General features: G+C 74.9%; 59 protein-coding genes (1 of these 59 only partly in view). 43 read left to right on the top strand and 16 right to left on the bottom strand.

What is annotated here, in order from left to right:
• Nucleotides 1-132: integrase core domain-containing protein (locus ACI79S_RS13580; protein WP_456593968.1), on the top strand; the 132-nt coding region annotated here is incomplete at its 5' end.
• Between the two features lie 60 nt (nt 133-192).
• On the opposite strand, the gene ACI79S_RS13575 is transcribed toward ACI79S_RS13580, so the two are convergent.
• From ACI79S_RS13575 to moeA, 3 genes are all read right to left on the bottom strand, one after another.
• Nucleotides 193-690 carry a MogA/MoaB family molybdenum cofactor biosynthesis protein gene (locus tag ACI79S_RS13575; RefSeq protein ID WP_456593966.1) on the bottom strand — a complete coding sequence of 166 codons (498 nt, stop codon included), beginning with the start codon at nt 688-690 and terminating at the stop codon, nt 193-195.
• Nucleotides 687-1,160, bottom strand: a complete 474-nt coding sequence (gene moaC, locus ACI79S_RS13570) for a cyclic pyranopterin monophosphate synthase MoaC (protein ID WP_456590430.1) — start codon at nt 1,158-1,160, stop codon at nt 687-689. Before moaC ends, ACI79S_RS13575 begins: the two co-directional genes overlap by 4 nt.
• 64 nt (nt 1,161-1,224) lie before the next feature.
• The gene (gene moeA, locus ACI79S_RS13565; RefSeq protein WP_456593965.1) at nt 1,225-2,436 is read right to left on the bottom strand and encodes a molybdopterin molybdotransferase MoeA; all 1,212 of its coding nucleotides are present in this window, start codon (nt 2,434-2,436) and stop codon (nt 1,225-1,227) included.
• A gap of 50 nt (nt 2,437-2,486) precedes the next feature.
• Between moeA and ACI79S_RS13560 the strand changes: the two genes are divergently transcribed.
• The 16 genes from ACI79S_RS13560 to tsaD all read left to right on the top strand — a co-directional run bounded on the left by ACI79S_RS13560 (nt 2,487) and on the right by tsaD (nt 16,494).
• The gene (locus tag ACI79S_RS13560; protein WP_456593964.1) at nt 2,487-3,497 is read left to right on the top strand and encodes a PfkB family carbohydrate kinase; all 1,011 of its coding nucleotides are present in this window, start codon (nt 2,487-2,489) and stop codon (nt 3,495-3,497) included.
• Nucleotides 3,490-3,975 carry a beta-class carbonic anhydrase gene (locus tag ACI79S_RS13555; protein ID WP_456593963.1) on the top strand — a complete coding sequence of 162 codons (486 nt, stop codon included), beginning with the start codon at nt 3,490-3,492 and terminating at the stop codon, nt 3,973-3,975. Before ACI79S_RS13560 ends, ACI79S_RS13555 begins: the two co-directional genes overlap by 8 nt.
• A gap of 131 nt (nt 3,976-4,106) precedes the next feature.
• Entirely contained in the window at nt 4,107-4,550 is a 444-nt protein-coding gene (gene rplM / locus ACI79S_RS13550) for a 50S ribosomal protein L13 (protein WP_456590426.1), read from the top strand.
• On the top strand, nt 4,547-4,966 hold the full coding sequence (gene rpsI, locus ACI79S_RS13545) for a 30S ribosomal protein S9 (protein ID WP_166531810.1): 420 nt from the start codon (nt 4,547-4,549) through the stop codon (nt 4,964-4,966). Before rplM ends, rpsI begins: the two co-directional genes overlap by 4 nt.
• 20 nt (nt 4,967-4,986) lie before the next feature.
• Nucleotides 4,987-6,333 (top strand): phosphoglucosamine mutase, encoded by a 1,347-nt coding sequence (glmM, locus tag ACI79S_RS13540; RefSeq protein WP_456593962.1) that lies wholly within the window; start codon nt 4,987-4,989, stop codon nt 6,331-6,333.
• 83 nt (nt 6,334-6,416) lie between these two features.
• Complete coding sequence (gene glmS / locus ACI79S_RS13535) at nt 6,417-8,294, top strand: glutamine--fructose-6-phosphate transaminase (isomerizing) (protein ID WP_456593961.1); 1,878 nt, start codon at nt 6,417-6,419, stop codon at nt 8,292-8,294.
• Nucleotides 8,295-8,440: 146 nt separating this feature from the next.
• Nucleotides 8,441-8,827, top strand: a complete 387-nt coding sequence (locus tag ACI79S_RS13530) for a holo-ACP synthase (RefSeq protein WP_456593960.1) — start codon at nt 8,441-8,443, stop codon at nt 8,825-8,827.
• Nucleotides 8,824-10,290, top strand: coding sequence for an NAD(P)H-hydrate dehydratase (locus tag ACI79S_RS13525; RefSeq protein WP_456593959.1), 1,467 nt, complete (start codon nt 8,824-8,826; stop codon nt 10,288-10,290). Before ACI79S_RS13530 ends, ACI79S_RS13525 begins: the two co-directional genes overlap by 4 nt.
• The gene (alr, locus tag ACI79S_RS13520) at nt 10,287-11,423 is read left to right on the top strand and encodes an alanine racemase (protein WP_456593958.1); all 1,137 of its coding nucleotides are present in this window, start codon (nt 10,287-10,289) and stop codon (nt 11,421-11,423) included. The genes ACI79S_RS13525 and alr overlap by 4 nt, the downstream gene beginning before the upstream one ends.
• A complete protein-coding gene (locus ACI79S_RS13515) occupies nt 11,423-12,616 on the top strand; it encodes an alpha/beta fold hydrolase (protein WP_456593957.1) in 1,194 nt (397 codons plus the stop codon). The genes alr and ACI79S_RS13515 overlap by 1 nt, the downstream gene beginning before the upstream one ends.
• Nucleotides 12,617-12,660: 44 nt before the next feature.
• Nucleotides 12,661-13,299 carry a uracil-DNA glycosylase gene (locus ACI79S_RS13510; protein ID WP_456593956.1) on the top strand — a complete coding sequence of 213 codons (639 nt, stop codon included), beginning with the start codon at nt 12,661-12,663 and terminating at the stop codon, nt 13,297-13,299.
• A complete protein-coding gene (gene tsaE, locus ACI79S_RS13505; protein WP_456593955.1) occupies nt 13,296-13,748 on the top strand; it encodes a tRNA (adenosine(37)-N6)-threonylcarbamoyltransferase complex ATPase subunit type 1 TsaE in 453 nt (150 codons plus the stop codon). The genes ACI79S_RS13510 and tsaE overlap by 4 nt, the downstream gene beginning before the upstream one ends.
• Before the next feature lie 17 nt (nt 13,749-13,765).
• Nucleotides 13,766-14,290: a GNAT family N-acetyltransferase gene (locus tag ACI79S_RS13500; RefSeq protein ID WP_456593954.1), complete on the top strand. Its 525-nt coding sequence runs from the start codon at nt 13,766-13,768 to the stop codon at nt 14,288-14,290.
• A gap of 6 nt (nt 14,291-14,296) precedes the next feature.
• Nucleotides 14,297-14,935, top strand: a complete 639-nt coding sequence (gene tsaB, locus ACI79S_RS13495) for a tRNA (adenosine(37)-N6)-threonylcarbamoyltransferase complex dimerization subunit type 1 TsaB (RefSeq protein WP_456593953.1) — start codon at nt 14,297-14,299, stop codon at nt 14,933-14,935.
• Nucleotides 14,932-15,387 (top strand): ribosomal protein S18-alanine N-acetyltransferase, encoded by a 456-nt coding sequence (rimI, locus tag ACI79S_RS13490; protein WP_456593952.1) that lies wholly within the window; start codon nt 14,932-14,934, stop codon nt 15,385-15,387. Before tsaB ends, rimI begins: the two co-directional genes overlap by 4 nt.
• A 69-nt stretch (nt 15,388-15,456) precedes the next feature.
• Nucleotides 15,457-16,494, top strand: a complete 1,038-nt coding sequence (tsaD, locus tag ACI79S_RS13485; protein ID WP_456593951.1) for a tRNA (adenosine(37)-N6)-threonylcarbamoyltransferase complex transferase subunit TsaD — start codon at nt 15,457-15,459, stop codon at nt 16,492-16,494.
• Here the strand turns inward: tsaD and ACI79S_RS13480 are convergent.
• The gene (locus ACI79S_RS13480; RefSeq protein ID WP_456593950.1) at nt 16,484-17,719 is read right to left on the bottom strand and encodes a class I SAM-dependent methyltransferase; all 1,236 of its coding nucleotides are present in this window, start codon (nt 17,717-17,719) and stop codon (nt 16,484-16,486) included. The two genes, tsaD and ACI79S_RS13480, sit on opposite strands and share 11 nt — an antisense overlap.
• Before the next feature lie 196 nt (nt 17,720-17,915).
• Between ACI79S_RS13480 and groES the strand changes: the two genes are divergently transcribed.
• Nucleotides 17,916-18,224: a co-chaperone GroES gene (groES, locus tag ACI79S_RS13475; protein ID WP_014377938.1), complete on the top strand. Its 309-nt coding sequence runs from the start codon at nt 17,916-17,918 to the stop codon at nt 18,222-18,224.
• 112 nt (nt 18,225-18,336) lie between these two features.
• Nucleotides 18,337-19,980: a chaperonin GroEL gene (gene groL, locus ACI79S_RS13470; protein ID WP_456593949.1), complete on the top strand. Its 1,644-nt coding sequence runs from the start codon at nt 18,337-18,339 to the stop codon at nt 19,978-19,980.
• Nucleotides 19,981-20,149: 169 nt separating this feature from the next.
• Here groL and ACI79S_RS13465 read toward each other — a convergent pair whose 3' ends face one another.
• Complete coding sequence (locus tag ACI79S_RS13465; RefSeq protein WP_456593948.1) at nt 20,150-20,449, bottom strand: WhiB family transcriptional regulator; 300 nt, start codon at nt 20,447-20,449, stop codon at nt 20,150-20,152.
• A 361-nt stretch (nt 20,450-20,810) separates the two neighbouring features.
• On the opposite strand from ACI79S_RS13465, the gene ACI79S_RS13460 reads away from it, so the two are divergent.
• Complete coding sequence (locus ACI79S_RS13460) at nt 20,811-21,521, top strand: response regulator transcription factor (protein ID WP_456593947.1); 711 nt, start codon at nt 20,811-20,813, stop codon at nt 21,519-21,521.
• A 251-nt stretch (nt 21,522-21,772) separates the two neighbouring features.
• On the opposite strand, the gene ACI79S_RS13455 is transcribed toward ACI79S_RS13460, so the two are convergent.
• Nucleotides 21,773-22,171 (bottom strand): DUF5319 family protein, encoded by a 399-nt coding sequence (locus tag ACI79S_RS13455; RefSeq protein ID WP_456593946.1) that lies wholly within the window; start codon nt 22,169-22,171, stop codon nt 21,773-21,775.
• A gap of 136 nt (nt 22,172-22,307) precedes the next feature.
• Here ACI79S_RS13455 and guaB point away from each other — a divergent pair, with 136 nt between their 5' ends.
• From guaB to guaA, 3 genes are read left to right on the top strand one after another with little or no spacing between them, the layout of a single operon-like run.
• The gene (gene guaB / locus ACI79S_RS13450) at nt 22,308-23,822 is read left to right on the top strand and encodes an IMP dehydrogenase (protein ID WP_456593945.1); all 1,515 of its coding nucleotides are present in this window, start codon (nt 22,308-22,310) and stop codon (nt 23,820-23,822) included.
• Nucleotides 23,823-23,824: 2 nt separating this feature from the next.
• The gene (locus tag ACI79S_RS13445) at nt 23,825-24,961 is read left to right on the top strand and encodes a GuaB3 family IMP dehydrogenase-related protein (RefSeq protein ID WP_456593944.1); all 1,137 of its coding nucleotides are present in this window, start codon (nt 23,825-23,827) and stop codon (nt 24,959-24,961) included.
• The gene (gene guaA / locus ACI79S_RS13440) at nt 24,961-26,523 is read left to right on the top strand and encodes a glutamine-hydrolyzing GMP synthase (RefSeq protein WP_456593943.1); all 1,563 of its coding nucleotides are present in this window, start codon (nt 24,961-24,963) and stop codon (nt 26,521-26,523) included. Before ACI79S_RS13445 ends, guaA begins: the two co-directional genes overlap by 1 nt.
• Nucleotides 26,524-26,663: 140 nt before the next feature.
• Here guaA and ACI79S_RS13435 read toward each other — a convergent pair whose 3' ends face one another.
• Nucleotides 26,664-27,362, bottom strand: a complete 699-nt coding sequence (locus tag ACI79S_RS13435; protein ID WP_456593942.1) for a helix-turn-helix transcriptional regulator — start codon at nt 27,360-27,362, stop codon at nt 26,664-26,666.
• Nucleotides 27,363-27,424: 62 nt separating this feature from the next.
• Between ACI79S_RS13435 and ACI79S_RS13430 the strand changes: the two genes are divergently transcribed.
• Both ACI79S_RS13430 and ACI79S_RS13425 read left to right on the top strand, forming a co-directional pair.
• Entirely contained in the window at nt 27,425-28,042 is a 618-nt protein-coding gene (locus ACI79S_RS13430) for a dienelactone hydrolase family protein (RefSeq protein WP_456593941.1), read from the top strand.
• 78 nt (nt 28,043-28,120) lie between these two features.
• Entirely contained in the window at nt 28,121-29,203 is a 1,083-nt protein-coding gene (locus ACI79S_RS13425) for a sodium:calcium antiporter (RefSeq protein WP_456593940.1), read from the top strand.
• Between the two features lie 71 nt (nt 29,204-29,274).
• On the opposite strand, the gene ACI79S_RS13420 is transcribed toward ACI79S_RS13425, so the two are convergent.
• Entirely contained in the window at nt 29,275-29,568 is a 294-nt protein-coding gene (locus tag ACI79S_RS13420) for a hypothetical protein (protein WP_456593939.1), read from the bottom strand.
• Nucleotides 29,561-30,490: a PspC domain-containing protein gene (locus tag ACI79S_RS13415; RefSeq protein ID WP_456593938.1), complete on the bottom strand. Its 930-nt coding sequence runs from the start codon at nt 30,488-30,490 to the stop codon at nt 29,561-29,563. The genes ACI79S_RS13420 and ACI79S_RS13415 overlap by 8 nt, the downstream gene beginning before the upstream one ends.
• A gap of 122 nt (nt 30,491-30,612) precedes the next feature.
• On the opposite strand from ACI79S_RS13415, the gene ACI79S_RS13410 reads away from it, so the two are divergent.
• The 3 genes from ACI79S_RS13410 (at nt 30,613) to ACI79S_RS13400 (ending at nt 34,028) form a co-directional block, all read left to right on the top strand.
• Nucleotides 30,613-31,950: an ATP-binding protein gene (locus tag ACI79S_RS13410; protein WP_456593937.1), complete on the top strand. Its 1,338-nt coding sequence runs from the start codon at nt 30,613-30,615 to the stop codon at nt 31,948-31,950.
• Nucleotides 31,947-32,606 carry a response regulator gene (locus ACI79S_RS13405; protein ID WP_456593936.1) on the top strand — a complete coding sequence of 220 codons (660 nt, stop codon included), beginning with the start codon at nt 31,947-31,949 and terminating at the stop codon, nt 32,604-32,606. The genes ACI79S_RS13410 and ACI79S_RS13405 overlap by 4 nt, the downstream gene beginning before the upstream one ends.
• Before the next feature lie 78 nt (nt 32,607-32,684).
• A complete protein-coding gene (locus ACI79S_RS13400) occupies nt 32,685-34,028 on the top strand; it encodes a short-chain fatty acid transporter (RefSeq protein WP_456593935.1) in 1,344 nt (447 codons plus the stop codon).
• Between the two features lie 25 nt (nt 34,029-34,053).
• On the opposite strand, the gene ACI79S_RS13395 is transcribed toward ACI79S_RS13400, so the two are convergent.
• The 3 genes from ACI79S_RS13395 to ACI79S_RS13385 form a co-directional block, all read right to left on the bottom strand.
• A complete protein-coding gene (locus ACI79S_RS13395) occupies nt 34,054-35,430 on the bottom strand; it encodes an acetamidase/formamidase family protein (RefSeq protein ID WP_456593934.1) in 1,377 nt (458 codons plus the stop codon).
• Between the two features lie 107 nt (nt 35,431-35,537).
• A complete protein-coding gene (locus ACI79S_RS13390) occupies nt 35,538-36,737 on the bottom strand; it encodes a serine hydrolase domain-containing protein (protein WP_456593933.1) in 1,200 nt (399 codons plus the stop codon).
• Between the two features lie 4 nt (nt 36,738-36,741).
• A complete protein-coding gene (locus tag ACI79S_RS13385; protein WP_456593932.1) occupies nt 36,742-37,476 on the bottom strand; it encodes a PIG-L deacetylase family protein in 735 nt (244 codons plus the stop codon).
• Between the two features lie 60 nt (nt 37,477-37,536).
• Here ACI79S_RS13385 and ACI79S_RS13380 point away from each other — a divergent pair, with 60 nt between their 5' ends.
• Entirely contained in the window at nt 37,537-37,830 is a 294-nt protein-coding gene (locus ACI79S_RS13380; RefSeq protein ID WP_456593931.1) for a hypothetical protein, read from the top strand.
• Nucleotides 37,831-37,887: 57 nt separating this feature from the next.
• Here ACI79S_RS13380 and ACI79S_RS13375 read toward each other — a convergent pair whose 3' ends face one another.
• Entirely contained in the window at nt 37,888-38,184 is a 297-nt protein-coding gene (locus tag ACI79S_RS13375; RefSeq protein ID WP_456593930.1) for a chorismate mutase, read from the bottom strand.
• Nucleotides 38,185-38,457: 273 nt separating this feature from the next.
• On the opposite strand from ACI79S_RS13375, the gene pcrA reads away from it, so the two are divergent.
• Nucleotides 38,458-40,758 carry a DNA helicase PcrA gene (gene pcrA, locus ACI79S_RS13370; RefSeq protein WP_456593929.1) on the top strand — a complete coding sequence of 767 codons (2,301 nt, stop codon included), beginning with the start codon at nt 38,458-38,460 and terminating at the stop codon, nt 40,756-40,758.
• Between the two features lie 311 nt (nt 40,759-41,069).
• On the opposite strand, the gene ACI79S_RS13365 is transcribed toward pcrA, so the two are convergent.
• Together ACI79S_RS13365 and ACI79S_RS13360 are read right to left on the bottom strand one after the other, a co-directional pair.
• Nucleotides 41,070-41,855, bottom strand: coding sequence for a M23 family metallopeptidase (locus ACI79S_RS13365; RefSeq protein WP_456593928.1), 786 nt, complete (start codon nt 41,853-41,855; stop codon nt 41,070-41,072).
• 267 nt (nt 41,856-42,122) lie between these two features.
• Nucleotides 42,123-43,016: an esterase/lipase family protein gene (locus ACI79S_RS13360; protein ID WP_456593927.1), complete on the bottom strand. Its 894-nt coding sequence runs from the start codon at nt 43,014-43,016 to the stop codon at nt 42,123-42,125.
• A gap of 290 nt (nt 43,017-43,306) precedes the next feature.
• Here ACI79S_RS13360 and ACI79S_RS13355 point away from each other — a divergent pair, with 290 nt between their 5' ends.
• The 9 genes from ACI79S_RS13355 (at nt 43,307) to ACI79S_RS13315 (ending at nt 52,338) form a co-directional block, all read left to right on the top strand.
• Nucleotides 43,307-44,218 (top strand): hypothetical protein, encoded by a 912-nt coding sequence (locus ACI79S_RS13355; protein ID WP_456593926.1) that lies wholly within the window; start codon nt 43,307-43,309, stop codon nt 44,216-44,218.
• Between the two features lie 43 nt (nt 44,219-44,261).
• The gene (locus tag ACI79S_RS13350) at nt 44,262-44,672 is read left to right on the top strand and encodes a cobalamin B12-binding domain-containing protein (protein WP_456593925.1); all 411 of its coding nucleotides are present in this window, start codon (nt 44,262-44,264) and stop codon (nt 44,670-44,672) included.
• A gap of 124 nt (nt 44,673-44,796) precedes the next feature.
• The gene (gene sucC, locus ACI79S_RS13345; RefSeq protein ID WP_456593924.1) at nt 44,797-45,960 is read left to right on the top strand and encodes an ADP-forming succinate--CoA ligase subunit beta; all 1,164 of its coding nucleotides are present in this window, start codon (nt 44,797-44,799) and stop codon (nt 45,958-45,960) included.
• Nucleotides 45,961-45,991: 31 nt separating this feature from the next.
• Complete coding sequence (gene sucD, locus ACI79S_RS13340; RefSeq protein ID WP_456593923.1) at nt 45,992-46,870, top strand: succinate--CoA ligase subunit alpha; 879 nt, start codon at nt 45,992-45,994, stop codon at nt 46,868-46,870.
• 150 nt (nt 46,871-47,020) lie between these two features.
• On the top strand, nt 47,021-48,166 hold the full coding sequence (locus tag ACI79S_RS13335) for a hypothetical protein (RefSeq protein WP_456593922.1): 1,146 nt from the start codon (nt 47,021-47,023) through the stop codon (nt 48,164-48,166).
• Nucleotides 48,167-48,252: 86 nt separating this feature from the next.
• Nucleotides 48,253-49,449 (top strand): cell division protein PerM, encoded by a 1,197-nt coding sequence (locus tag ACI79S_RS13330; RefSeq protein ID WP_456593921.1) that lies wholly within the window; start codon nt 48,253-48,255, stop codon nt 49,447-49,449.
• 74 nt (nt 49,450-49,523) lie between these two features.
• The gene (gene purN, locus ACI79S_RS13325; RefSeq protein ID WP_456593920.1) at nt 49,524-50,147 is read left to right on the top strand and encodes a phosphoribosylglycinamide formyltransferase; all 624 of its coding nucleotides are present in this window, start codon (nt 49,524-49,526) and stop codon (nt 50,145-50,147) included.
• Nucleotides 50,147-51,697, top strand: a complete 1,551-nt coding sequence (gene purH / locus ACI79S_RS13320) for a bifunctional phosphoribosylaminoimidazolecarboxamide formyltransferase/IMP cyclohydrolase (RefSeq protein ID WP_456593919.1) — start codon at nt 50,147-50,149, stop codon at nt 51,695-51,697. Before purN ends, purH begins: the two co-directional genes overlap by 1 nt.
• An 8-nt stretch (nt 51,698-51,705) precedes the next feature.
• Nucleotides 51,706-52,338, top strand: coding sequence for a pentapeptide repeat-containing protein (locus ACI79S_RS13315; RefSeq protein ID WP_456593918.1), 633 nt, complete (start codon nt 51,706-51,708; stop codon nt 52,336-52,338).
• Here ACI79S_RS13315 and ACI79S_RS13310 read toward each other — a convergent pair.
• Complete coding sequence (locus tag ACI79S_RS13310) at nt 52,335-52,859, bottom strand: hypothetical protein (RefSeq protein ID WP_456593917.1); 525 nt, start codon at nt 52,857-52,859, stop codon at nt 52,335-52,337. The two genes, ACI79S_RS13315 and ACI79S_RS13310, sit on opposite strands and share 4 nt — an antisense overlap.
• 98 nt (nt 52,860-52,957) lie before the next feature.
• Between ACI79S_RS13310 and ACI79S_RS13305 the strand changes: the two genes are divergently transcribed.
• From ACI79S_RS13305 to ACI79S_RS13290, 4 genes are all read left to right on the top strand, one after another.
• Entirely contained in the window at nt 52,958-53,827 is an 870-nt protein-coding gene (locus ACI79S_RS13305; RefSeq protein ID WP_456593916.1) for a bifunctional methylenetetrahydrofolate dehydrogenase/methenyltetrahydrofolate cyclohydrolase, read from the top strand.
• Between the two features lie 3 nt (nt 53,828-53,830).
• Nucleotides 53,831-54,130, top strand: coding sequence for a DUF3017 domain-containing protein (locus ACI79S_RS13300; RefSeq protein WP_456593915.1), 300 nt, complete (start codon nt 53,831-53,833; stop codon nt 54,128-54,130).
• A 48-nt stretch (nt 54,131-54,178) separates the two neighbouring features.
• The gene (mdh, locus tag ACI79S_RS13295; protein WP_456593914.1) at nt 54,179-55,132 is read left to right on the top strand and encodes a malate dehydrogenase; all 954 of its coding nucleotides are present in this window, start codon (nt 54,179-54,181) and stop codon (nt 55,130-55,132) included.
• Nucleotides 55,133-55,213: 81 nt separating this feature from the next.
• Nucleotides 55,214-55,388 carry the 5' end (the start) of an NADP-dependent isocitrate dehydrogenase gene (locus ACI79S_RS13290; protein ID WP_456593913.1) on the top strand. The gene runs 1,040 nt beyond the window's last position, so 175 of the gene's 1,215 nt are visible here — the first part of the coding sequence; the start codon lies at nt 55,214-55,216; the stop codon falls past the right edge of the window.

Below are 55,388 nucleotides of genomic sequence, written 5' to 3'. Positions count from 1 at the left end.
ACCTCCGAGACCGCTCGCCGGGCTGCCCTGTCAGGCTGGCTGCACCACTACAACAACCACCGGCCCCACACAGCGCTCGGCAACCTCCCGCCGATCACCCGCTGCACCAACGTCTCCGAGCAGTACACCTAGGCGTCGGTCAGTCGGTTCCGAGCGCCACCGACGTGGCAGCAGCGTCGGAGCTCCGTCTGCTCAGTGGTCGCCGCCGCGGAGCTGGCTCACCACGTGCGGGAGCAGCGGCCCCAGGACGGCGAGCCCGTCCCGCACCCCGCCGGTGGAGCCGGGCAGGTTGACGATCAGCGTGCGGGCGGCGGTGCCGGCCAGCCCGCGGGAGAGGACCGCCGTGGGGACCCCGTGCTCGGCGCCGTAGCGGCGGACCGCCTCGGCGATGCCGGGGGCCTCCCGCTCGAGCACCGCCCGGGTGGCCTCGGGGGTGACGTCGGTGGGGGAGAGGCCGGTGCCGCCGGTGGTGACCACCAGGTCGACGCCGAGGTCCACCGCGTTGCGCAGCACGGCCTCCAGCTCGGCGGCGTCGTCGGGCCGCACGTGCGGACCCTCCACGGCGAAGCCGAGCTCGCGCAGCCCCGTGGCGAGCACCTGACCGCTGCGGTCCTCGTAGACCCCGGCCGCGGCCCGGTTCGAGGCGGTGAGGACGACGGCGCGCGCGCCGGCGGGGAGCGCGGCGGTCACCGGGTCCACTCCCCGCTCTTGCCGCCGGACTTCCGCAGCAGCCGGACGTCGGTGATCGTCGCCCGCGGGTCGACCGCCTTCACCATGTCGATCATGGTGAGCCCGGCCACGGTGACTGCGGTGAGCGCCTCCATCTCCACCCCCGTCCGGTCGGCGGTGCGGGCGGTCGCGGTGATCTCGACGGCGTCGTCGGCGACCTCGACGTCCACCGTCACCCCGTGCAGGGCGATCGGGTGGCACAGCGGCACCAGGTCCGGCGTCCGCTTGGCCCCGGCGATACCGGCGATCCGGGCGACGGCGACGGCATCGCCCTTGGGGACGCCCTTCCCGCGGAGCAGATCGACCACCTCGGCGCTGACCAGCACCCGGCCGGCAGCGGTGGCCTCCCGGGCGGTGACCGCCTTGGCGGAGACGTCGACCATCCGGGCGGCGCCGGACTCGTCGACGTGGGTGAGGCGTGGTCCGGTCACTGCGATCCTCCTGTTCGTCTCCGCGCTCGCTCGTTCCTCGCTGCGATGCTCACTCGCTGTCGACTCACTGCAGTGCTCCCTCGACCAGCACGACGTCCAGGGAGGCGCCGGCGGGCAGTTCGGTGACGTCCTCGGGCACGACGACCAGGCAGTTGGCCCGGGCCAGGTGCGCGACCAGGTGCGAGCCGGGGCCGCCGACCTGGGAGACCTCCCCGCCCTCGTAGCGGCCGCGCAGGAACTGCCGGCGACCGGCCGGGGAGCGCAGCGGGCCGGTGAGCCGGGCGGGCACCCGCAGGCGGGCGGGCGAGGTGTGCCCCTGGGCCCGGCGCAGGGCCGGGCGGACGAACACCTCGAAGGAGACGAAGGCGCTCACCGGGTTGCCGGGCAGGGTGACCACGGGGACGCCGTCGACCGTGCCGGCGCCTTGGGGCCCGCCCGGCTGCATGGCGACCTTGCCGAACTCGACGGTGCCGAGCGTGCGGAAGGCGTCCTTGACCACCTCGTAGGCTCCGGCGCTCACCCCGCCGCTGGTGACCAGCAGATCGGCCGTGGGCAGCTCCGCCCGCACGGTGGCGAGGAACTGGTCGACGTCGTCGGGGACGAAGTGCAGCCGCCGCGGGACGCCGCCGGCCTCCTCGACCGCGGCGGCCAGGAGCGCCGAGTTGGATTCGTAGATCTGGCCCCGAGCCAGCGGCTGCCCCGGCGCGACGAGTTCGCTGCCGGTGGAGAGGACCAGCACCCGCGGCCGGCGCCGGACGACCAGCTCCGAGACGCCCACGGCGGCGGCCAGGCCCAGCTGGGCGGCGCCGAGCGGGGCCCCGGCGGAGAGGGCGACGGTGCCTGCGGTGATGTCCTCGCCGGCAGCCCGCAGGTGGCTCCCGGCGGGCGGTCGGTCGCGGATCTCCACGACGTCGGTGCCCCCGTCGGTGAGCTCCACGGGGACGACGACGTCGGCCCCCGGCGGCAGGGGGGCCCCGGTCATGATGCGGTGGACTGTGCCCGGCGCCAGCGGGACGACGTCGGTGCGCCCGGCGGGGATGTCCTCGGCCACCGGCAGCCGGACCGGGCCGCCGTCGGCGCCGGCGAGCTCGGCCCACCGGCCGGCATAGCCGTCCATCGCGGAGTTGTCGAAGCCCGGCAGCGACACCTCGGCGACGACGTCGCGCGCCAGCACCCGGCCGTGCGCCGCGGACAGGGGCACGGTCTCCTCGGGCAGGGCGGGCAGCAGGGCGTCCACCACCGACTGGTGTTCCTCGACCGTGCGCACGGGGCACATCCTCGCCCATCGCCGCGTGCCCGCCACCGGCGGTGGAAGGAGGCGCGTGGATGGCAGCGGTCGTCGTGCTGGGGCAGATCGGCCGCGATCTGGTGCTGCGGCTCCCGCAGGTGCCCGCGGCCGGTGGGTCGGCCCCGGCCACGGGGCGTCGGGAGCTGCTCGGCGGGAAGGGGGCCAACCAGGCGGTCGCGCTGACCCAGCTCGGCGTCCCGGTGGCACTGGTCGGGGTCGTCGGCGACGACGCCGCGGGACGGGACGTGCTGGCGCAGGCCGCCGCCGACGGGATCGACGTCTCGGGCGTCGTCACCCGGCCGGGCACGTCCACCGCGCTGCTGCTCGACCTGGTCGAGGACGGCGGCCGCCGGCGGCTGGTCGAGCACATCCCGCCCGGTGCGCTGCTGACCCCCGCCGACGTGGCCGGCGCGGCCGAGCAGCTGGCGGCCTGCCAGGTGCTCAGCCTGCAGCTGCAGCAGCCCGGCGCGGCGGTGCGCGCGGCGCTGGCGCGGGTGCCCCCGACGGCCCTCGTGGTGGCCGATGGCGCCCCGGAGGACCCGGCGACCCGGGAGGCGGTGCTCGCCCGCGCGGACGTCGTCCGGGCCGACGCCATCGAGGCCGAGCTGCTGGTGGGCCGCCCGCTGCCGGGTCTGGAGGACGCCCGCGACGCCGCCGCGCAGCTGCTCTCGGCGGGTCCACGGCTGGTGGCGATGGCGGTGGGTGAGCGGGGCGACCTGGTGGCCTGGCGGTCGGGCCCGGCCCCGGGCGCGGCGGCGGGGGACCGGGAGGTGGACCCGGCGTGGGCCGACGGCGAGCTCGTCGTGCCGCTGCTCGGCGAGGCCCCGGTCGACCCGACCGGAGCCGGGGACGTGTGGGTGGCCGCGCTCGTCGCCACGCTGCTCGGCCGCGGCGGGCCCGAGGACGCGGCCTGGCTCGCCGCCGCGGCCGCGTCGAGGACGGTGTCGCACGCGGGGGGCAGGCCGGCGCTGGACCCGGCCGTGCTGGCCGACGTGGTCGCCCGCGAGCGCGGCCGCTGCGGAGCCCGGTTATCGTCCGGTCGTGGCTGAGATCGACAGGATGCTCGAGGCGAACGCGGCGTGGGCGGAGAGGTTCCCCGGCAGCAAGCCGGTGGCGCCGGCGCGGAAGGTCGCCGTCGTGGCGTGCATGGACTCCCGGATGCCGCTGTTCCCCCTCCTCGGCCTGGAGGTCGGTGACGCGCACGTCATCCGCAACGCCGGTGGCGTCGTCACCGAGGACACCGTCCGGTCGCTGACCATCTCGCAGCACCTGCTCGGCACCCGCGAGATCGTGCTGGTCCACCACACCGACTGCGGGCTGCAGAAGAGCAACGACGTCGACTTCGCCGACCTGGTGGAGAAGGCCACCGGCCGCCGGCCACCGTGGGCGGCGCGGACGTTCACCGACGTCGACGCCGACGTCCGCGAGTCCATCCGGCTGCTGCAGGACTGCCCCTACCTCCTGTCGCACGAGGTGCGGGGCACGGTCTACGACGTCGACAGCGGGCGGCTGCGCGAGGTCGTCTGAGCGCAGCGTCAGCGGCTGGTATCGTGCTCGGTTGGCGCGCGTGCCGGCTGGTGCCGCGCGTGCAGAACCGTCTCCCGTGCTCGGCGAGGCGATCCCACCAGCCATCCCGACGACGACGGAGGACGCGCGCCGTGCGCACGTACACCCCCAAGCCCGGCGAGGTCGCCCGGGCCTGGCACGTCATCGACGCCACGGACGTGGTGCTCGGTCGACTGGCCAGCCAGACCGCGCAGCTCCTGCGCGGCAAGCACAAGCCCCAGTACGCCCCGCACGTGGACGTCGGCGACTTCGTCGTCATCGTCAACGCCGGCAAGGTCGCCCTGACCGGGTCCAAGCGTGAGGACAAGCGCGCCTACCGGCACTCCGGCCACCCGGGTGGCCTCAAGACCATCAACGTGGGCGACCAGCTGCGCACCCACCCCGACCGCGTCATCGAGCGCGCGATCAAGGGCATGCTGCCGCACAACAGCCTCGGTCGGCAGATGATCAAGAAGCTCAAGGTCTACGCCGGCCCGGAGCACCCGCACGCCGCGCAGCAGCCCCAGACCTACGAGATCAAGCAGGTGGCCCAGTGACCAGCGCACTGACCGTGACCGACGCCGAGGGGCGTCCGGTGCAGACCGTCGGCCGGCGCAAGGAGGCCGTCGTCCGCGTGCGGCTGCTCCCCGGCACCGGCCAGTTCAAGCTCAACGGCCGCACCCTCGAGGAGTACTTCCCGAACAAGGTGCACCAGCAGCTCATCCGTGAGCCGTTCGTGACCCTCGAGAAGGCCGAGCAGTACGACGTCGTCGGCCTGCTCAAGGGTGGCGGCGTCACGGGCCAGGCCGGCGCGCTGCGCCTGGCCATCGCCCGCGCCCTCATCGAGGTCGAGGCCGAGGACCGCCCGGCCCTCAAGAAGGCCGGCTTCCTGACCCGTGACCCGCGGGTCAAGGAGCGCAAGAAGTACGGGCTCAAGAAGGCCCGCAAGGCGCCCCAGTACTCCAAGCGCTGACCGGGGCGGTTGCGTCGGCCATGGGGGGGAGACTCTTCGGCACCGACGGCGTCCGGGGTCGGGCCAACTCCGACCTCACGCCCGAGATGGCCCTCTCGGTGGCTCGCGCCGCCGCAGGCGTGCTCGCCGACCGCGACGGGACCTCGCGTCCCGTCGCGGTCGTCGGCCGCGACCCCCGCGCCAGCGGGGAGATGCTCGAGGCCGCGGTCGTCGCCGGCCTCACGAGCGCCGGGGCCGAGGTGCTCCTCGCCGGGGTCGTGCCGACCCCGGCCCTGGCCTTCCTCACCGGCCGCAGCGGCGCCGATCTCGGCGTCATGATCTCGGCCAGCCACAACCCGATGCCCGACAACGGCATCAAGCTCTTCAGCCGGGGCGGGCACAAGCTGCCCGACGCCGTCGAGGCGGCCATCGAGCAGATCGTCACCTCCGGCTCCTCCGACGGGCACCGCCCCACCGGCGGCGGGATCGGTCGGGTCCGCGCGCTCGCCGACGGCGCCGACGCCTACGTCGAGCACCTGCTCGGCACGGCCGTCCGGCCGCTGACCGGGCTGTCCGTCGTCGTGGACGCCGCCCACGGCGCGGCCGCCACGGCCGCCCCCGAGGTCTACCGGCGGGCCGGCGCGACGGTGCACGCGATCGGCTGCGCACCCGACGGCTGGAACATCAACGACGGCGTGGGCTCCACCCACCTCGGGCCGCTGGTCGAGGCCGTCCGGGCGCGCGGCGCCGACATCGGGCTCGCCCACGACGGGGACGCCGACCGGTGCCTGGCCGTCACCGCCGACGGCGACGTCGTCGACGGCGACGCCATCCTGGCCATCTGCGCGCTGGACCTGCACGAGCGCGGGGCGCTCAAGTCCGACACGGTCGTCGCGACGGTGATGAGCAACCTCGGGTTCCACCACACGATGCGCGACGCCGGGATCACCGTGAGCACGACGGCCGTCGGCGACCGCTACGTGCTCGAGGCGTTGCGCGCCCAGGACCTCAGCCTCGGCGGGGAGCAGAGCGGGCACCTCGTCTTCCTGGAGCACGCCACCACCGGCGACGGCCTGCTCACCGGGCTGGCCCTGCTCTCCCGCATGGCCGGCACCGGCACCTCCCTGGCCGAGCTGGCCTCGGTGGTCCAGCGGCTGCCGCAGGTGCTGGTGAACGTGCCGGTCTCCGACCGCCTCGCCGTGGCCGCGAGCGACGAGGTGGCCGCCGCGGTCAACGCGGTGGAGGCCGAGCTGGGCGACAGCGGCCGGGTGCTGCTGCGCCCCTCGGGCACCGAGCAGCTGATCCGCGTCATGGTGGAGGCGCCCACGCAGGAGCAGGCCGACGCCGTCGCCCAGCGGCTCGCGCAGGTCGTCGCCGCGGTCGGCTGACCGACTGACCCGGCCTCACCCCTCGGGGCGGAGCCGCCGCGCGCGGGGACGAACGGGCCGCGGTCACCGGTACTCTCGGTGCAATGTGCGGCATCGTGGGATACGTCGGCCCTCAGGACGCGCTGGGCGTCGTCCTGGAGGGGCTGCGCCGGCTCGAGTACCGCGGGTACGACTCAGCGGGCATCGCCGTCGTCAACGGCGCGGAGCTGAGCACGGCGAAGAAGGCCGGCAAGCTGGCCAACCTGGAGAAGGTGCTGGCCGACCAGCCGCTGCCGGCTGCCACGATCGGCATCGGGCACACCCGCTGGGCGACCCACGGCGGCCCCACCGACCGGAACGCGCACCCGCACGTCTCCGGCGACGGGACCGTCGCGGTGATCCACAACGGCATCATCGAGAACTTCGCGGCGCTGCGGGCCGAGTGCGAGGCTACCGGCGTGGAGTTCACGTCGGAGACCGACACCGAGGTGGTGGCCCACCTGCTCGCCAGCGTCTACGGCGCGACCCCCGACGGGCCCGGCCGGCTGGCCGAGGCGATGCGCGCGGTCTGCCAGCGGCTGGAGGGCGCGTTCACCCTCGTCGCCACGCACGTCGCCGAGCCCGACACCCTCGTCGCCGCCCGGCGCAGCAGCCCGCTGGTGGTCGGGATCGGGGAGACGGCCGACGGCGTGGCCGAGTACTTCCTGGGCTCGGACGTCGCGGCGTTCATCGGGCACACCAAGGAGGCCCGGGAGCTCGGCCAGGACCAGGTGGTCGAGATCGACCGCACCCGAGGGCTCACGGTCACCGGCTTCGACGGCACGCCGGCCGAGCCCACGGCCTACACGGTCGACTGGGACGCCGCCGCCGCCGAGAAGGGCGGCTACGACTGGTTCATGCTCAAGGAGATCGCCGAGCAGCCGCAGGCGGTCGCCGACACCCTGCTGGGCCGCCTCGCCGAGGACGGCGAGCTGGTGCTCGACGAGGTCCGCCTGTCGGACCAGGAGCTCCGTGACATCGACAAGATCTTCGTCGTCTCCTGCGGCACCTCGTACCACGCCGGGCTGATCGCCAAGTACGCCATCGAGCACTGGACCCGCATCCCGGTCGAGGTCGAGGTGGCCAGCGAGTTCCGCTACCGCGACCCGGTGCTGGACCGGTCGACGCTGGTGATCGTCATCAGCCAGTCCGGGGAGACCATGGACACCCTGATGGCGCTGCGGCACGCCCGGGAGCAGAAGGCCCGCGTCCTGGCGATCTGCAACGCCAACGGCTCGACCATCCCGCGCGAGTCCGACGCCGTCCTCTACACGCACGCCGGCCCCGAGATCGCCGTCGCCTCCACGAAGGCGTTCCTCAGCCAGATCGTCGCCTGCTACCTCGTGGGCCTGTTCCTGGCCCAGGTCCGCGGGGTGAAGTTCGAGGACGAGATCACCGCGATCGTCGACGACCTGCGCCAGCTGCCCGAGGCGGTCGACACCGTGCTCGAGCAGATGGAGCCGGTGCGCGCCTTGGGCCGGTCGCTGGCGGACGCGGACACGATCCTGTTCCTGGGCCGCCACGTCGGGTTCCCGGTGGCGCTGGAGGGGGCGCTCAAGCTCAAGGAGCTGGCCTACATCCACGCCGAGGGCTTCGCCGCCGGCGAGCTCAAGCACGGGCCCATCGCCCTGATCGACCAGGGCACCCCGGTGGTGGTCATCGTGCCGTCGCCGCGCAGCCGCAACTCGGTGCACAGCAAGGTGGTCTCCAACATCCAGGAGGTCCGGGCCCGCGGGGCGCGCACGATCGTCATCGCCGAGGACGGCGACGACGACGTGGTCCCGTTCGCCGACCACCTGATCCGGGTGCCGCTCACGCCGACGCTCATGGCCCCGGTGGTGACGACCGTGCCGCTGCAGGTGCTCGCCTGCGAGATCGCCGACACCCGCGGCTACGACGTCGACCAGCCGCGCAACCTGGCCAAGAGCGTCACCGTCGAGTAGCCCCGCCCGCCGCTGGGATCAGGTGACCTGATCATGGCGCGTCGTCCCTCACGGCAGACGGTGAGGGAGGACGCGCCGCGGTGGGGGAGGACGGCGTCCGGGTGGGCTGGAGGGCGCCCGGGACGACGGCGCGGCAGACTGGGCCGGTGATCATCGGGGTCGGGATCGACGTGGTGCCGGTCGACCGCTTCGCGCAGTCGCTCACCCGGACGCCGGGGCTGCGCGACCGGCTGTTCACCGCCGACGAGCAGCGGACGCCGTCAGGCGCCCCGCGGACCGGGGAGTCGCTGGCCGCCCGGTTCGCCGCCAAGGAGGCGCTGGCCAAGGCCCTGGGCGCCCCCGGTGACCTGCACTGGCACGACGCCGAGGTGACCGTCGGCGCCCACGGGCGGCCGCAGCTCGCCGTCCGCGGATCGGTCGCCGGGCGAGCGGCCCAGCTGGGCGTCACGTCGTGGCACGTCTCGCTCAGCCACGACGGCGGTATCGCCTCCGCGGTGGTCGTCGCCGAGGGCCTGACCCGGGAGGGGACGTGATCGGTCTGCACACCGCCGCCGAGATCCGGGCGGCCGAGGCCCCGTTGCTGGCCGCCCTCCCCGACGGCGCCCTCATGCAGCGCGCGGCCGCCGGGCTGGCCACCGTGTGCCTGCGGCTGCTCGCCCGCCCCTACGGCGCCCGGGTCGCCGTCCTGGTCGGGGCGGGGAACAACGGGGGCGACGCCCTCTTCGCCGGCGCCCGCCTCGCCGCCCGTGGCGCCCGGGTGACCGCCGTCCTCCTCGCCGCTGAGCGCACGCACCCGGCCGGCCTCGCCGCCTTCCGCCGGGCCGGTGGCCGCACCGTCGACGCCGGGTCGGCCGGCCCGCTGCTCGACCGCGCCGACCTGGTGCTCGACGGGATCGTCGGCCTGGGCGGCAGCGGCGGGCTGCGGGAGCCGGCCGCCGCGCTGGTCGAGCGGGCCGCCGCCGGGCCGGCGCACATGGTGGCGGTCGACCTGCCCAGCGGCGTGGACGCCGACACCGGTGCCGTCCCGGGCGCCGCCTTCCCGGCGACCCACACCGTCACCTTCGGGGCGGTCAAGCCGGGCCTGGTCGTCGGGGCCGGGCGCGGCTGCGCCGGGCAGGTGCACCTGGTCGACATCGGGCTCGGGCCGCACCTGCCGGCACCGACCGCCCGCCAGCTGACCGACGCCGACGTCGCCGCCCGGCTGCCGCTGCCGGACGCCGACGACGACAAGTACTCGCAGGGGGTCGTCGGCGTGGTCGCCGGCTCGGCCGCCTACCCCGGGGCCGGCGTCCTCTGCACCGGGGCGGCGCTGCGGACCCGCCCCGGGCTGGTGCGCTACGCCGGGACGGCGGCCGACGGCGTCCGGGCCGCGTGGCCGGAGGCGATCGTCACCGACGGCCGGCCGGGGGACGCCGGCCGCGTCCAGGCGTGGGTGGTCGGGCCGGGCCTGGGCACCGGTGACGACGCCCGGAGCGTGCTCGCCGAGGTGCTCGCCACCGAGCTGCCCGTGCTCGTCGACGCCGACGGGCTCACCCTGCTCGCCCGCGAGCCGGAGCTGGTGCGCGGCCGGGCTGCCACCACCGTGCTCACCCCGCACGACCGGGAGTTCGCCCGCTTCGGTGCCGAGCCCGGGGACGACCGCCTCGGGGCCACCCGTCGGCTGGCGGCCGACCTGGGCGCCGTCGTCCTGTTGAAGGGCGACGCCACCGTGGTCGCCGACCCGGAGGGCGCCGCCTTCGTCAACGGCACCGGCACCCCGTGGCTGGCCACCGCCGGCACCGGTGACGTGCTCTCGGGCATCGCCGGCGCGCTGCTGGCGGCGGGCCTGCCCGCGGCCGAGGCGGCCGCGGTGGCCGCGCACGTCCACGGGCGGGCCGGGCAGGTCGCCGCGGCCGGGGGGCCGTTCCTGGCGGGGGACGTCGTACGACACCTCCCCGAGGCGATCAGCCGGGTCCGGGGGACCTCGCCGGCCGGCCTGCCAGACTCGGAGGCGTGACGAACGGAACCGGTGCGGAGGTGGTCGTCGACCTCGACGCGATCGCGGGGAACACCGCGGTGCTGCGCGAACGGGTGGGCCGCCCGCTGATGGCGGTCGTCAAGGCCGACGGGTACGGGCACGGCCTGGTCCCCTCGGCACGGGCCGCGCTCGCCGGCGGTGCCGACCAGCTGGGCGTGGCGGTGATCAGCGAGGCGCTGGCCCTGCGGGCGGCGGGCGTCACCGCGCCGGTGCTGGCCTGGCTCAACGGCCCGGGCGCCGACGTCGCCGCTGCGCTGGCCGCGGACGTGGAGGTGTCGGTCAACGCCGCGTGGGGCCTCGCCGAGGTCGTCGCCGCCGCCCGGGCGACCGGGCGGACCGCGCGGCTGCACCTGTTCGTCGACACCGGGCTCTCCCGTGAGGGCGCTCCGGTGGCCGAGTGGCCGGCGCTCGTGGCCGCGGCCGCCCGCGCCCAGGCCGACGGCGACGTCGCGGTCGTGGGGCTGTGGAGCCACCTGGCCTACGCCGACGCGCCGACCCACCCCACGATCGGCGCGCAGGTGCGGGTCTTCGAGGAGGCGGTCGCGGTGGCAAGCGCGGCCGGGCTCACCGACGCCCGCCGGCACCTGGCCAACTCGGCGGCGACGGTCGCACTGCCGGAGACCTGGTACGACATGGTGCGCCCGGGGGTCGCCGTCTACGGGCTGGACCCGCTCGGTGGGGACGCCGCCGACCACGGCCTGCGGCCGGCGATGACGGTGCGCGCCCGGGTGGCGCTGAGCAAGCGCGTGCCCGCCGGGGCCGGGGTCTCCTACGGGCACACCTACGCCACCCCCACCGAGACCACGCTGGCCCTGGTGCCCGTCGGCTACGCCGACGGGGTGCCGCGGGCCGGTGGCAACACCGCCCCCGTCCTGGCGGCCGGTACGCAGCGGACCATCGCCGGCCGGGTGTGCATGGACCAGTTCGTCCTGGACGTCGGCGACGACGCGATCGCGGCCGGCGACGAGGTGGTCCTCTGGGGGCCGGGGGACGGTGGGGAGCCGACCGCCCAGCAGTGGGCGGACGCCGTCGGCACCATCCACTACGAGCTGGTCACCCGGATCGGTGGCCGGTTCACCCGCCGCTACGTCGGGTCGGCGGGGGCGGTCTGATGGCGCGTCCCCGTCCGTCCGCGGCCAAGCACCCGCGGGCGCGCACCGCCGGCCTGGTCGGCGCCGTGGTGGGGCTCGCCGCGGCGGGTACCGCCGCCGGGGTCGCCGTCAGCCGCATCGCCGCCCGCCGGGTGCGGGCCGCCGAGCTGGGGCCGGCCGCGGAGCTGCCGCGGGAGCTGACCGAGGGGCAGCTGCGGCAGGCCGACCCGCTCGGCGCCGCCGCCCGCCCGGCCGACCGCACCGCACTGGTGCGGGCCGACGACGGCGTGCTTCTCTCCGTCGAGGAGATCGGGCCCCGCGACGCGCCCCTGACCGCCGTCTTCGTGCACGGCTACACGCTCTCGATGGCGTCGTGGGCGTTCCAGCGGCGCACCCTGGCCGCGGAGCTGGCCACCGGGAACGGGCACCGGCCGCGGGCCCGGCTCGTCTTCTACGACCAGCGCGGCCACGGTTCGTCCGGCCGCGGCCCGGCCGAGCACTCCACCATCGAGCAGCTGGCGGCCGACCTCGTGGCGGTCCTGGACGCCCGGGTGCCGCGCGGGCCGGTCGTCCTCGTCGGGCACTCCATGGGCGGGATGACGATCATGGGCCTGGCCGCGACGCGGCCGGAGTTGTTCGGCAGCCGGGTGCGCGGCGTCGCGCTGGTCTCCACCTCGAGCGGCAACCTCGCCGACCTCAGCTTCGGCCTGCCCGAGCTGCTCACCCGGATGCGGGCCGCGGTGCTGCCGGTCGCCGCCTGGACGATGCGGCGCCGGCCGGCCTTCGCCGAGCGCACCCGCCGGGTCGCGGCGGACCTGGTGTCCGCGGCCACGAAGGCGCTGTCGTTCGGCTCGGCCGACGTCGACCCGGCGCTGGTGCGCTACGTCGACGCGATGATCGCCGGCACCCCGGTCGACGTCATCGCGGAGTTCTACCCGGCGCTGGCCGGCCTGGACGAGACCGGCCGTCTGGAGCCGCTGCGCCGGGTGCCGACGCTGGTGCTCACCGGGGACCGGGACAAGATGATCCCGAGAGAGCACAGCGACCTCATCGTGGAGCGGCTCGACGCGGCGGGGGACAACGCCGTCGACTACGTCGTCGTCCCCGGGGCCGGGCACATGGTTCCCCTGGAGGAGCCCGACCAGGTCAGCCGGGCGATCGCCGGGCTGCTCCGGCGCGTGGCCGCCGGGCTCGGTGCGGGCGCGACGAGCTGACCCGGCCCCCGGAGCGGGCCTGCCGGCGCGGTTAGGGTGCGGGGGTGGCCGCCCTCCGTCCGCCCCGGCTCGACGCCGCCGCCGACGAGGTCGCCCGCACCGCGGCCGCGGCCGCGGACTGGGCGGCCCTCGCGGGCGTGGCGCGTTCCTGCGTGGCGTGCCCCGAGCTGGCCGCGGCCCGGCAGCACGTCGTCATCGGGGACCTCCCGCGCAGCGGCCGGCCCCGGTTCGTCCTGGTGGGCGAGGCCCCCGGCGCGACCGAGGACGAGACCGGCCGGCCGTTCGTCGGGAAGTCGGGGGCGCTGCTGGACCAGTTGCTGGCCGAGGCCGGGCTGTCGCGGACCGAGGCCGCCGTGCTCAACATCGTGAAGTGCCGGCCGCCGGGCAACCGCACGCCGAAGGCGCCCGAGGTGGCGCGGTGCAGCGGCTGGCTCCGCCGCCAGCTGGAGCTCCTCGACACCCCCGTCGTCGTCGCGCTCGGGCTCTCCTCGGCCAAGTGGTTCCTCGGCCCGCGCACGGTGCTCGGTGCGGTCCGCGGGCGTCCGCACGACGTCGACGGCCGCGCCGTCTGGGCCACCTACCACCCGTCGGCCGCCATCCGGTTCGGTCCGAACGGCGCCCCCCGTGCGGGGCTGCTGGCCGATCTGACCGCCGTCGCCGGGTCGCTGGAGGAGGTCGCGTGAAGCGCGAGCACCTGCTGCCGGAGCTCGCCGACACCCGCGCCCTGGGCGAGGCGCTGGCCGCCCTCGCCCGCCCCGGTGACCTGCTGGTCCTGGTCGGCCCGCTCGGGGCGGGCAAGACCGCCCTCACCCAGGGCATCGGCGCGGGGCTCGGCGTCCGGGAACCGGTCACCTCGCCGACGTTCGTCATCGCCCGGGTGCACCGCGGCGGCCGCATCCCGCTGGTGCACGTGGACGCCTACCGGCTGGGCGGGCACGCCGACGTCGACGACCTGGACCTGGATGCCTCGACCGACGAGTCGGTGACCGTCGTCGAGTGGGGGCAGGGGCTGGTCGAGCAGCTGGCCGACGAGCACCTGGAGGTGCGGCTGGACCGGCGCGACGACGACGTCCGGACCGCCCTGCTGGTCCCGCACGGCCCGGGCTGGGCAGCCCGGCTGGCCGCGGGCTGAGCGCTACCCTTCCGCGCGTGGACCGCCGGGTGGAGCTGGTCGCGCTGAGCCCGCCCGCGCTCCGCGCGCTCGCCGACGGGGACCTGACCGCGGCCGAGGCGGCCTCGCCGGTGCCCCTGAGCCCCTACCTCGCCAGCGACGACTGCCGCCGGGTGTGGGGCATCCGGGCCGCGCAGGTCCTGCTCGACCCGCCCAGCGCGGACTGGATCACCCGGGTGGTCTGGGACCAGGACCGGCAGCTGGCGGTCGGCAAGGCCGGCTTCCACGGACCGCCGGACGAAGCGGGCATGGTCGAGGTGGGCTACTCGATCGATCCGGTCCACCGGCGGCAGGGGTACGCCCGGGCGGCCCTGCGGGCCATGCTGGCCCGCGCGGCCACCGAGCCCGCCGTCAGGACCGTGCGCGCCAGCGTCGCCCCGGACAACGTCGTGTCGCGTGACCTCGTGCTCAGCGAGGGCTTCGTGGAGGTCGGTGAGCAGATCGACGAGGACGACGGCCTGGAGATCGTCTACGAGGTGGCCGCCGGCACTCGCCTACGCTGAGCGGTCGTGCTGGTCCTCGCGCTCGACACCGCCACCCCGACGCTCGTCGCGGGGCTCGCGCGGTGGACCCCCGACGGCGGGACGCAGGTGCTCGCCGAGCGCGCCGTCCCGTCGGGCACCAAGCACGCCGAGCTGCTGACCCCGGCGATCCAGGGGGTGCTCGCCGACGCCGGTGTCGCGTTCGCTGACGTCGAGGCGGTCGTCGCCGGTCTCGGCCCCGGGCCGTTCACCGGCCTGCGGGTCGGCGTCGTCACCGCCGCCGCGCTCGCCGACGCCCGGGGCGTGCCGGCCGTGGGCGTCTGCTCCTTGGACGCCGTCGGCTCCGGTGCCCGCACGGTGGTCACCGACGCGCGCCGCAAGGAGGTCTACTGGGCCGCTTACGACGACGGGGACCGGCGGATCGACGGGCCGGGGGTCGAGCGGCCCGAGGAGCTCGACCGGACGGGGCCGTTCGTCGGCGACCCGGCGTTCGCCGGGCGGCTCGGCGCCGACGTGCAGCCGGCGGAGGTGACGACGGCGGGGCTGCTGCGCGCCGCGGCCGAGCAGCTGGCAGATCCGTCGTCCGCCGCGCCGCTGGTGCCGCTGTACCTGCGCCGGCCCGACGCCGTCCCGCCCAGCTCGATCAAGGCGGTGTCGCAGAGGTGACCGTCCGGCTGCGCCCGATGCGGCTGGCCGACCTGCCGGCGGTGATGGGGCTGGAGGAGGAGCTGTTCGCCCCCGACACGTGGACGGTCGCGATGTACCGCGACGAGCTGGCGCGCACCGACACCGGGCACTACCTGGTGGCCGAGGACGACGGAGCGGTCGTCGGCTACGCCGGGCTGATCGCCTACGACGACGAGGCGCACGTCGCCACGATCGGCGTCACCGGGGCCCGGCAGGGCGAGGGGATCGGGGCCCGGCTGCTCGACGCGCTGCTGGCCGAGGCCGACCGGCGCGGCGCGCCGGTGGTGCTGCTGGAGGTGCGGGCGGACAACGAGACGGCGCAGGGGCTCTACCGGCGGCGCGGGTTCGCCGAGATCGGCCGGCGGCGCGGCTACTACCAACCGAGCGGGACCGACGCGGTCGTGATGAAGAGGGAGCGGACAGGGGCGTGAGCATCGCAGCGAGGAACGAGCGAGGAGCGGAGCGCCCAGCGGGAGCGACCGGGAGCAGGGAGCTGCCCCGTGGCTGACGAGCCGCTGGTGCTGGGCTTCGAGACCTCGTGCGACGAGACCGGCGTCGGCATCGTCCGCGGGCACACCCTGCTCGCCGACGCGCTGGCCACGTCGGTGGGCGAGCACGAGCGCTTCGGCGGCGTCGTCCCGGAGATCGCCTCCCGCGCGCACCTGGAGGCGATGGTGCCCACCGTGCACCGGGCGCTGGCCGACGCCGGCATCAGGGCCTCCGACGTCGACGCGGTGGCGGTCACCTCGGGGCCCGGCCTGACCGGCGCGCTGCTGGTCGGGGTGGCCGCGGCGAAGGCCTACGCGCTGGCGCTGGGCAAGCCGCTCTACGGGGTCAACCACCTGGCCGCGCACGTCGCCGTCGACGAGCTCCAGCACGGGCCGCTCGCCGAGCCGTCGATCGCGATGCTGGTCTCCGGTGGGCACAGCTCGCTGCTGCTGGTGCCCGATCTCGCGCAGGAGGTGCAGTCGCTGGGGCGCACCATCGACGACGCGGCCGGGGAGGCGTTCGACAAGGTCGCCCGCGTGCTGGGGCTGCCCTTCCCCGGGGGGCCACCGATCGACAGGGCCGCCCGCGAGGGGGACCCGCACGCCATCGCGTTCCCGCGCGGGCTGACCGGGCCCCGCGATCCCGCCTACGACTTCTCCTTCTCGGGGCTGAAGACCGCCGTCGCCCGGTGGATCGAGGCCCGCGAGCGCGCCGGGGAGCCGGTGCCGGTGGCCGACGTCGCTGCCTCGTTCCAGGAGGCGGTCGCCGACGTGCTCACCGCCAAGGCGGTGCGCGCCTGCCGCGACCACGGCGTCGACCACCTGGTGCTCGGCGGGGGAGTCGCGGCCAACTCGCGGCTGCGCGCGCTGGCCGAGGAGCGGTGCGCGAAGGCCGGCATCGTGCTGCGGGTGCCCAGCCCGAAGCTGTGCACCGACAACGGGGCGATGGTGGCGGCGCTGGGCTCGCGGCTGGTCGCCGCGGGCGTCGCGCCGTCGGCGCCGGACCTCGGGGCGGACAGCTCCCTGCCGATCGACGTCGTCAGCCGCTGACGTTGCAGACGAGCACCGTCGGTGCCCCGGCGACGCGGGTGACGACGACGGTCGCGGTGCCGGGGGCGTCGGTGCGCAGCTGGCGGGCCAGGGTCTCCGGCTCGATCGCCGAGCCGCGCTTCTTCACCACGACGCGGCCGACGCCGCGCTCGCGCAGCAGGGCCTTCAGCTTCTTGAGGTTGAACGGCAGCACCTCGTCGACCCGGTAGGAGCTCACCCACGGACTCCCCGCCGGGCCGTCCGAGGTGAGGTAGGCGATCGTCGGGTCGACCAGGGTCGCGCCCAGGTCGGCGGCGACGAGGGAGACCAGGCCCGAGCGGATGACCGCGGGGTCGGGCTCGTGCAGCCAGGCCCGGACCGGGCCGGCGGGCGCGAGGCCGGGGTCGCCGTCGGCGGTCAGCTCGTGCACCCCGTCGTCGCGCACCAGCGACGCCCGGCGCCACGTCGTCGAGACCGCGCGACCCCACAGCAGCGCCTCGACGATCGAGCCGCCGGCCGAGACCCACTCGGCCTCCACGCCCTCGGGCACCCGGTCGTGGTCCAGCCCGGGGGCCACCTTCACCACCGACGTCGGCACCCGGTCCAGCAGCTGGACGACGGTCGACCAGGGCGGGGACCAGCGGTCCGGGTCCAGCTGCCGCCGCCCGCCGGCCCGCCGGGCCGGGTCCAGGACGGCGGCGCCGCACCCGGCGACCTCCCCGCCGCGGGCGGCCGCCACCAGCTCCACCGCGTCCCCGGCCACCACCCACACGTCGTCGTCGACGCCGAGCGCCTCGGCGTTCAGGGCGGTGAGCTCGCGCGCCACCGGATCGACGTCGACCGCCAGCACCCGGGCGCCGGCGCGGGCGAGGGCGATCGTGTCGGTGCCCGTCGCGCACCCGAGGTCGGCGACGGAGTCGGCACCTCCGGCGAGCAGCCGGGCCGCGCGGCGAGCGGCCAGCTCCGGGCGGCCGGCCTGCTCGAGCGCGTCAGAGGTGAACAGCATCCGGTCGGCGTCGGCGCCGAACGTGGCCCGGGCCTTCCGGCGATGGCGGGCGATGCCCCACGCCGGTCCGGCCAGGTCCGAGCCCACCTCGGCGCGCAACCGGGTCAGCGCGGTGACCGCGTCGGTCCCGGCGTCGAGCAGCGCCCCTGCCCGGGTCAGGGCCGCCGCGCCCTCCGGCGTGGTCAGCGCGCGCAGCTGGCGCACCGTCTCGGCTGCCTGCTCCTCGGTGTCGCGGTCCACCGGCACAGCGTGGCGTACGGGCTGGTCCGCCCCGACGTCACCCACCCCGGCGACCGGGTTGAGTGGCTGGCACTCTCCTGGGTAGAGTGCCAAGCGACACGGGCTGGCGCCCGACCCCCGCGACGGCGGGTGCCCGGACCCCGTGCCACAGCATCGAACATCCCTGCCGTCCTACACCGAAGGGGGCGTCACCGACGTGACGACCGCTACCAAGGTCAGCATCAAGCCGCTGGAGGACCGCGTCGTGGTCCAGGCCAACGAGGCCGAGACCACCACCGCCTCCGGTCTGGTCATCCCGGACACCGCCAAGGAGAAGCCCCAGGAGGGCACCGTCGTCGCCGTCGGCCCCGGCCGCATCGACGACAACGGCAACCGCGTGCCGCTCGACGTGAACGTCGGCGACGTGGTCATCTACTCGAAGTACGGCGGCACCGAGGTCAAGTACGCCGGCGAGGAGTACCTCGTGCTCTCCGCCCGCGACCTGCTCGCCGTCGTGGAGAAGTGACCTCCCCGCGTCGCTAGCTCCACGAGCACTCCACCGACCGCCCCGGGCGTCCCGATCACTCGGGTCCCGGGGCGGTCGTCTTCGCCCAGCACCCCCTGATCGGAAGGGCCCCATGGCCAAGATCATCAAGTTCAACGAGGATGCGCGCCGCGCCCTCGAACGCGGTGTCGACAAGCTCGCCGACGCCGTGAAGGTGACGATCGGCCCGCGTGGTCGCAACGTCGTCATCGACAAGAAGTTCGGCGCTCCCACCATCACCAACGACGGCGTCACCATCGCCCGCGAGGTCGAGCTCGAGGACCCGTACGAGAACCTCGGCGCCCAGCTGGCGAAGAGCGTCGCGACCAAGACCAACGACGTCGCCGGCGACGGCACCACCACCGCCACCGTGCTCGCCCAGGCGCTGGTGCACGAGGGCATGCGCAACGTCGCCGCCGGCGCCAACCCGCTGGCGCTGGGCCGCGGTATGCGTGCCGCGGTCGACGCGGTGCACGCCGCGCTCGACGCCGCCGCCATCCCGGTCGAGAAGCGGGACGCGATCGCCGGCGTCGCCACCATCTCCGCCCAGGACGCCGAGGTCGGCGAGCTGATCGGCGAGGCGATGGAGCGCGTCGGCAAGGACGGCGTCATCACCGTCGAGGAGAGCAACACCCTGGACACCGAGCTCGACGTCACCGAGGGCGTCCAGTTCGACAAGGGCTACCTCTCGCCGTACTTCGTCACCGACCCCGAGGCCATGGAGGCCGTCCTCGAGGACGCCCTCGTGCTGCTGGTCAGCGGCAAGATCAGCGCCCTGGCCGACCTGCTCCCGCTGCTGGAGAAGGTGCTGTCGACCGGCGGCCGGCCGCTGCTGATCGTCGCCGAGGACGTCGAGGGCGAGGCGCTGTCCACCCTCGTCGTCAACTCCATCCGCAAGACCATCAAGGTCGTCGCGGTGAAGTCGCCCTACTTCGGTGACCGGCGCACGGCGTTCATGACCGACCTCGCCGTCGTCACCGGCGGTCAGGTGGTCAGCGAGGACGTCGGCCTCAAGCTCGACCAGGTGGGCCCGGAGGTGCTCGGCACCGCGCGTCGCGTCACCGTCACCAAGGACGCGACCACGATCGTCGACGGCGGCGGCACCTCCGAGGGCATCGGCGACCGCGTCGCGCAGATCCGCCGCGAGATCGACGCCACCGACTCCGACTGGGACCGCGAGAAGCTGCAGGAGCGGCTGGCCAAGCTGGCCGGCGGCATCGGCGTCATCCGCGTCGGCGCGGCCACCGAGGTGGAGCTCAAGGAGCGCAAGCACCGCATCGAGGACGCCATCGCCGCCACCCGCGCGGCGGTGGAGGAGGGCGTGATCCCGGGCGGTGGCTCGGCGCTGGTGCACGCCGCGAGCGCGATCGACGGGCTGGAGCTGACCGGCGACGAGCTGACCGGCGCCCGCGCCGTCCGCACCGCGCTGGAGGCCCCGATGGTGCAGATCGCCGACAACGCCGGTTTCGAGGGCCGCGTCGTCGTCTCCAAGGTGCGCGACCTCGGCGCCGGGAACGGCTTCAACGCCGCGACCGGTGAGTACGGCGATCTCGCCGCGCAGGGCGTCATCGACCCGGTGAAGGTCACGAAGGCCGCGCTGGGCAACGCCGTCTCGATCGCGGCGATGGTCCTGACGACCGACTCCGCCGTCGTCGAGGCTCCCGAGGAGGAGCACGACCACGATGGCGGTGGGCACCACACCCACGGCCACTCGCACGGCCACGGCCACAGCCACTGAGCCGCGCCGCCGTCGATGATCAGGTGACCTGATCATGGCGCGTCCTCCCTCGGCGCACACCGTGAGGGAGGACGCGCCACGGTGAGGGAGGACGCCGCACCGTCGAACGACGAGAGGGCCCGGTCCAGGAAATCCTGGACCGGGCCCTCTCGTCGTTCGGGGCGGGGTGCTACACGCCCGCGGCGACGGCAGCGGGCTCGGCGGCGATCAGCCGCGCCCGCTCCTCCTCGCTCATGCCGCCCCAGACGCCGTAGGGCTCACGGACGGCCAGCGCGTGCTTCAGGCACGCGTCGACGACCGGGCAGCGCGCGCAGACGGCCTTCGCCGCTGACTGGCGCCGCGCCCGGGCCGGCCCCCGCTCGCCGTCGGGGTGGAAGAAGAGGGACGTGTTCTCGCCACGGCAGGCGCCGTGCAGCTGCCAGTCCCAGACCTCCGCCACGGGCGTCGGGAGTCTGCGGATGTCGGCCATGTCTCCTCCAGGACTCGGTGGAGCCGGAGGGGGCTGTCCGGCTGCAAGGGGCCCGGTGCCCTCGTCGTCACACGTCCAAACACGGGCGATTCGCAACTTTTCCCAGGTATGCGCTCCGTCACCTCAGTGAGCGGCGCTCACCCCCGGGGGTGAGGGCGTCTGTTCCCCCGGCCGGGAGTCGATCAAGGTGGCTCCAGGTCGTGCTGGCGTCCGGGAGGGGGAGAAGCCCGGACCGGCCGCGTGACCAGCGCGGAGGTGGAGGGCCCGGCGGGCCCTCCACCCGAGCGACACCCGGCCGGGTGCCTTCCCGGCCGGTGGGGGGACCCGTCCGCCGAGCGGCCGGGGAGAGCGAGGAGCAGGCGTGATCGACGACAGGATGCGCGCACCCGTGCACGGCGCGACCGTGTGGGTGTACGACGAGCGACGGCGGGTCCGGGACGACGTCGCCTCACGGCTGGTCGCCCTGCCGTTCGTGGGCCGGGTCGAGGTGGTCGGGGACGCGCAGTCGCTGATGGCCCGCCTGGCCACCCGCACGCCCGACGTCCTGGTGGTAGGCACGCAGCGGGCCGTCGACACCGGGCTGTCCGCAGCCACGCAGGCGCTCCGGTCGCACCCGGGCCTGCCGGTGCTCGTGCTCGGTGCGCCCGACGACGCCGACAGCGTCCGGGCTGCCGTCGCCTTCGGGGCCCGCGGCTACCTGCGCTGGGACGCCAGCCCGATCGAGATGGGGCTCGGGCTCTCCCGGGTCGGTCTGCGCGCCGACGGCCGGATCCCGCAGCAGGCGACGGCGCCCGCCCCCGCGTGGAGCGGGGCCGCCCCGCTGGCCGGCTCCGCGCCCACCACGGTGCGGTCCACCGTGCGTGACGCCACCCCCGCCGCGGCGCTCTCCATGCGCGAGATGCAGGTGCTCACCGGCATGAGCCAGGGCAAGAGCAACGCCCAGATCGGCCGGGAGCTCTACCTCTCCGAGGACACCATCAAGACCCACGCCCGGCGGCTGTTCCGCAAGCTGGGTGCCAAGGACCGCGCCGAGGCGGTGGCCACCGGCTTCCGCCGCGGCATCATGACCTGAGCGGTCACCCGACCGACGAACGCACGCTGAGGGCCGTCTCCCGAGCCGGGAGACGGCCCTCGGTGCGTTCTCGCCCGCCTGTGCGCCGTGCCAGAGGGCCGACTCCCGGGAAGTAGGGCCCCGAAGACCGCGTCAGAGCCCGACTTCGCGGATATCGGTGTCCGGCAGCGGTCCGCGCAGGGACGACGGACGCGCTCGGCTCGGCAGGGGACGGCTCCTGGCCGCGCCGTCGTCCGGAGGACGACGGTGTTCTAGTCGTCGCGGGCGTGCTTGCCGGTGCGCCGGCCGCTGGGCTCGTCCCGCTCGGCGAGCGCGGCGACACCGTCGGCGTACCCGCTGGCGTAGTCCCAGCTGACGTAGTCGTCGGGGTTCGGGTCGAACGGCGGCTCGTGCCGGCCGGTCTGCCCCTCGTCGAGCAGCTGGCGCAGGTTCGCCTGCATCAGCGCCCAGTCGACGTGGTGCTCCTCCTCGCAGTCAGGGCAGTCGACCACGATGCCCTTGATGCCCGTCGGCTCCAGGAGGGTGCGGAAGACCTCGAGCTCGGCGAGGTCGTCGAGGACCCCGGCCCGCTCCTCCATCGAGAGCGGCGGAGGGGCAGGGCCGTCGGCGGAACCGAAGTCCGGCCCGAAGGCGTCGTCGAACGGAGACACGGTCACACGGTAGCCGCCGAGCGGGCGGAGCACCGCCCCCTCCGCGCCGCCGCCTACGATCAGGGCAGGTCCCGCGCGCCCGCGAGGTGTGTCGACCGGTGTCCGACCCAATCCGCGCCGAAGGGTGGCCGCGCACATGCAGCCCGACTCCATGCCCGAGCTGCCGGCGAAGTTCGCCCGCCTCGGGCTCACCTACGACGACGTCCTGCTCATCCCCGGGGCGTCCGACGTCGTCCCGGCGGAGGTGGACACCAGCAGCCGGGTCACCCGGCGCATCACCCTGGCGGTCCCGCTGCTCTCCAGCGCGATGGACACCGTCACCGAGGCCCGCATGGCGATCGCCATGGCGCGGGTCGGCGGCATGGGCGTGCTGCACCGCAACCTCTCCGCCGAGGAGCAGGCCGGCCAGGTCGACCTGGTCAAGCGGTCGGAGGCCGGCATGGTCACCAACCCGGTCACCTGCTCACCCGACAACACGCTCGCCGAGGTCGACGCTCTCTCGGCGCGCTACCGCATCTCCGGTGCGCCGGTCGTCGACGCCGACGGCGTCCTGCTCGGCATCGTCACCAACCGCGACATGCGCTTCGAGACCGACATGAACCGGCTCGTGCGGGACGTCATGACGCCGATGCCGCTGGTCACCGCGCCGGTCGGGGTCGACCCGGACACCGCCCTCGGCCTGCTCTCCCAGCACAAGATCGAGAAGCTGCCGCTGGTCGACGACGCCGGCCGGCTGCGCGGGCTGATCACCGTCAAGGACTTCGTCAAGCGCGACCAGTTCCCGAACTCCACCAAGGACGCCGACGGGCGGCTGGTCGTCGGGGCGGCGCTGGGCGTCGGCGAGGACGCCTTCAAGCGGGCCGGCCTGCTGGTCGACGCCGGCGTGGACGTGCTCGTCGTCGACACCGCGCACGGCCACCAGCGCGCGGTGCTGGACATGGTCGCCCGCGTGAAGCAGGAGTTCGGCGGCGAGCACGGCGTGGAGGTCGTCGGCGGGAACGTGGCCACCCGCGCCGGGGCGCAGGCGCTGGTCGACGCCGGTGTCGACGCGGTCAAGGTCGGGGTCGGCCCCGGCTCCATCTGCACCACCCGCGTGGTCGCCGGTGTCGGGGTCCCGCAGATCAGCGCGATCTACGAGGCGTGGCTGGCCGCCGGCCCGGCGGGGGTCCCGGTCATCGCCGACGGCGGGCTGCAGTACTCCGGCGACATCGCCAAGGCCCTGGTGGCCGGCGCCGACACGGTGATGATCGGCGGCCTGTTCGCCGGCGTCGAGGAGGCACCGGGCGAGCTGGTCTTCATGAACGGCAAGCAGTACAAGACCTACCGTGGCATGGGCTCGCTCGGCGCGATGCAGAAGCGCGGGAACCAGTCGTTCAGCCGCGACCGGTACTTCGCCGACGACGTCCTCTCCGACGACAAGCTCGTCCCCGAGGGCATCGAGGGCCAGGTGCCCTACCGGGGCGCGCTGGCCGGCGTCGCCCACCAGCTCGTGGGCGGCCTGCAGGCCTCGATGGGATACGCCGGTGCGGCCACCATCGCCGACCTCAAGGAGCGGGGTCAGCTGACCCGCATCACCTCCGCCGGGCTGGTCGAGAGCCACCCCCATGACATCCAGATGACCGTCGAGGCACCGAACTACCGGGGACGCTGAGCATGAACGTGCGCGACACCGTCGAGATCGGGCTGAACCGCTTCGCCCGCCGGGGTTACGACCTGGACGAGGTCTCCATCGTCCCGTCCCGGCGGACCCGCGACGTCGACGACGTCTCCACCGCCTGGCAGATCGACGCCTTCCGGTTCGACCTCCCGCTGGTGACCAGCCCGAGCGACGCCGTCGTCAGCCCGGCGACGGCGATCGCCGTGGGGCGCGCGGGTGGCCTGGGGGTGCTCAACGGCGAGGGGCTGTGGGCCCGCTACGACGACCCGGCGCCGGTCTACCGCGAGATCGCCCAGGCGGCCGCGGCGGGCGCGCCGCCGGTGGCGCTGCTGCAGAAGGTCTACGCCGAGCCGGTCAAGACCGACCTGATCGCCGCCCGCATCAAGGAGATGGGCGATGCCGGGGTGACGACGGCGATCCGGATCTCCCCGCAGCACACCGAGTGGCTGGCCCCGGCCGCGCTGTCGGCCGGGGTGGACCTGCTCGTCATCCAGGGCACGATCGTCTCGGCCGAGCACGTGACCAGCCAGGGTGACGCGCTCAACCTCAAGGAGTTCATCGCCGACCTCGACGTGCCGGTGATCGTGGGCGGCGCGGCGAACTACACGACCGCGCTGCACCTGATGCGCACCGGCGCGGCCGGCGTCATCGTCGGCGTGGGCGGCGACACCTACTCGACGACCGACGCGGTCATGGGCATCCGCGTGCCCCTGGCCAGCGCCATCGCCGACGCCGCCGCGGCCCGCCGCGACTACCTCGACGAGACCGGTGGCCGGTACGTGCACGTCATCGCCAACGGCCGGATCGAGACCAGCGGTGCCATCGCGCGCGCGCTCGCCTGCGGTGCCGACGCCGTCCAGCTGGGGGAGCCGCTGCGGGTCGCCGCCGAGGCGCCGGCCGGTGGCGTGTGGTGGGACTCCGTGGCCGCCCACCCCCGTCTGCCGCGCGGCGCGACGTCGGCGCCCGTCGAGCCGTCGGGCTCGCTGGAGCAGGTGCTGCTCGGCCCGGCGGAGTCCGCCGACGGCCGCACCAACCTGTTCGGGGCGCTCGCCCGCACGATGGCGAAGACCGGCTACTCGGACCTCAAGGAGTTCCAGCGCGTCGACCTGGTCATCGGGGGCTCGGAGAGCTGATGGACTTCCCGACCGTGCTCGTCGTCGACTTCGGCGCCCAGTACGCCCAGCTGATCGCCCGGCGCATCCGGGAGGCCGGGGTCTACTCCGAGATCGTGTCGTCGGAGGTGCCGGCCGAGGAGATCGTGGCCCGCAAGCCGGCTGCCATCGTGCTCTCCGGTGGCCCGTCCAGCGTCTACGCGCCCGAGGCCCCGCAGGTCGACCGCACCCTCTTCGAGTCGGGCGTGCCCGCCTTCGGCATCTGCTACGGCTTCCAGGCGATGGCCGCCTCGCTGGGCGGCACCGTCTCCCGCACCGGCGACCGCGAGTACGGCGGCACGCCGCTGACCGTCACCACGCAGGCGCGGCTGTTCGGCGACCTGCCGGTCGAGCAGAACGTCTGGATGAGCCACGGCGACGCCGTCAGCGCGGCCCCACCGGGGTTCACCGTCACCGCGACGTCGACGGGTGCGCCGGTCGCCGCGTTCGAGGACGTCGACCGCCGGCTCGCCGGGGTGCAGTTCCACCCCGAGGTGCGGCACACCGCGCACGGGCAGACGGTGCTCGAGCACTTCCTGTTCGACATCGCGGGCCTCGAGCCGACGTGGACGATGAGCAACGTCGTCGACGAGCAGGTCGCCGCGATCCGCGAGCAGATCGGCGACCGGCGGGCGCTGTGCGCGCTCTCCGGCGGGGTCGACTCGGCCGTCGCCGCGGCGCTGGTGCAGCGGGCCATCGGGGAGAAGCTCACCTGCGTCTACGTCGACCACGGGCTGATGCGGGCGGGGGAGACCGAGCAGATCGAGCGCGACTTCGCCGCGACCACCGGCGCGGACCTGCGGGTCGTCGACGCGAGCGAGCAGTTCCTCGCCGCGCTCGCGGGGGTGAGCGACCCCGAGGAGAAGCGGAAGATCATCGGGCGCGAGTTCATCCGGGTGTTCGAGCAGGCGGCGACCGACGTCGTCGCCGACGCCCAGGCGCACGGCGAGACCGTCGACTTCCTCGTGCAGGGCACGCTCTACCCCGACGTCGTCGAGTCCGGCGGCGGCAGCGGGACGGCGAACATCAAGAGCCACCACAACGTCGGCGGGCTGCCCGAGGACCTCACCTTCACCCTCGTCGAGCCGCTGCGCACGCTGTTCAAGGATGAGGTGCGCGAGGTCGGCCGGCAGTTGGGCCTGCCCGACCGGCTGGTGCAGCGCCAGCCCTTCCCCGGGCCGGGGCTCGGCATCCGGATCGTCGGCGAGGTGACCCGCGAGCGGCTCGACGTGCTCCGCCGGGCCGACGCCATCGCCCGCGAGGAGCTCACCGCGGCCAAGCTGGACGACGAGATCTGGCAGTGCCCGGTGGTGCTGCTGGCCGACGTCCGCTCGGTCGGCGTGCAGGGTGACGGCCGCACCTACGGCCACCCGGTGGTGCTTCGACCGGTGTCCAGCGAGGACGCCATGACCGCCGACTGGACGCGGCTGCCCTACGACGTCCTGGCGCGCATCTCCACCCGGATCACCAACGAGGTCGAGGAGATCAACCGGGTCACCCTCGACGTGACCAGCAAGCCGCCGGGCACCATCGAGTGGGAATGAGCAGAAGGACCCCGCTGCCCCGCATGCCTCGCACGCTCGACGCGGGTGCCTGCAGCGAGGCCTGACCCCGACCCTCGCTGACGCTCGGGTCGGGTCCCTGCAGGAGGGCCGCTCCAGCACGTCCCTCAGCCCCGCGGGCCTCAGGGCTGAGGGACGCGGACGGCGTGCGCGTCGGGCGGGGGTGTCCCGTACACGTCGGGGTCCCGTTCCGGGGCTGTCTCGGTGGTGAGATCGGCGGCCTCGATCCGGTCCCAGCGGAACCACCGCGGGGCCTCCCGCAGCCGGCACCACGCGACCAGGTACCACCGGTCACCGGTGCGGGCGAGCAGGTGCGGTTCCACCCGGCGGCGGGACACGGTGCCCGCGTCGTCCCGGTAGCGGATGGCGACCACCCGTCGTCGCAGGAGCGCCTCCTCGACGACGGTCGCCGGACCCGGTCGCCGCCGGTCGTCGCCGCGCACCCAGACCCGGCCGCCGAGGTGCAGTGCGGCCTCCCGTGCGACCGGCCCCATGACATCGAGGACCTTCTCCAGCGCGGCCCGGCCGTCCGCGGCGAACGGCGCCTCCGACGCCCCGGCCAGGGCGACCGCCAGCGCCACCGCCTGCGCGGGCGTGAGGTTGACCGGCGGCAGCGTCGCGGTCGCGTCGAGCACGTAACCGCCACCGGGGCCGGCGGTCGCCCAGATCGGCACCCCGGCCTGCTGCAGCGCAGCGACGTCCCGCTTGATCGTGCGGGGCGAGACCTCCAGCCAGTCCGCGAGCCGCTGCGCCGTCCGCCCCCGCGCCCCGGCGCGGCGGAGCTCCTCGGAGACGGCGTGCATCCGGTCCGTCCGGTTCATCGGCAGATCGTGGCAGAGACGGTGACAGGACGGTGTCACCATGCGCGCGGCACGGTGTTCCCATGACCGACATCGCGCTCTTCCACTCCGTCCTCGGCGTCCGGCCGGGGGTCCTCGACGCGGCTGACCGGCTGCGCAGCGCCGGGCACGACGTGCTGGTCGTCGACCAGTACGACGGCCTGGGGTTCGACGACTACGGAACGGCCGGGGCGCACGTCGAGAAGATCGGCTACCCGGCGCTGATGGCGCGGGCGGTGGCGGCGGTGCAGGACCTGCCCGACGGGTTCCTCGCCGCCGGCTTCTCCAACGGTGCGGGGATGGCGGAGTTGGTGGCCACGCGGCGGCGGTGCGCCGGCCTGCTGCTCTTCTCCGGCGCGCTGCCGCTGCAGGTGCTGGGCGCCGATCGCTGGCCGCAGGGGCTGCCCGCCCAGCTGCACTACACCGAGGGCGATCCGTTCCGGCGGCAGGAGTGGATCGACTCGGTGGTCGCCGATGCCCGCCGCGCGGGCGTCGAGATCGAGGTCCACGACCACCCGGGGACCGGCCACCTGTTCACCGACCCGAGCCTGCCGGCCGAGTACGACGCGGCGGCCACCGAGGTGCTGTGGGCGCGGGCACTCGACTTCTGCGCGCGCGTGGCCGCCCCGGGGTCGGCGCAGACGGGGGCTCCGGTCACCTGATCGGGGCTCCGGCGCGCCGGATGCGGTCACTTGTGGTGGGCTCGACGCCGGCCAGACCATCGAGGACCCGGAGGACGAGTGAGTTTCGCCCCGTGGCCTCTCCTGCCGAGCCTGGGCGTGCTCGCCGCGATGGCCGTCGTCATCGTGGTCGCCGGGGTCCGGCTCACCCGCGTCGCCGACTCCCTGGCCGAGCGCACCGGTCTCGGTGACGCGATCGGCGGCGCGCTGCTGCTCGGGGCGGTCACCTCGCTGCCGGGGAACGTCACCGTGCTCACCGGCGCGCTGGAAGGGGACGCCGGGTTCGCCCTGGCCAACCCGGTCGGCGGTATCGCCCTCCAGACGGTGTGGCTGGCGATCGCCGACCTCCTCTACCGCCGGGTCAACCTGGAGCACGCGGCGGCGTCGCTGCAGAACGTGCTGCAGTCGGTGCTGCTGAGCGCGATGCTCGCGGTGCCGGTGATCGCCTACGCCACGCCGGATCTCCGGCTGGGCTGGATCCACCCCATGACCTTGCTGATCCCCCTTCTCTACGCCTACGGGCTGACGCTGCTCCGGCGGATGCAGCGGGAGCCGATGTGGCAGCCCATCCACACGGACCAGACCGCCGACGACGACGAGGGCAACGGCAACGGCAACGGCAACGGGGATGGGGACGGCGACGGGGACGGCGAGGGGGACGGCGACGGGGACGGCGACGAGCGCTCGACCGCGCGCCTGTGGGGCCTGCTCGCCGCGCTCGGGCTGGTGACCGGTGTCGCCGGCTGGCTCGTGGGCCGGGCCGGGCTCAGCGTGATCGTGCGGGCCGACCTGGACAGCGGTGTCGTGGGCTTCACCCTCACCACGGCGATCAGCTCGCTGCCCGAGCTCGTCGTGCTGCTGACCGCGGTGCGGATGGGTCAGCTGACCCTCGGCGTCGGCAACATCGTCGGCGGGAACGTCTACGACATCCTGATGATCTCGGTCGCCGACGTCGGCTACCTGGAGGGGCCGATCTACCGGGACGCCGGCCCGACCAGCCTGGTCCTCGTCGGCGGCACGCTGGTGATGACCGCGGTGCTGTCCGCGGGGCTGCTCATGCGCGACCGGAAGTGGATCGGCTTCGAGGGCGTGTCGATCCCGCTGATCTACGTGGGCACCGTCGCCCTCGCCGTCGTCGGGTAACCACCCCGAGCACGCCGGAGGCCCGGGAGCGTGACAGCTCCCGGGCCCCCGGCGTGCACCCCCTCCCGCGGTCAGCGGCGGCCGCGCGCCTTCCACAGCTCCTTCACCAGCAACGCGATCCCGGCACCGATCAGGACGAGCCAGAGCAGGCCGGCATCGTCCAGCAGGCCCAGGGTGAGGTCCACGCCGGCCATCGTCGAGACCGCCAGGAGCACGAAGAACAAGCCGGGCACCAGGGCGAGGAGGTCCGGCTTCCGCCGCTCCGGGGGCTGCGGGTGGTCCTCGGTCGCCAGCGGCGCCACCATCTGCCACTGCTGCTCCTGCCACGCCGTCGGCGTGGTCGGGAACTCGCTGTAGTCAGCCACGGGACACCTCCACCTGTCCGATACCGGAGTCGATCTCGAGCACGATCTCGGCCTCGCCGTCGTCGGTCCACGCGGCCGCGCCCCTGCCGGGGTAGAAGCCGCCGACGGACCCGAGGGAGCCGAGGACGTCGCTCTCACCCAGCCCCTGGTCCACCCGGACGCGGGCGTCCGCGGAGGGGGGCAGGACGACGTGGACGTCGCCGACGCCGTGCTCGACGCGGATCTCGAGGGCGTCGGGGAGGTCGGTCATGGGGACGTCGGAGAGGTCGACGGTGAGGTTGCCGACACCCCCCTCGTAGACCTCGCGCACGTCGGCGACGGCCTGCGGTCGGTACGTGCGGTCGCCCACGCCGGCGTCGTTCGGCGCCGCGTCGGCGATCGCCAGCGCCACCGCCAGGATGATGCCGAGGGTGAGCAGCCCGCCGCGCGCGGTGCTGCCCTGGCTGAACGCGGCGACGAGCAGCCCGGCGCCGACCACCAGCAGGGCGGTCCCGAGGTAGCCGACGGCGCCGACGTCCCAGCCGGTGATCCGGTCGATCAGCGCGAGCGCTCCGACGACGATCAGCAGGCAGGCGATCGTGAGGCCGGGGACGGGCGAGCGGGGGCCGGCCGGCCCCCGGACGTGCGGCGCGGCGGGCTGCCCGGGCACCGGTTCGGCGGGCCCCTCCCTCCCGGCCGGCATGAGCAGCCAGAGCAGGAGGTAGACCAGCAGGCCGGTGCCACCGGCGAGCGCGAGGGCGACGAAGCCGACCCGCCACAGGAGCGCGTCGATGCCGGTGTACTCGGCCAGGCCACCGTTGACACCGCCGATGACCTTGTCGGTGCGGCTGCGGCGCAACTGGGGGCGGGCCGGTGGGCCGGGCGGCGGGGACCACGCCGGTGGCTCCACCGTGGGGGGAGCGGGAGGGGGTGGGGAGGTCATGCCACGAGCCTGCCCACCGGGCGGGCCGGACACCATCAGGGAACCCCCCGAACCGACCCTGGTTCCTCTTCCGGGGTGATCACCGGTGTCGGTGGCACCTCGCCCGGTGCGACGATCGTCGGGTGACCCCGACCGCCACGGCACCGCCGCGCCCGCCGCTGGTGCGCCCGCGCGACGGCCGGGTCGTCGCCGGGGTGGCGGCCGGAACCGCGGCCCACCTGCGCCAGGACCCCCTGGTGGTGCGGGTGGCCTTCGTGCTGCTGGCCACCACCGGGCTGGGCATCATCGCCTACGGGCTGCTCTGGATGACGATGCCGGTGGCCGCGCCCGGGGACCCGGCGGCGCCCGTGCAGCAGGGCTGGCGGCCGGCCGGCGTCCGCCAGTGGGTCCTGCTGGTGGTCCTCGGCCTCGCCGCGGCGAGCCTCCTCGGTCAGCTCACGGCCTGGACCAGCAGCGACGTGGTCCTGCCGCTCGTCCTGCTCGTCGGCGGCCTGGCCGTGATCTGGCGGCAGCTGGACACCGACCGGACGCTCGCCGTGCCGGCGGCCCGCTGGGTGCTGGCCGGCGGGGTCGCCGTCGTGGGCGTCGGGCTCTTCCTCCTGCTGGCGACCACCGGTCAGCTGGCCAACGCCCGCAACGGGTTCGCCGCCACCCTGCTGATCCTCACGGGCGTCGTCCTGGCGACCGCACCGCTGTGGCGCCGCCTGCTCGACTCCCGCGCCGAGGAGCGCGCCGCGCGCGTCCGGTCGGAGGAGCGCGCCGCGGTCGCCGCGCACCTGCACGACTCGGTGCTGCAGACCCTGGCCCTGATCCAGCGCAACGCCGACGAGCCCCAGGCGGTGAGCCGGCTGGCCCGCAGCCAGGAGCGCGAGCTCCGGGCCTGGCTGTACGACCCGGCGGCCGTCCGCGAGGGCGGCACCTGGGCCGGGCTCGTCGCGGGCATGGTCGCCGAGGTGGAGGCCGACCACGCGCTCACCGTCGACCCCGTCGTGGTCGGCGACGCCCCCGTCGACGAGGAGCTGGCCGCGCTCGGCGCCGCGACCCGCGAGGCCCTGGTCAACGCGGCCAAGCACGCCGGCGTCCCGTCCGCGGACCTGTACACCGAGGTGACCGCCGACCAGGTGTCGGTATTCGTCCGGGACCGCGGCAAGGGGTTCGACCCCGGCACGGTGCCCGACGACCGGCGCGGCCTGCGCGACTCGGTGCGCGGCCGGCTGGCGCGGCTGGGCGGCAGCACGCAGATCCGGTCGACGCCGGGGGAGGGGACCGAGGTGGAGCTGGTCCTGCCGAGGAAGGCCGTGGGCGGGCAGCGGCGGGAGCACCGCGGCGAGGCGGCCGCGGACAGGGCGGGAGCACCGCAGCGAGGATCGAGCGTGGAGCGGACCGACCGCGGAGGTGGCCTGGGCATGCGAACGAGGAGCGGAGCGCCGCGCGGCAGCGACGCGGGAGGCGGAGCATGACCCCGCGGGTGTTCGTGGTGGACGACCACGCGATGGTGCGCACCGGGGTGCGGGCGGAGCTCGGCGACGACGTGGCCGTCGTCGGCGAGGCGGCCGACGTCGCCGGCGCGGTCGAGGGCATCCGCGCCACCCGCCCCGACGTCGTGCTGCTGGACGTGCACATGCCCGGCGGGGGTGGGCGCGCGGTGCTGGAGACCCTACGGGGCGAGCTGCCGGACGTGCGGTGGCTGGCCCTGTCGGTGTCCGACGCCGCCGAGGACGTCATCGCCGTCATCCGCGCCGGGGCGCGCGGCTACGTGACCAAGACGATCTCCGGCCCCGACCTGCTCGACGCCGTCCGCCGGGTCGCCGACGGCGACGTCGTGTTCAGCCCCCGGCTGGCCGGCTTCGTGCTGGACGCATTCGCCGCCGGGGGAGCGGTCGCGCAGGCGCCGGCGGCCGAGGAGGCCAGCGACCCGGGGCTGGACCTGCTGAGCACCCGCGAGCGCGAGGTCATGCAGCTGCTGGCCCGCGGCTACACCTACCGCGAGATCGGCTCCCGGCTGTTCATCTCGGTGAAGACCGTCGAGTCCCACGCCTCCAACGTGCTGCGGAAGCTGCAGCTGTCCAACCGCAACGAGCTCACCCGCTGGGCGGCGACCAACCGGCTGCTCTGACCGGCGACGACTGGCCGCTCCACCGCCCCCCGGTCAGGATGTGTGGCGGACCACATCCCCGGGGAGAGGAGCTCCTACGTGCTGCGCACCCTGTCGCGCCCGCTCGTGGCCGGCGTGGAGAGGTACCTGCCAGGGGCCTTCGTCTTCGCCGTCGTCCTGACCGTGATCGTCGCGGTCCTCGCGCTGGTCTTCGGCGACATCGGCCCGGCCGAGCTGACCCGGGCCTGGGGCGACGGCCTGGCCGGTCTGCTGGCCTTCATGACGCAGGTGGCCCTCGTCCTCCTGCTCGGCTACACGCTGGCGCTCACCCGGCCGGTCAAGGCCGGGCTGACCCGCATCGCCGACGTCCCCAAGAGCCCGCGCGCGGCGTACGCGTTCGTCGCGCTCGTGTCGGCCGTCGCCTCGCTGATCAGCTTCGGGCTGGGGCTGGTGGTCGGCGGGGTGATCGCCCTCGAGGTGGGCCGGGCGGCCCGCCGCCGGGGGACCCAGCTGCACTACCCGCTGCTGGTCGCCAGCGCGTACTCCGGCTTCGCCGTCTGGCACATGGGCTACAGCGCCACCGGCCCGCTGGCCGCCGCGACGCCGGGCAGCTTCGTGGAGGCGGCGATCGGCCGCACCATCCCGATCAGCGAGACGGTCTACTCGCCCTGGAACCTCATCGCGATCGTGATCGCGGTCGCGGCCATCATCGGGACCGTCGTCCTCATGGCGCCCAAGGGGACGGACCGGATCGTCGGGGTGCCCGAGCGGATGGGCACGGAGGACCCGGAGGTCGACCTGAGGGCCCCGGGGACCCCGGCGGAGCGCATGGAGGCCTCCCGGGTGGTGACGCTGATCCCCGGCCTGGCCCTGCTGGGGTACCTGGGGGTCTACCTCGCGCAGGAGGGCTTCGACCTCACCCTCGACATCGTCAACTGGAGCTTCCTCGCCGCGATCCTGCTCATCGTGCGCAGTCCGGCGGAGCTGGCCGAGCTCGTGGGCGGGGCGGTGCGGACGGTGGGCGAGGTCCTGCTCCAGTACCCGCTCTACGCCGGGATCATCGGGATGATGACCGCCTCCGGGCTGGCGGCCCAGCTCAGCAGCTGGTTCACCGACATCGCCAGCCCCGGCACCCTGGGGCTGTTCGCGTTCCTGTCGGCCGGTCTGCTCAACCTGTTCGTGCCCAGCGGTGGCGGCCAGTTCGCCGTCCAGGCGCCGATCTTCCTGGACGCGGCGGATTCGATCGGCGTCGATCCCGCCGTCATCACGATGGCGATCGCCTACGGCGACCAGTGGACCAACATGATCCAGCCGTTCTGGGCGCTGCCGCTGCTGGCCGTCGCCGGGCTGGGGGTCCGGGACATCTTCGGGTTCACCGCCATCACCTGCCTGATCACCGGCATCGTCTTCGCCGGCACCCTGCTCGTGCTCGGCGGCGGCTGAGCGGCGCCACCGCCGAGCACGGCCGTCAGCGGAAGTGGCTCTTCGGGATGACCGCGTGCACGCCGACGGTCCGGTCGACCACCTGGGAGACCTCGAAGTCGACCGCGGCGGACAGGTACGCGTAGGCGACCGCGCGGTCCATCCCGAGGTCGTTCTGCAGGAAGTCCAGCGCGTGCACCACCGCCCGCCGGTTGGCGACGTCGAGGTCGCTGCCCTGGCCGGACCGGGCGCCGTCGGGGTCGGACAGGCCGATCGGGAGCCAGGACTCCGGCGTCTCCCCGAACGGGTAGCGGAACGCCACCGAGGGGGCGTCGGAGGTGTCCTTGCGGCAGACGGTCAGCCGGAACGTGAGGCGCAGCGAGCCCTCGAGGGCGGTGAGAGCCACCTCGCCGCTGCCCATCGACATGTGCGGGTCACCGACCGAGAAGAGCGCGCCGGGCGCGACGACCGGCACGTAGAAGGCCGATCCCACACCGAGCAGGTTCACGTCGATGTTGCCACCGCCCACAGTGGGCGGGATGGAGTTGACCAGCGGGTCGTTGAGCGCCGTCGCGTCCCCGACCGTCGCCACCGCCATGAGGCCGGCGAAGGGGTCGACCGGCCAGGAGACCGTGCCCTTCGGCCCGCGCGGCAGGGACGCCCGCACCACGCCGCCGCGGGCCGCCAGCGGGGTGAAGTGGGAGACGTTGCCGTACTTCATCGGGTCCCCGGTGCCGCGCCCGTCGGGTGTGGTGGGCATGACCTCGGCGGCGGTGATGTCGCCGGGGGTGGCGGCGAACGCCGCCGACAGCGCGCCCTTGCCGTGCCGGCTGGAGACGACGCCGTAGGGGACGCGGGGCAGGGCCGTCAGCAGCTCGATCTTGAGGACGTCGCCCGGACGGGCGCCCTCGACGTGCACCGGGCCGGTGACCACGTGCGGGCCGTCGGCGTCGAAGTTCCGGGGATGCCGGGCGTACTCCGCCGCGATGGCGACGGCGTCGTCGAGCACCTGCTCCCGGGGCACCCCCTTGCTGCCGAACCAGGCCACCGGGTCGCGCCCCTGGTCCTCGAGGATCCCTTCGTGGCTGACGGTGTCGATGGTGATCGTCCCGCCCGAGCGCAGGCGGGCCACCGGGGTGTCGGTGGTGCGCGGCAGGTAGCCCCACCGCACCTCGTCGGGTCGGGAGGGCAGGTAGACCTGGCCGTCGATCGGCCCCTTGCCCGGCTGGAGGACCTCCCGGGGCAGCCGCGTGCGCGGCGCGGGTGCCGCGGCGGCCGGGCCCGCCGTCGCCGCCCCCGCGGCCAGCAGCGCGCCGGTGGCCAGGGCGGCCTGCACGAACCCGCGGCGGCCGAGCCCCCGTTCGAGGCGCTCGGCCGCCTCCTGCGGGTCGGGTGCGGTGTGGTCCTGCGAGGTCGTCGTCAAGGGTTCTCCCGGTGCCGTCGGTGGGCGTCGGGGGAGTTCTACGGCCCGGGTGTTGCATCCGCGTGCCGCCGGCGTGACCCCGTGTTACGAGCTGGTTCCGCCCGGCGCTACGCGGCGAACGCCGCCCGCCGGAAGGCCTCGAACAGCGGCGGTGGTTGCGGGGAGGCCCACATCTGGTTGGTCAGGAGGACGGCCGTCGTGCCCGTGACCGGGTCGGTCCACCACGAGCTGCCGAGGCCGCCGTCCCAGCCGTAGGAGCCGGCGTGCCGCCCGCCCGGCTCGTCGGTGCGGCGGACGCCGATGCCCAGCCCCCACCCGCCGCCCTCGTCGTCCACCGGGCCGACCTGCTCGGTGGTCATGGCGCGGACCGCCGCCTCGCTCAGCACCCGCGTCCCGCCGGGGGCGCACCCCCGCGTCTCCAGCACCCGCGCGAAGGCGGCGAGGTCGCCGACCGTGGAGACCAGGCCGTCGCCGCCGTCGGGGAACGCGGGCGCCGACGACCACTGGCCGTCCGCCGCGTCGTACAGCTCCCGCGCCCCCTCGGGCCCCGGGGGCGTCCAGTGCGGCCCGATCCGGTCCCGGGCCGCCGGCGGCACCCCGAAACCGGTGCTGCGCATGCCCGCCGGACGGAGGATCCGCTCGTCCAGCACCGAGGGCAGGGGCTGTCCCGCGGCACGCGACACGAGGACGCCGAGCACGCTCGCGCCCAGGTGGTACAGCCAGCGGCTGCCGGGCTGGTGGGCCAGCGGCACCGAGCCGAGGCGGGAGATCCACTCGTCCGGTCCGGGTGCAACCTGCGGCGCGGGCGGCCCCACGTGCAGCCCGGCCGCGGCCAGCGCGGTCAGCGTCGGGGACGGCCAGGGAGCGGTGAAGTCCAGGCCGAGACCCAGCCGGAGGGTGAGGACGTCGCGCAGCGTGATCGACCGCTCCGCCGGCACCGTCCCCGCGGCCGCGTCGGCGGGGTCGACGAGCACCTGCCGGCCGGCGAGCTCGGGGAGGAGCGGGTCGACGGGTCCGTCGAGGGCGAGGACGCCCTCGTCGACGAGGGACATCGCCGCCGCGGCGACGACCGGCTTGGTCGTCGAGGCGATGCGGAACACGGTGTCCGGCCGCACGGCGTCGTCGCTGCCGGGGACGTGCACGCCGGCCGCGCCGGTGGAGACCGGCTCACCGTCCCGGCCGACCCACCAGGCGGCGCCCGGCACCTCCCCGGCGGCGACCGCCCCGGTGACCGCTGCCTCGACCCGTTCCGCACGCTCTCTCCCACCGTCCACGTGGGGTGGACCGGTGGCGGGGCCGGAACTCATCGCCTCAGGCGGTGTGCACCACGTGGAAGGCCTCGGCGAGGCGGCCTGCCGGCAGGCCGAGCCGCTGCGCGGTCTGCTGCATCCAGGCGGTGACGAAGCCGTCGAGGTCCTCCAGGTGGCTCACCTGGGTGACGTGGCGCCGGAGCGCCGACAGCTTCCGGCCGAGCACGTCGGTGACGTCGACGGCGTGGTCGGCGCGCGGGCTGGCGCCCAGCCACACCTCCGCGACGCTCCACGCGTCCAGCCCCTCGTCGGCCAGCAGCTCGGGAAAGGCGAAGGGGTTGCGGGCGTCGGGGTAGACCGCGCGCAGCGTCGACTCGCCGACCGTCATGTGGTCGGGGTGGCTCGCCCCGATCCGCTCCCAGAACCGCTCGGGAGAGCTGGTCAGCACCCGCTGGGGTCGCACCTGCCGGATGACCCGGGTGATGTCCCGGCGCAGGTCGAGGGTGAGCTCCAGCCGGCCGTCGGGGTGGCCGAGGAAGCGGACGTCGGTGACGCCGACCTCCGCGGCCGCCGCGACCTGCTCGGCCCGGCGCAGCGGTCCCATCTGCTCCCGCGGGGTGTCGTCGAACCCGCCCGCGTCGCCGTCGGTGACGATCAGGTAGGTCACCTCCGTGCCGGCCGCCGTCCAGGTCGCCACGGTGCCGGCGCTGCCGAAGTCGACGTCGTCGGGGTGGGCGAGCACGCAGAGGGCGCGCTCGACGTGCTCGGCAGGCGGGGTGGGGAGCGGGGAGGTCACCCGGCGGAGCCTAGGTGGGCCGGGCGCGTGCGCCGGGCGCCGGTCGCGCAGACTCCGTGCGTGCCCGCTTTCACGCTCTCGGTCGCGCTCCGGTCCTCCGCCCCGCTGGACGACGCCAGGGTCGACGAGCTCCGGGCCGTCCTCGCCCCGGGCGACCCGGAGCTGCGGTTGTGGCGGGAACCCGACCGCGCGGTGCTGCGGGTGGCGACGGAGCGGGAGGCCGCGGACCTCGACGCCGCGCTGGTGCTGGGCATGCAGCTCGCAGACGAGGCGAACGAGGCCTGCCCGGGCCGGGTGTTCGAGGTCGCGGCGATGGGCGACGAGGACTCGCAGGTCTGGCGCAGCGGCCCCTAGGCCCCGTCCAGAGGCTCGCCGTGAGCGTGCGAGGGGTGAGGAGGACGGGGTCCTTCTTCAGAGGCGGCCGCGGCCCTGGCGCAGCAGCATCATGCCCAGCGCGGCGCCGTCCGGGCCCAGCGCCGAGCGGAACCGGGACAGGACCTGCTGCTCGCGGGAGAGCGAGAGCCGGGTCCCGCCGGACGCGGCGCGCAGCGCGCCGATCTCCTGGCTGATCTCCAGCCGGCGGCGGACGAGCTCGATGATCTCGGCGTCGCAGGCGTCGATCGCGCCGCGGAGCGCACCGATGCGCTCGGCCGGGTCTGCGGGAGCGGTCGGGCCGGCGGCGGTGGAGGAGGCGGTGAGGGTGCTCATCGGATGTCCTTCGGGTTGGTGGGACCGGGACCCGGAGAACGAGAAACGCCCCGGGCTCCTCGGGCCCGGGGCGTCAGTTGCGGCGTGTGCTCAGCCAGCGGTGACGGACACCGGACTCCGGTGACCGTAGAAAAAGCTGACCGTGGCGAGCACGAGGGGGAGTCTGCCACAGCCGCGCGGCCGGAGCCGGACGCGGTCGCCCCCGGGGCGGGTGGTGCGGCTGGTCCCGGGCCCGTCGGGACGGTCACCCGTCCGGCTTACAGTGGCGGTCTCATGAGCAGCAGCCTCCAGCAGTCCCTCCCCGGCACCGCCGCCCTGCAGCGCTCGGCTCCCGGCTCGCTCGGGCGAGAGCTGGACCGGATGCTGGCGGGGCTCAACGGCCCGCAGCGCGACGCCGTCGTCCACGAGGGCAGCCCGCTGCTCATCGTCGCCGGCGCCGGGTCGGGCAAGACCCGCGTGCTCACCCACCGGATCGCCTACCTGCTGGGCGCCCGCGGGGTGCAGCCGGGGGAGATCCTGGCGATCACCTTCACCAACAAGGCTGCCGGTGAGATGAAGGAGCGGGTCGCCGCGCTGGTCGGGCCGCGGGCGCGGTCGATGTGGGTGTCGACCTTCCACTCGATGTGCGTGCGCATCCTGCGGGCCGAGGCCGCCAAGCTGGGCATGAAGTCGTCGTTCACGATCTACGACCAGGGCGACTCGATCCGGCTGATGACGATGGTCGCCCGCGACCTGGACCTCGACGCGAAGCGCTATCCCGGCCGCAGCCTGTCCAACCAGGTCTCCAACCTGAAGAACGAGCTCGTCGACGAGGAGTCGTTCAGCCCCCAGACGGCGCCGGAGAAGGTGCTGAAGGAGGCGTACACGCTCTACCAGCGGCGGCTGCGCGAGGCGCACGCCATGGACTTCGACGACCTGATCATGACGACGGTCCACCTGCTGCAGGCGTTCCCGGACGTCGCCGAGCACTACCGCCGCCGGTTCCGGCACGTGCTGGTCGACGAGTACCAGGACACCAACCACGCCCAGTACATGCTCGTGCGCGAGCTGACCGGCACGGGCGAGGGGCCGGTGCCGCAGGCCGAGCTGTGCGTCGTCGGTGACGCCGACCAGTCGATCTACGCGTTCCGCGGCGCGACGATCCGCAACATCGACGAGTTCGAGCGCGACTACCCGCAGGCGACCACGATCCTGCTGGAGCAGAACTACCGCTCCACCCAGCGGATCCTCAAGGCCGCGAACACGGTCATCGCCAAGAACACCGGCCGCCGGCCGAAGAACCTGTGGACCGACTCCGGCGACGGCGAGCTGATCGAGGGCTACGTCGCCGACAACGAGCACGACGAGGCCGCGTGGGTCGCCGAGCAGATCGACGCCCTGGTCGACGAAGGCGCGTTCCAGCCGAAGGACATCGCGGTCTTCTACCGCACGAACAACGCCTCCCGCGTGTTCGAAGAGGTCTTCATCCGCGTCGGCATGCCGTACAAGGTCGTCGGCGGGGTCCGGTTCTACGAGCGCAAGGAGGTCCGCGACGCGCTGGCCTACCTGAAGCTGGTCGCCAACCCGGCCGACGTCGTCAGCCTGCGCCGGATCATCAACGTGCCCAAGCGCGGCATCGGCGACAAGGCCGAGTCCTGCATCGAGTCGTTCGCCGACCGGGAGCGGATCGCGTTCGGCACCGCGCTGCGGCGCTGTGCCGAGGTGCCCGACCTGGCCACCCGCTCGCTCAAGGCGCTGCAGGAGTTCGTGTCGCTGCTCGAGGAGTTCGAGCAGCTGGTGGAGACCGGCTCCGGCCCGGCCGCGCTGCTGGAGAGCATCCTCGACCGCACCGGCTACCTCGCGGAGCTGCAGGCCAGCACCGATCCGCAGGACGAGGGCCGGGTCGACAACCTCAACGAGCTCATCTCGGTCGCCGCCGAGTTCGAGGCCGCGAACCCCGGCGGCTCGGTCACCGACTTCCTCGAGCAGGTCTCGCTGGTCGCCGACGCCGACCAGATCCCCGTCTCGGGCGACGAGGCCGGCGTGGTCACGCTGATGACCCTGCACACCGCGAAGGGGCTGGAGTTCCCGGTCGTCTTCCTCACCGGTATGGAGGACGGCGTCTTCCCGCACCTGCGGGCCCTGGGTGACCCGCGCGAGCTGGAGGAGGAGCGCCGGCTGGCGTACGTGGGCATCACGCGGGCGCGGCAGCGGCTGTTCATCTCGCGGGCGACGGTGCGCACCAGCTGGGGGCAACCGGCCTACAACCCGCCGTCCCGGTTCCTCGACGAGATCCCGGCCGAGACCATCCACTGGGAGCGCACCGACCCGGTGCCCGCCCCGTCGACCGGCTACCGGTCGGCGCAGACGCGGGTGGCGGCCACCGGCCTGTCGACGGGTGGTCTGCGGGGCGGGGCCGGCAACCGCCAGGTGATCAGCGTCGAGGTCGGCGACCGGGTCAGTCACGACGCCTTCGGGCTCGGCACGGTGGTGGAGGTGACCGGCGTGGGGGACAAGGCCCAGGCCACGGTCGACTTCGGTTCCGGCGGCATCAAGCGCCTCGTCCTCCGCTACGCCCCCCTCGTCAAGCTGTAAGGCTCCGGCCGGTCCTCAGGAACGGGGGCCGGAGGCTTCCGCGACCGGAGGACGACGCGCCGCTCCCGGGGTCGGCATGCCGAGGCCCCCCGCTGTGGTGGCATGCGGGTCGAGCCGCGCCACCGGGCGTCGAGCCGCGCCATGACGCGGCTCGACGTTCCGTGCAGCGGCTGGACGTGCCGTTCGTGCACGCCCCCGGCACCGCAGGACCGCGCGAGCGGGAAGCGCCGCAGGACGCCGGCCCGACCGACGTCCGGGGGCTCGTCGCCCCCCTGTCGAGCTCGGACCTGAGTGGCCCGGAGACCGACGGGTCAGACGCTCGCCCCGCGGTCGGCCAGCCAGGCCCGGGGGTCGATCGGACGCCCGTCCATCCCGCCGCGGTGGATCTCGTAGTGCAGGTGGGGCCCGGTCGACTGGCCCTCGTTGCCGATCTTGGCGATCTGCTCCCCGGCGGTGACGATGTCGCCCGCGGAGACGCTGTAGTAGCGCATGTGCCCGTAGATGTGCACGTTGCCGTCGGCGTCCTGGATGTAGACGGCGTTGCCGTACCCCGAGGCGCGTCCGGCCCGCACGACGACGCCGTCGGTGGCGGCGACGATGGGCGTGCCGAGCGGCGCCGCCAGGTCCAGGCCGTAGTGCATGGTGCCCCAGCGCCGGCAGAAGCAGGTGGTGAGCGTGCCCTGCGTCGGAGCCACGATCTTGGGCTGGCGGGCGGCGCGGGAGGCGGCGAGCTCGCTGAGCCGGGCCTGGGCCTCGGCCTCGGTGATGCCGCGCCGGGCGTCGGCGCCCTCGAGGCCGCCGGCGAAGCTCACCTCGGTGGTGACGCCGAGGCCGTAGTCGGACGCGGAGGCGGAGACGTCCGGGCGGTCCCCGGTCGCGGCCGGGATCCCGGCGAGCACGGCGCCGGCGACGAGGGCGGCGAGCCAGAGGGGGGCGCGACGGCCCGGCGGGTGCGGAAACCGGCGGCGCGCGCGCGGCTCGGCCGGGGTGGTGAGCTCGGCGGGGGGCGGCGTCGGGGCCGGCGCGCGCACGGGGCCCTCGACGGCGGCGCGCGGCCGGGGCACCACGGCGACGTCGGCGCGTGGTCCCTCCAGCACCTGAGCACTGCTGCGAGACACGGCGTACCTTCCGGACGACCTGGCCGGCGAGCGCCCGGTGGGCGGTCGTCGGGGGAGCGACGACGGCGAGGACGCCGTCAGTGGCGTCCGCCGGTCATCCCGGCGCCGTGATCGGACCGTAACGATCCGTGAGTACGCGACCAAGCACCGAACGCTGCGTGTCGCGATGTGTGCACGTCGTCTCGTCGACGGGTCGACACGGCACGCCTCCGCCGCGCGGGCCCCGCTGCTCCGGGGCCGGGCGGATCAGGCGACGGCAGCCACCGGCGCGCCGGGCGCAGCGGGTTCGCCGACGCCGGCGAGGGTGGCCGCCACCTCGTCCAGGACACCGCGGTGGATGGGCAGCGACATGTGCCCCACGCCCCGGAACAGCACGTTGCGGGCGCCCAGATCGGGGTGGTCGCACCGCGCCGAGTGCGTGGGCAGCACCACCTGGTCCAGGTCGCTGTACACGGCGGTGACACGGGTCCGGCAGGTCGGCGCCGGGTGGTCCAGCTCCCGCAGCAGCGGCGATCCGGGGCGCAACTGGCGCACCAGCGGCGTGGGCAGTGCGTGGGCCAGGATCGAGCCCCGGTGGGGCGTGCCGAGGGTCACGAGCGTGCCGACCCGGCGATCGCCACCCTGCCGCTGGACGTGGTAGCGGGCGATCAGCCCGCCGAGGCTGTGCCCGACGACGTGCACCCGGTCGTAGCCGGTCTGCTCGCAGATCCGCTCGATGTGCTCGCCCAGGGCCGCGGCGCCGCGCGCGATGTCGGTGAGGAAGGGGCTGTAGTTCCACGAGCAGACGGCGGCGAACCCGCGCCGGCGCAGGCTCCGCCGCATGACGGCGAAGACCGAGCGGTTGTCGATCAGCCCGTGCACGAGCAGCACCGGGGTGCGGGCGGACAGCGGATCGGTGGCGAGCAGGGCCCGCGCGACGGGTGGCTGGGCGCCGGTCCGCCGGCACGGGTCGGGGCGCAGCTGCTCCATCCGGGTGCCGAGGGGGTACAGGAGGGCGTGTGCGCCGACCCAGGCGAGCTCGGTGAGGCCGCCGACGATCCCGGCGGGCGAGCAGAGCGCGCGCAGCCCCCGTGGCGTGGCCTCGGCGTCGTCCGCGGTGTGCCACTCTGGACCGGGGTCCAGTTCGCTCGATGGGCGCATGGCTGCCCTCCCGTTGGAGCCTCCGGCGGAGCACGGCTCGTGCCGTCCCGCCGGCCGGCGGTGCTCGGGTGTGTGTGCTCCGTTCACCGCACGGTAATGCGGGGGTGTGGCGGTCGTCACACGAACGTCACCGACGAGCCGCCGATCGAGTCCGGTTCGTGACATGCAGCAGAGGGGGAGACGTGTCCACCCGCGACGATCGCGCCCGGGCCGACCGGACCAGGGGCACCGCCCGCCGAGGACCCGCGGGGGCGTCGGCAACCACGCCGTCGCCGGTCGACGGGGACCGGGTGGTCGTCGGTGCCGTGCCGCCCTCGGTGCGGCTCTGCGGACTGCTGCTCGTGGTCGCCGGCCTGGCCGGTGTCCTCGCCGCCGTGCCGACCTACCTCGTCGTCGGCGGGGAGGAGCTGCGCCAGGTGCGGGGGTTCGGCGGTGCGCTCGCGACCCTCCTCGTGCCCGCCGTCCACCTGGCGGTGGGGGTCACGCTGCTCCGCCGCGCCGTCCCGAAGTTCGGGCTGGCCTACGCCGCCGTGGCCGGTGCGCTGTCGGTGGGGGAGCTGCTCATCGAGCTCTACCGGGGGAGCAGTTCGACGGCCCGGCCCGGCGTGGAGGTGCTGGCGGGTGAGCGGGTGCTGACCAGCGGCGTCCAGATCGGCGCCGGCTGGGTGCTGGGCGTCGTCGCGCTCGTCCTGACGGTGCTGGCCGGCGCCGTCGCCGTGGCGGCCTGGGGGCGGACGGTGATGGAGGACCGCGGACCGCTGGAGCCGATCCGCTCCGTGCTGGCGGGCGCCGCCGTGCTGCTGGGGGTCGTGGCCGTCCTCTGCCTGGCGCTGCCGCCGGCCGACGTGCCCCAGGAGCTGCGCATCGACCCCGTGACCGGCATGCGGGTCGTCGTGACGCAGGAGGGGCCTCAGGCGCTGCTCGAGCGGCCGGGGCTCGCGCTGCTCGGCGGGCTGCTGCTGGCCGGTGCGCTGCTGCTCTGCGCGGTCGTCGCGCCGTCGCTGCGCCCCCGGCTGGGGGCGGTCGGGGGGCTGCTCGCCGTCGCCGTCACCGTGCTCGGCGCGGGGCTGGAGGGCCTGCGGGACGCCGTCTCGTCCGACGAACTGGTCTGGACCGTTCCCGGCATCGGCCTGCTCGCCGCGGGGCTGGGCCTGCTCGGCCTGACGGTGGTCACCTGGCGGGCGCGGCGCACCGGGGCGTGACCCGCGCCACTCCGCCGGCCCGGGAGCTCCTAAGCTGCCTGCCGTGGTGGACGAACGCATCCGGGTGGTCATCGCCAAGCCGGGACTCGACGGGCACGACCGCGGGGCCAAGGTCGTCGCACGGGCACTGCGCGACGCCGGGATGGAGGTCGTCTACACCGGCCTGCACCAGACGCCCGAGCAGATCGTCGAGACGGTCGTGCAGGAGGACGCCGACGCCGTGGGCCTCTCCGTCCTCTCCGGCGCCCACATGACGCTCTTCGCCCGGCTCGCAGAGCTGCTCCGGGAACGCGGCGTCGACGACGTCGTCGTCTTCGGTGGCGGCATCATCCCGGAGGACGACGTGCCCGAGCTCCAGCGGCTCGGCGTCACCGGCATCTTCACGCCCGGGGCCACCACCACCGAGATCGTGGAGTGGGTGCGCACCCACGTGGGCGAGCCGGCCGGCGCCTGAGGGGCCCCACGGCGCGGTGACCAGCGCGAACGGGTGAGCGGTCCTGTGATGCAGCCCACGCCGGGCCCCCCTCGTCGCCGCCCGGGGCAGCGTTCCGGTGGCCAGCGGTCTACGGTGCCTTTTCGTGGATCTCTTCGAGTACCAGGCCCGTGACCTGTTGGCCTCGCACGGTGTCCCCGTGCTCCCCGGCGGCGTCGCCGAGACCCCTGAGCAGGCGGAGGCGATCGCCCGGGAGATCGGGCAGACCGTCGTCGTCAAGGCGCAGGTGAAGACCGGCGGCCGCGGCAAGGCCGGTGGCGTCAAGCTCGCCGACAACCCCGAGGACGCCAAGGCGCGTGCCCAGGACATCCTCGGGCTGGACATCAAGGGCCACATCACGCACCGCGTGATGGTGGCCCAGGCCAGCGACATCGCCGAGGAGTACTACTTCTCCTACCTGCTCGACCGCTCCAACCGCACCTTCCTGGCCATGGCCTCGAAGGAGGGCGGCGTGGAGATCGAGCAGCTCGCCGTCGAGCGCCCGGAGGCGCTGGCCCGCATCCCGATCGACGCCACGGTCGGCGTCGACAGCCAGAAGGCCGCCGAGATCGTCGACGCCGCCGGCTTCCCCGCCGAGGTGCGCGACCAGGTGATCGCCATCGCCGTCCAGCTGTGGGACACCTTCGCCAAGGAGGACGCCACGCTGGTCGAGGTCAACCCGCTCGCCAAGGCGCCCGACGGCACCGTCCTCGCCCTGGACGCCAAGGTCACCCTGGACGAGAACGCCGGCTTCCGGCACGCCGAGCACGCCGCGCTCGAGGACGCCGCCGCCGCCGACCCGCTCGAGGCCGCGGCCAAGGAGAAAGACCTCAACTACGTCAAGCTCGAGGGCGAGGTCGGGATCATCGGCAACGGTGCCGGCCTGGTCATGAGCACCCTCGACGTCGTCGCCTACGCGGGTGAGGACTTCGGCGGCGTCAAGCCGGCGAACTTCCTCGACATCGGCGGCGGCGCCTCGGCCGAGGTCATGGCCAACGGCCTGGGGATCATCCTCTCCGACCCGGCCGTGAAGAGCGTCTTCGTCAACGTCTTCGGCGGGATCACCGCCTGCGACGCCGTCGCCAACGGCATCGTCGCCGCCCTGCAGCAGCTGGGCGACCAGGCCACCAAGCCGCTGGTGGTCCGCCTCGACGGCAACAACGTGGAGGAGGGCCGGCGCATCCTCGCCGAGGCCAACCACCCGCTGGTCAGCCTCGAGGACACGATGGACGGCGCCGCGCGCCGGGCCGCCGAGCTCGCCGCCGCCTGATCGCCCCGACTCCGGACAGGACACCACTCAGATGTCGATCTTCCTCAACGAGAACAGCAAGGTCATCGTCCAGGGCATGACCGGCTCCGAGGGCATGAAGCACACGCAGCGCATGCTCGCCTCGGGCACCGCCATCGTCGGGGGCGTCAACCCGCGCAAGGCCGGCCAGTCGGTCGACTTCGACGGCACCAGCGTCCCCGTCTTCGGCGGCGTCGCCGAGGCCATGAAGGAGACCGGCGCCGACGTCAGCGTCATCTTCGTGCCGCCGCCGTTCGCCAAGGCCGCCGTCATCGAGGCCGTGGACGCCCAGATCGGGCTCGCCGTGGTCATCACCGAGGGGATCCCGGTGCACGACTCGACCTACTTCTGGGCGCACGCCCAGGGCGGCTCGACCCGCATCATCGGCCCGAACTGCCCCGGCCTGATCAGCCCCGGGCGCAGCAACGCCGGCATCATCCCGGCCAACATCACTAAGCAGGGCAAGATCGGCCTGGTGTCGAAGTCCGGCACGCTGACCTACCAGATGATGTACGAGCTGCGGGACATCGGTTTCTCGACCGCGATCGGCATCGGCGGCGACCCGGTCATCGGGACGACGCACATCGACGCGCTCCAGGCGTTCCAGGACGACCCGGAGACCGAGGCCATCGTGATGATCGGTGAGATCGGTGGCGACGCCGAGGAGCGGGCCGCCGACTTCGTCAAGGCCAACGTCACCAAGCCGGTCGTCGGCTACGTCGCCGGCTTCACCGCGCCCGAGGGCAAGACCATGGGCCACGCCGGCGCCATCGTGTCCGGCTCGGCGGGCACCGCCCAGGCGAAGAAGGAGGCCCTCGAGGCCGCCGGTGTGCGCGTGGGCAAGACGCCGTCGGAGACCGCGCAGCTCATGCGGGAGATCGTCGGCTCCTGACCTCCCCGGCCGCCACGCTGCCCGGTGACCGCACTGGTCACCGGGCAGCGGTGCGTCCGGGAGGTGCCGACGGGCGGCAGCAAGCCGTTGCGCGGGCCGCGCCCCGACCGCCACGATCGACGAGCACCTGATCCGTCCGGAGGAGATCCAGTGACCGCGAGCCAGCCCCCGCAGCCGCCCGAGGGTGGCCGACCTCCCGCGGGTGCGCAGCCGCCCGAGGAGCTGGGGCACGAGGCTCCGCGGTCCGCGGACCCTGCGCCACAGGGAGGGGAGCAGGGGCCGCACCACCAGCCGCAGGGCGGCCAGGCCCACGGGCAGCCCGCTTACGGCCAGCAGTACGGCCAGGCCCAGTACGGCCAGCCCCCGTACGGCCAGCAGTACGGGCAGCCCGCCTACGGCCAGCAGTACGGCCAGGCCCAGTACGGCCAGCCCCCGTACGGCCAGCCCCCGTACGGCCAGCAGTACGGGCAGCCCGCCTACGGCCAGCAGTACGGCCAGCCCCCGTACGGGCAGCCCCCGTACGGGCAGCCGCCGTACGGTGCGCCCCAGCAGCCCTATGGCCAGCCGGTCCACGGGGCTCCCGGCTACGGGCCACCCTTCGCCGGCCCCGGGCACCCGGGTGGCCGGCGACCGGGCGGCGCCGAGTTCTCCTTCGATCCCAAGCGGCTGGCCTGGACCGACCACGCCGTCGCGGGCGGCACGCTGTTGTTCCTGCTCGTCGCCTTCCTGCCCTGGTGGCGGTTCGGGGACGCGACCTTCGGCGTGACGTTCAGCGGGTTCGAGGACGGCATGGTCCGCGCCGCTTTCATGTTCCTGCTCCTCGCCACGACCTGGGCGGTCCTGCCGGCCTTCGTCCGGACGACGCTGAGCTTCCCGCGCTCCGCGGTGACCGTCGGCCTGGCCGGTCTCGGCCTGGTCCTCGCCCTGTTCTCGTGGTTGGACACCCTGCGGTACGCCTTCTCGTTCTGGGCGCTGCTGGGCTTCCTGGCCGCGGCCGCCGTCACCGCGTTCGCGGTGGTGGCCCTGCGGCGCGAGCTGCGCGAACGGCCGGCGCGGCCGGCCACCCCGCACCCCGGCGGGCAGTGGGCCGGCCCGGGCCCCGGGCAGCCGTACCCCTACGCGCCGTACGGGACGGGGCCCTACCCCTACCCGGCGCAGCAGGCACCCCCGCCGTGGCCATCGCACCCCGGCGCGGAGCAGGGCCCGGCCGCGGGATCCGGCGGGCCCGGGGGGTCGACCGCCTCGGGCGAGGCCCCGGGCACTACGCAGAGCGAGCGTCCCGGCACGGATACCTGATCGGCGAACCGGCGCGCCCCTCCCGGGACGGCCGGCTCCGGCGCGTGCGGCGGACATCCGCAGGAGCGGCTTGCGAGAGTGGAGGGGTGGTCCCCCTGCTCGCACGCCTGCCCTTCCGGCGGGACGACGGGTCCACCGGGCGACCTGCGCCGCCGGCGGTCCTGGCAGCCCTCGCCGCGGCCGCCGTCACGGCCGCCGGGGTGGCCGGCCTCTGGCTGGCGCTGGTGGTCGTGCAGGCGCTGGATCCGGCCGGTGGCATGTCGGCGGGTGGATCGGCATCCCTCGCCACCCGGCTGTGGCTGCTCGCCCACGGGGCCGAGCTCCGGCCGGCCTCGGGCTCGCTGGTGCTGGCCCCCCTGCTGCTGACCCTGCTGGCCGCCCGTGGCCTCTGGTGGGCCGGGCGGGTGGCCGTTCGGGTCCTGGACGACGAGACGTCGGCCCCGGCGGTGGTCCGCGCGGCGTCCCTGGTCGTGCTCGTGCACCTCGCGGTCACCTGGCTGCTGGCGCTGGTCGTGGACGACGCGACGGCGGGGATCGGCTGGCCGCGCACGCTGGCGGTCCCCGCCGGTCTGACCCTGGTCGCCGTCGGGTGGGGCGCGGGGCGGGAATCCGGGCTGCTCGACGCCGGGCTGGACCGGTTGCCGGGTGTCGTCCGCCCTGTCCTCCGCGGAGTGCTCGCCGGGTTGCTCGCCGCGCTGGCGCTGTCCCTCGTGGTCGTCGCCGTGGCGCTCGCCAGCGACGCGGGCGGCTACGCGGCGCTCTCGCGCGCGCTCGGCGGGGCGGGCGCGGGCGCCGTCGGGCTGCTGGGGCTGAGCGCGCTCTACCTGCCGAACGCGGGGATCGCCGTCCTCGGGCTGGCGGCGGGCCCCGGCTTCTCCGTGGGCACCGGCACGCTCGTGTCGGTGCACGGCGTCACGCTGGGCAGCGTGCCCGCCCTCCCGCTGCTCGCGGCGCTGCCGGACACGCAGGCGGTGCCGCTGGTCGCCTTCGTGTCGCAGGCGATCCCCGCCGTCGCGGGGCTGGTGGCCGGCAGCACCGTGGGCCGCTGGTTCACCGACCGGGACGGCGGTTCGGTGATCGCCGGGCTGGCCGGTCTGCTGGCCGGTTCGCTGCTCGGGCTGGTCACCGGGGTGCTCGCCTGGGCCGCCGGCGGTGCGCTCGGCGACGGCGCGCTCGCGGTGGTCGGCGCCCCGCCCGTGGCCACCGGCATCGCGCTGGCCGCGCAAGCCGGGATCGCCGCGGCGCTCGCCGGCGCGGTGACCCGCTGGCGGGCGCTGGGCTGAAAGCGGCCCCGTCGAGAGGCTCGCGCCGAGCCTGCGAGGCGGGAGGACGACGGGGTCCTTATAGGGTCGACGCCGTGCCCGCCGACGAGCCTCCTGCCCGGGCACGGGTCGTCGTCCTGCTGTCCGGCACCGGGTCGCTGTGCGCCGCGCTGCTCGACGCCACCGACGACCCCGCCTACCCGGCCGCCGTGGTCGCCGTCGGCGCCGACCGGAACGCCCCCGGGCTGGAGCACGCCCGCCGGCGCGGGCTGCCCACGTTCGTCTGCGCGCTCGGCGACCATCCCGACCGCGCCGCCTGGGACCGCGCGCTGGCCGAGCGGATCGCCGGGTTCGGGCCGGACCTGGTCGTGTCGGCCGGGTTCATGAGGATCGTCGGCCCCGCAGTGCTCGCCGAGTTCGAGGGCCGGCTGATCAACACCCATCCGGCGCTGCTGCCGGCCTTCCCCGGGGCCCACGCGGTGCGTGACGCCCTGGCGGCGGGGGTGGCGACGACCGGGTCGACCGTGCACCTGGTCGACGCCGGCGTCGACACCGGCCCGGTGCTGGCCCAGCGCGAGGTGCCGGTGCTGCCCGGGGACGACGAGGCGACGCTGCACGAACGGATCAAGGCCGTGGAGCGCCAGCTCCTGGTTGAGACGGTGGCGGCGTTCGCCGCCGCACCCCCGACCACCCCGCACCGGACGAGGAAGAGCACCTGATGAGCGACCGCACCCCGATCCGCCGCGCCCTGCTGGGCGTCTACGACAAGTCCGGCGTCGAGGAGCTGGCCCGCGGCCTGGCCGCGGCCGGAGTCGAGCTGGTCAGCACCGGCGCGACCGCGCGGCGGATCGCCGACGCCGGGGTGCCGGTCACCCCCGTCGAGCAGGTCACCGGGTTCCCCGAGTGCCTCGACGGCCGGGTCAAGACCCTGCACCCCGCCGTGCACGCCGGCATCCTCGCCGACCGGCGCAGGCCCGAGCACGTCGCGCAGCTGGAGGAGCTCGGCGTCGCGGCGTTCGACCTCGTGGTCGTGAACCTCTACCCGTTCACCGAGACCGTCGCCTCGGGCGCAGCCCCCGACGAGTGCGTCGAGCAGATCGACATCGGCGGCCCGGCCATGGTGCGCGCCGCGGCCAAGAACCACCCGTCGGTGGCCGTCGTGGTCGACCCGGCGCGCTACGGCGACGTGCTCGCCGCGGTCTCCGCCGGCGGCTTCACCCTGGCCGAGCGGCAGCGGCTCGCCGCCGCCGCGTTCCGGCACACCGCCTCCTACGACGTCGCCGTGGCCTCCTGGATGGGCAGCGTGCTCGCCCCCGACGACGAGACCGGCTTCCCGGCGTGGGTCGGCGGGAACTGGGAGCGCGCCGCCGTGCTCCGCTACGGCGAGAACCCGCACCAGGCCGCCGCGCTGTACCGCTCGGACCGGCCGGGGCTGGCGCACGCCGAGCAGCTGCACGGCAAGGAGATGTCCTACAACAACTACGTCGACACCGACGCCGCCTGGCGGGCCGCCCACGACCACGACGAGCCGTGCGTGGCGATCATCAAGCACGCCAACCCCTGCGGCATCGCCGTCGGCGCCGACATCGCCGCCGCGCACCGCAAGGCGCACGCCTGCGACCCGGTGTCGGCCTTCGGCGGCGTCATCGCGGCCAACCGCGAGGTCGACCTCACGATGGCCGAGCAGGTGGCCGAGGTGTTCACCGAGGTGGTGGTCGCGCCGTCGTTCACGGACGACGCCGTCGCGGTGCTGACGGGGAAGAAGAACATCCGGCTGCTGCGGCTGCCGCACCTGCCCGACACCGGCGTCGAGTCGCGCCCGATCGGCGGCGGGCTGCTGCTGCAGACGCGGGACCGCATCGACGCCACCGGCGACGACCCGACCACCTGGACGCTGGCGACCGGCGAGCCGCTGGACGCCGCGGGCCTCGACGACCTCGTCTTCGCCTGGCGGGCGGTGCGCGCGGTCAAGAGCAACGCGATCCTGCTCGCCCACGACCGGGCCACCGTCGGCGTGGGCATGGGCCAGGTCAACCGGGTCGACTCCGCGCGCCTGGCGGTCAGCCGGGCCGGGGAGCGGGCCGCCGGCGCGGTCGCCGCCTCCGACGCGTTCTTCCCGTTCGCCGACGGGTTGCAGGTGCTGCTGGACGCCGGCGTGCGGGCCGTCGTCCAGCCCGGCGGGTCGGTGCGCGACGAGGAGGTCGTCGCCGCCGCCGCGGCGGCCGGCGTGCCGCTGTACCTGACCGGCACCCGCCACTTCGCCCACTGAGAGCCCGCGTGATCAGCGCACGGCCGCACGTCGGCCCGCCGGAGGCCGGTGCGGTCGTCGAGGACGAGGACTTCGCCCGGGTCGACTGGTGGGGCGCCGAGCTCGACGGCGTCACCTTCGTCCGGTGCCGGTTCGACGACGCCGGGCTGGAGGAGCTGGTCACGCGGCGCTGCGTGTTCGAGGAGTGCGTGCTGACCGGGGTGCGCATGGCGGGCGCGCGGCACTCCGGGTCGGCGTTCCTCTCCTGCCGGTTCGACCGCGCCACCCTGATCGACGTCGCCTGGGACGGCTGCAAGCTCACCGGATCGCAGTTCCCGGGTGCGCACCTGCGCCCGATGACGGTGACCGACTGCGACTGGAGCTACGCCGCGCTGCGCGGTGCGGACCTCTCCGGGCTCGACCTGTCCGGTCAGCGGTTCCGCGAGGCCGACCTGACCGACGCCGACCTGCGCGAGTGCGACCTCACCCGCGCCGTCCTCGACCGGGCCCGGCTGCAGGGCACCAAGCTGCGCGGGACCGACCTGCGTGGCGCGTCGACCGACGGGATCAACTGGCGCGCCTTCGACCTCACCGGCGTGCGCCTCGACCTGGCCCAGGCGGTGCAGTTCGCCGCCGCCCACGGTGCGCGGGTCGAGAGCTAGCGCGGGTACCGGGGGCCGGTCAGCACGGCCTTGAGCGAGCCGAGCAGGCCCAGGACGGCGACGGCGATGCCGCACCAGAAGCCCGGGCCGAAGGAGCCGACGTCCCAGCCGGCGTCGACCAGCGGGACGAGCACGGCGGCGGTCACGATGCCGCTCACCACCAGCGCCACCGCGCCGACGAACCGGTGGCTGCGGGCGGGCAGCCACAGGGCGATGCCCAGGAGCAGCAGCAGGCCGCCACCGAGCACGATGGCCAGCGGCTGCCAGCCGCCGTCGTCGAACACCTGACCCAGGTCGTCGAACGCGTCCCGCACCAGCGCCCAGCCGCTGGCGTCGCGGTCGCGCAGCCAGTCCAGCGGCAGGCTGACGGCGGCGGCGATCCCGGCGAGGATCAGCAGCAGCCCGCCCAGGCTCTCCGGCCCGCGGAAGGCCACCGGGCGGTCGGAGTACGCCGGCGTGGTCGCCGGCCCGGCCCCCGACGACGCGCTCGCGCCGGTGGGGGGCTGGTAGCGCTCGGTCATCGCGCACCTCCGCAGGTCGCCGGGGCACCGACGCCCCGCCGGTGCCGACCCTAGGCCCGCGCCGACGTGGGCGGCACCCTCTCCGGCAGACTGTCGGCGTGCCCGCGACGATCCTGGACGGCAAGGCCACCGCGGCGGCGATCCGCGCCGAGCTCACCGAGCGGGTGGCCGCTCTGACCGCGGCCGGGCACCGGCCCGGCCTCGGCACCCTGCTGGTGGGGGACGACCCCGGCAGCCGCTGGTACGTGAACGCCAAGCACTCCGACTGCGCCCAGGTCGGCATCGCCAGCATCCAGCGCGAGCTGCCGGCGACCGCCACGGAGGCCGACGTGCTGGCCGTCGTCGAGGAGCTCAACGCCGACCCCGGGTGCACCGGCTACATCGTCCAGCTGCCGCTGCCCGCGGGCATCGAGGAGAGCCGGGTCCTCGAGGCGATGGACCCGGCCAAGGACGCCGACGGCCTCCACCCGGTGAACCTCGGCCGGCTGGTGCTGAACGTCGCCGGGCCACTGCCCTGCACGCCGGTGGGCATCGTCGAGCTGCTGCGCCGCTACGACGTGCCGATCGCCGGCGCAGAGGTCGTCGTCATCGGCCGCGGCATCACGGTGGGGCGGCCGCTCGGGCTCCTGCTCACCCGGCGGACGGAGAACGCCACGGTGACCCTGTGCCACACCGGCACCCGGGACCTCGCCGCGCACGTGCGCTCCGCCGACGTCGTGGTCGCCGCCGCCGGGGTGCCCGACCTGATCACCGCCGACATGGTCAAGCCGGGGGCCGCCGTCCTGGACGTGGGCGTCAGCCGCGTGGACGGCAAGATCGCCGGAGACGTGGCCCGTGACGTCGTCGAGGTCGCCGGGCACGTGGCGCCCAACCCGGGCGGAGTGGGGCCGATGACCCGGGCGATGCTGCTGCAGAACGTGGTGCTCGCCGCCGAGCAGGCAGCGGCGCTCGAGGCGCTGTCGGCCTGATCCGTGAGCCGCCCGCCGCTCTACGTCCGCCGGCCCTTCCTCGCGGGGCTGCTGCGGCAGCTGCCGCTGCTGGCGGTGCTGGTGGCGGTGGGGACCGGGCTGCTGCTGGTCACCTTCGAGCACTGGCGCTGGGGGCTGGTGGTGGTCGGGACGTCCCTGGTGGGCGCGGCGATGCTGCGGCTGCTCCTGCCGGTCCGGCGGGTGGGCTTCCTCGCGGTCCGCAGCCGGGCGGTCGACGTCGTCCTCCTGGCGGGGACGGGGATCGCGCTCGTCGCCGTCGCCCTGGCGATCCCGGGCACGTGAGCGCACCCGGGGCGGCGCGAGGCACCGGGCAGCGCTAGGTTGGCGACCATGGCGAAGCAGCCCAGGAACGGCAAGGTCACCGTGGTCGGTGCCGGTTTCTACGGCTCCACCACCGCACTGCGACTGGCCGAGTACGACGTCTTCGAGACCGTCGTCCTCACCGACATCGTGGAAGGCAAGCCCGAGGGGCTCGCGCTGGACATGAACCAGTCGCGCCCGATCGAGGGGTTCGAGACCGAGGTGGTGGGCGTCGGCGGCGGCTCCTACGAGGGCACCGAGGGCTCCGACGTCGTCGTCGTCACCGCCGGCCTGCCGCGCAAGCCCGGCATGAGCCGGATGGACCTGATCGAGACCAACGCGGGCATCGTCCGCCAGGTCTCGGAGAACATCGCGCGCACCTCGCCCGACGCCGTCGTCATCGTCGTCTCCAACCCGCTGGACGAGATGACCGCGCTGGCGCAGCTGGCGACCGGCTTCCCGAAGCAGCGGGTCATGGGGCAGGCCGGCATGCTCGACACGGCCCGCTTCACCAACAACGTCGCCGAGGAGCTCGGTGTCCCGGTCTCCTCGGTGCGGACCCTGACCCTGGGCTCGCACGGCGACACCATGGTCCCGGTGCCGTCCCGGTGCACGGTCGACGGCAAGCCGCTGGCCGAGGTGATGGCGCCGGACCGCATCGAGCACCTCGTCCAGCGGACGCGCAACGGTGGGGCCGAGGTGGTGGCGCTGCTCAAGACGGGGTCGGCCTACTACGCTCCCTCCGCCGCTGCCGCCCGCATGGCGCGGGCGGTCATGGAGGACTCCGGCGCCGTCATGCCGGTGTGCGCCTGGGTCGACGGCGAGTACGGCATCTCCGGGGTGTACCTGGGGGTGGAGGCCGAGATCGGCCGGGACGGCGTCCGGCGGGTCGTCGAGAGCGACCTGGCCGACAGCGAAGTGGCGGGGCTGCGCGAGGCGGCCGAAGCAGTGCGCGCCAAGCAGGCCGACGTAGCCGACCTCTGAAGAAGGACCCCGCTGCCCCCCACCGCTCGCACGCTCGCGGCGGGGCCCTGGAGCGGGGCCACGAGAGCACAAGGAGAACGCGTGAGCAAGATCAAGGTCGAGGGCACCGTCGTCGAGCTCGACGGCGACGAGATGACCCGGATCATCTGGCAGTTCATCAAGGACCAGCTGATCCTCCCGTATCTCGACGTCAACCTGGAGTACTACGACCTGGGGATCGAGGCGCGGGACGCGACCGACGACCAGATCACCGTCG

The organism is Blastococcus sp. SYSU DS1024, assembly GCF_054050795.1.
The sequence above is the reverse complement of the archived record's forward strand: the minus strand, read 5'-3'. Positions and strand labels throughout refer to the sequence as shown.

Coding starts and splice junctions, on each gene's coding strand:
- guaA (WP_456593943.1), top strand. CDS start 24,961: ATGGACTTCCCGACCGTGCTCGTCGTCGACTTCGGCGCCCAGTACGCC.
- ACI79S_RS13390 (WP_456593933.1), bottom strand. CDS start 36,737: ATGAGTTCCGGCCCCGCCACCGGTCCACCCCACGTGGACGGTGGGAGA.
- ACI79S_RS13405 (WP_456593936.1), top strand. CDS start 31,947: ATGACCCCGCGGGTGTTCGTGGTGGACGACCACGCGATGGTGCGCACC.
- ACI79S_RS13310 (WP_456593917.1), bottom strand. CDS start 52,859: ATGACCGAGCGCTACCAGCCCCCCACCGGCGCGAGCGCGTCGTCGGGG.
- glmS (WP_456593961.1), top strand. CDS start 6,417: ATGTGCGGCATCGTGGGATACGTCGGCCCTCAGGACGCGCTGGGCGTC.
- ACI79S_RS13465 (WP_456593948.1), bottom strand. CDS start 20,449: ATGGCCGACATCCGCAGACTCCCGACGCCCGTGGCGGAGGTCTGGGAC.
- ACI79S_RS13435 (WP_456593942.1), bottom strand. CDS start 27,362: ATGAACCGGACGGACCGGATGCACGCCGTCTCCGAGGAGCTCCGCCGC.
- ACI79S_RS13445 (WP_456593944.1), top strand. CDS start 23,825: ATGAACGTGCGCGACACCGTCGAGATCGGGCTGAACCGCTTCGCCCGC.
- glmM (WP_456593962.1), top strand. CDS start 4,987: ATGGGGGGGAGACTCTTCGGCACCGACGGCGTCCGGGGTCGGGCCAAC.
- ACI79S_RS13375 (WP_456593930.1), bottom strand. CDS start 38,184: ATGAGCACCCTCACCGCCTCCTCCACCGCCGCCGGCCCGACCGCTCCC.
- groL (WP_456593949.1), top strand. CDS start 18,337: ATGGCCAAGATCATCAAGTTCAACGAGGATGCGCGCCGCGCCCTCGAA.
- ACI79S_RS13560 (WP_456593964.1), top strand. CDS start 2,487: ATGGCAGCGGTCGTCGTGCTGGGGCAGATCGGCCGCGATCTGGTGCTG.
- ACI79S_RS13415 (WP_456593938.1), bottom strand. CDS start 30,490: ATGACCTCCCCACCCCCTCCCGCTCCCCCCACGGTGGAGCCACCGGCG.
- ACI79S_RS13430 (WP_456593941.1), top strand. CDS start 27,425: ATGACCGACATCGCGCTCTTCCACTCCGTCCTCGGCGTCCGGCCGGGG.
- mdh (WP_456593914.1), top strand. CDS start 54,179: ATGGCGAAGCAGCCCAGGAACGGCAAGGTCACCGTGGTCGGTGCCGGT.
- moeA (WP_456593965.1), bottom strand. CDS start 2,436: ATGTGCCCCGTGCGCACGGTCGAGGAACACCAGTCGGTGGTGGACGCC.
- purH (WP_456593919.1), top strand. CDS start 50,147: ATGAGCGACCGCACCCCGATCCGCCGCGCCCTGCTGGGCGTCTACGAC.
- guaB (WP_456593945.1), top strand. CDS start 22,308: ATGCAGCCCGACTCCATGCCCGAGCTGCCGGCGAAGTTCGCCCGCCTC.
- ACI79S_RS13360 (WP_456593927.1), bottom strand. CDS start 43,016: ATGCGCCCATCGAGCGAACTGGACCCCGGTCCAGAGTGGCACACCGCG.
- sucD (WP_456593923.1), top strand. CDS start 45,992: ATGTCGATCTTCCTCAACGAGAACAGCAAGGTCATCGTCCAGGGCATG.
- ACI79S_RS13515 (WP_456593957.1), top strand. CDS start 11,423: ATGGCGCGTCCCCGTCCGTCCGCGGCCAAGCACCCGCGGGCGCGCACC.
- pcrA (WP_456593929.1), top strand. CDS start 38,458: ATGAGCAGCAGCCTCCAGCAGTCCCTCCCCGGCACCGCCGCCCTGCAG.